The sequence below is a fragment of the Actinomadura meyerae genome (assembly GCF_900188445.1).
Lineage (GTDB): Bacteria > Actinomycetota > Actinomycetes > Streptosporangiales > Streptosporangiaceae > Spirillospora > Spirillospora meyerae.
Genome location: NZ_FZOR01000022.1, coordinates 1 through 55,538, shown reverse-complemented (window position 1 = coordinate 55,538; position 55,538 = coordinate 1). Strand labels below are relative to the sequence as shown.

The window sequence follows — 55,538 nt, the reverse complement described above, 5'->3', positions numbered from 1 at the left end:
TCAGGCCCAGCACGAAGCTGTAGGCGGGCAGCGCCGCCATGTTCCGCTTGATCACGTTGCGGTTGCGGCTCGCCAGGACGCCGGTCACGCTGTGCGGGTACAGGAACAGCGCCATCGCCGACCCGAGCGCGAGCATCGCGTAGTTCAGCTGGCCGTCGCCGGCGATCGTGATGCCGTCACCGGGCGCGGGCGTCGCGTCGAACTTCGCCTTGGCCGAGTCGAAGATGTCGCCCCAGCCGCCGAGCTTCGCCGGGATGTACAGCACCGCGACGATGATGACCAGGTAGATCAGCACGTCCTTCACGAACGCGATGAGCGCGGGCGCGCGCAGGCCGGACTGGTAGGTGTAGGCCGCGAGGATCACGAACGCGATGATGAGCGGCCAGTGGCCGTTCACGCCCATGGTCTTCAGCACGGCCTCGATGCCGACGAGCTGCAGCGCGATGTAGGGCATCGTGGCGACGATCCCGGTGATCGCCACCAGCAGCGCCAGCGTCGGCGAGCCGAACCGCGCCCGGACGAAGTCGGCCGGGGTCACGAAGCCGTGCACGTGCGACACCGACCAGAGCCGAATCAGGAACAGGAACACCAGCGGGTACACGATGATCGTGTACGGGACCGCGAAGAAGCCCGCGGCGCCCGCGCCGAACACCAGGGCGGGGACGGCGACGAAGGTGTAGGCGGTGTAGAGGTCGCCGCCGATCAGGAACCAGGTGATCCAGCTGCCGAAGCTGCGGCCGCCGAGGCCCCACTCGTCCAGGCTGTGCATGGAGTCGGGGCGCCGCCACCGGGCGGCGACGAAGCCCATCCCGCTGACCAGCAGGAAGAGCAGGCTGAAGACGACGATCTCGGTGATGTGGTCGCTCGCCATCGGTCAGCCCCGCTTCCTGGTCAGCCGGTAGACGACGACCGTGCAGGCCACGCCGAGCGGGATGAAGGCGAGCTGGATCCAGTAGAAGGCGGGGAAGCCGGCCAGCCGGGGGGAGTCGCTGTTGAACAGGAACGTCAGCAGCGGGACCACGACCGGGACGACCAGCAGCCAGTTCCAGGCGCTGCGGTCGGAGCGGGCCTCGGGGGGCGGGGCGGTCGAGGCCGGTTCCTCGGGGGTGTCGGGAGTCAAGGGATTCCTCCTCGTGGTGCGTCGCGGGAGCGGCCCGTCCGGATCACGGGCGGGCCGCTCCCGGTGGAGCAGCCGGGCGAGATTACCCATCCAACGATCACGGTGTGATCTCGGCCACGGCACGACTTGGATGGATCGTTCCAGCAGATGGGACGGCAGGTCAGGGCCCGCCCCACCCGGTGTCAGGGGGCGGTCAGGCACCCCTGCCGGGCCGGGGGCGCCGCCGTCCCTCCCGGTTCTGGCGCGGGCCTTCCCGGTCCCGGCGCCGTCGTGGCGGGCGAGCTCCCGCGGCCGCGCTCCGTGGTAGCCTCGGGCGCATGCGAACCGCAGCCGCCCGGTGGTGGTGGCGCCGCTGAGGCGGCGCCGGTTCCTGCATGCTCAGACCAGGCGACCGCCCTCACCGGCGGTCGTTTTTGCGTGGTGCCGCCGGACGAGGGCCCGACATGAGGGGCCACCGCGGTGGAGACCGTCTCACATCAGCCGCTGACCAGCGAGTTCGTCACGGCCGGGGGCGTACGGGTGACCCGTACCGCCGTCCCCGTCGACTCCGAGCGCAAGTCCGACGTGCTGAACGCCCTCGTCCGCGCCGTGGGGGAGCGGCGCGGCGGCGTGCTCAGCTCCGGCATGGAGTACCCGGGCCGCTACAGCCGCTGGCACATGGCCTACGCCGACCCCTGCCTGGAGATCGTCGCGCGGGGGCGGGCGGTCGCCGTGCGCGCCCTCAACGAGCGCGGCCGGATCGTCCTGCCCGCCGTGGCCGCCGTACTGCGCGGCACCGGCGAGGTCCGCGCGGACGGGGCCGACCTGTTCGAGGTCTTCGTCCCGCCGGGCGAGGAGTTCTTCCCCGAGGAGGAGCGCAGCCGGCAGCCGACGGTGTTCACCGCGCTGCGCGCCGTCGTCGGCCTGTTCCGCTGCGACGACCCGCACCTCGGGCTGTACGGCGCGTTCGGCTACGACCTGTCGCTGCAGTTCGAGCCGCTGCGCACCCGGCTGGAGCGGCCGGACGACCAGCGCGACCTCGTCCTGCACCTGGCCGACGAGATGGTCGTCGTGGACCGCAAGCGCGAGACCTCGCACCGCATGTCCTACGAGTTCGAGGTCGGCGGGGAGAGCACGGCGGGCCTGCCGCGGGCCACCGAGCCGACGCCCGTCCCGCCGCGCGCGGCCGAGCTGCCGCCGCAGCCGGTCCCCGGCGCGTACGCGCGGATGGTGCGGGAGGCCAAGGAGAAGTTCGTCCGCGGCGACCTGTTCGAGGTGACGCCCGGCCACGCGATGCACGCCCGGTGCGACGCGCCCGCCGCGTTCTTCGAGCGGCTGCGCGAGACCAACCCGGCCCCGTACGAGTTCATGTTCAACCTGGGCGACGGCGAGTACCTGGTCGGCGCGTCGCCGGAGATGTTCGTGCGGGTGTCGGGCGACCGCGTCGAGACCTGCCCCATCGCCGGGACGATCAGGCGCGGCGGCGACGCGCTGGAGGACGCCGAGCAGATCCGCACGATCCTGGCGTCGGCGAAGGACGAGTCCGAGCTGACCATGTGCACCGACGTCGACCGCAACGACAAGTCCCGCATCTGCGTGCCCGGCAGCGTCCGCGTCCTCGGCCGCCGGCAGATCGAGCTGTACTCCCGGCTGATCCACACCGTCGACCACATCGAGGGCCGGCTGCGGCCCGGCTTCGACGCGCTGGACGCGTTCCTGACCCACATGTGGGCGGTCACCGTCACCGGCGCGCCGAAGGCGTGGGCGATGCAGTTCATTGAGGACCACGAGGACTCGCCGCGCCGCTGGTACGGCGGCGCGGTCGGCTGCGTCGGCTTCGACGGGTCGATGAACACCGGGCTGACGCTGCGGACGGCCCAGATCCGCGACGGCGTCGCGACGGTGCGGGCGGGGGCGACGCTGCTCTACGACTCCGACCCCGACGAGGAGGAGCGCGAGACCCACCTCAAGGCCGGCGCGCTGCTGGGCGCGCTCGCCGCGGTCGAGAAGGACGCCGAGAAGGACGCCGAGATGGGCGCGGAGGAGGCCGCGGAGGAGGCGCCGCCCGCGGCCCTGCCGGGCGACGGGCTCACGGTGCTGCTCGTCGACCACGAGGACTCGTTCGTCAACACGCTCGCCGACTACTTCCGCCAGCAGGGCGCGTCCGTGGTCACGCTGCGGCACGGGTTCCCGCTGCGCATGCTGGACGAGCACGCCCCCGACCTGGTGGTCCTGTCACCCGGCCCGGGACGCCCGGACGACTTCGGCACCCGCGCGCTGCTGGACGCCCTGGCCGAGCGCGACCTGCCGGTCTTCGGCGTCTGCCTCGGCCTGCAGGCGATGGTGGAGCACGCGGGCGGGGAGCTGGCGCTGCTGCCCGAGCCGTCCCACGGCAAGCCGGGCCAGGTGAAGGTCACCGGCGGCGGGCTGTTCGAGGGGCTGCCGGACGAGTTCACCGCGGCCCGCTACCACTCGCTGCACGCGACGCCGGACCGCGTGAAGGGGTTCCAGGTCACGGCGCTGACCGGGGACGTGGTGATGGCGATCGAGGACCCGGCCCGGCGGCGCTGGGCCGTCCAGTTCCACCCCGAGTCGATCCTCACCGCGGCGGGCGGCGCCGGGCACCGGATCGTCGCCAACGTGCTGCGCCTGAGCGGTCCGGGCGGCTGAACCGCCCGCGGGACCGGAGCGGTCCCAGTCCGCGAGCACGCCTGGTCCCCGAGCACGCCTAGTCCGCGAGCACGAGGGCACGGCGTGCGGAACCGGACCTGAGACCGATGCACGGGCCCGGTGCCGAGAGGGAGACTGGGCCATGGCCACGCCGCGCGGCGAGCGCGGTGACCGCCGTTATCCCAGGCGGGGGAGGGGCATCGCCCCCTTCCCCGTCCATAATCGGAAATTTCGGTCATCCGAAACGGGATTGTCGTTTCTTGGCGTTCTCTCGGGGGACGCCGGGAGTCATGATGACAATCCTGTGGCTCATCGCGGTCATCCTGGTGATCGCCGGCATCTATGTGATCCTCGCCCGCCGGGACCTCCTGTGGGGCATCGTGCTCATCGTCGTCGGACTGCTCGTCGGCCCCGGCGGCGTCAGCATATTCACCTGACCGAAACCGTCCCCCCGGAAATCCGCGCGCCCCGCCCGAACCCTGACGCGGACTGTCAGGTTTCCCTGCCAGAGTCGGCTCCATGAGCCGTGCACTGAAGGGGAAGACCGCACTGGTCGCGGGCGGGACGCGCGGCGCGGGCCGGGGCATCGCCACCGAGCTCGGCGCCGCGGGCGCGACCGTGTACGTGACGGGACGGACGACCCGCTCCGGGCGATCGGAGATGGACCGTCCCGAGACCATCGAGGAGACCGCGGAACGGGTGACGGACGCGGGCGGCGAGGGCATCGCCGTCCGCGTCGACCATCTCGACCCGGCCCAGGTCGCCGCGCTCGTGCGCCGCATCGACGCCGAGCGCGGCCGGCTGGACGTCCTGGTCAACGACATCTGGGGCTCGGACCACCTTTTCCAGTTCGGCAGGCCGCTGTGGGAGCAGTCCCTGGAGGACGGCCTCCGGATGTTCCGGCTGGCCCTCGACACCCACGCCGTCACCAGCCACCATGCCCTCCCGCTGCTGATCCGCGAGCCGGGCGGGCTGGTCGTCGAGGTGACCGACGGCACCGCCGAGTACAACGCGAAGTACCGCAAGGAGTGCGGCTACTTCTACGACATCGCCAAGACCGCCGTGCTGCGGATGGCGCTCGCCCAGTCCGAGGAGATCGCGCCGTACGGCGCGGCCGCCGTCGCGCTCACACCGGGGTGGCTGCGCTCGGAGGCGATGCTCGAGCACTTCGGCGTCACCGAGGCCACCTGGCGGGACGGCGCCGCCAAGGACCCGCACTTCGCCATCTCCGAGTCGCCCGCCCTCGTCGGCCGCGCCGTCGCGGCACTGGCCGCCGACCCCGACCGGGCGCGCTGGAACGGGCGGTCGCTGACCAGCGGCGGGCTCGCCCGGGTCTACGGCTTCACCGACGCCGACGGCAGCCGGCCCGACGCGTGGCGGTACATCACCGAGGTCGTGGACGCGGGACGCCCCGCGGACGTCACCGGCTACCGCTGACCGGCCGCCCTCCGCGCACACCGGCCCCGGGTCGCCACCCGGGGCCGTTTGGGGACGATCTGTCCGGTTATGGCGTGGAGGAGAGAAAGGAGAAGCCATGCCGATGACCGACAAGAGCGGCAAGCCCCGGAAGAAGGAGCTCCCCGGCACGCTCCAGCGCTCTCCCGAGGAGGCCCAGGAGACCTTCGCCAAGGCCCACGACTCCGCCGTCAAGACCTACGGCGAGGGCCAGCGGGCGCACCGCACCGCCTACTCCGCGCTCAAGCACAAGTTCGAGAAGCGCGGCGACCGGTGGGTGCCCAAGGGCCGCAAGGGGCCGTCCGACCCCCGGGCCAAGAACCCCGACGCCCGCCACGGCAAGGGCAAGAGCTTCGGCGGCGTGGACGTCGAGGGCAGCAGCAAGAAGGAGCTCTACGACCGCGCCGCCGGACTCGACGTCCAGGGCCGCTCGAAGATGACCAAGGAGGAGCTGGCCGCGGCGATCGCGCGCAAGCAGGACTAAGGCGAGCAGGACCGGGCCGAGCAGGACCGGGCACCGTACAGCTCCGCCATCCGCGCCGCGCTGCCCGCCATCCGCTCCCGCAGCTCCGGCGGCGCGAGGACCTCGGCCTCCGGGCCGAGCCGCAGCAGCTCCGACGCGGCGACCTCCGCCGACTCCACCGGCAGCGTCGTCACCACCCAGCCCCGCGCGTCGGGCTCGCCGGCCGCCTCCGCCGCGCGCCGGGCCGCGTACGGCTCCACCGCGTAGCGCAGCAGCCGCATCCCGGCGGGGGACAGCCGCACGGTCGCCTCCTCGCGCAGCAGCGAGCGGACGAACCCCGCCGCCGCGTCCCGCCAGTACGCGGCGAGGTCGAACTCCTCGTCCCGCTCGAAGACCGCGCCGTCCGGGCGGACCGCGGCGACCCGGTCGACCCGGTACGTGCGGTACGTCCCGCCGACCCGCGCGACCAGGTACCACGTCCCGCTCTTCAGGACGAGCGCGTACGGGTCGGCCGTCCGGACGACCTCCGTCCCCTTGCGCCGGTACCGCAGCTCGACGGTCTCGTCCTGCCACACCGCGCGGGCCAGCTCGCGCAGCAGCGGCGGCGGGCCGGACTCGCCGAACCAGCCGGGCGCGTCCAGCAGGAACCGCCGGCTCGCCCGCGCGGGTGCGTCCCGCAGCGCGGCGGGGAGCGCGGCGAGGACCTTCAGCTCGGCGGCCGCGAGCGCGCCGCCGCGGCCCATGTCCCCGGCCGGGCCGGGCAGCCCGGACAGGAACAGCGCCTCGGCCTCCTCGCGGGTCAGGCCGGTCAGCCGCGTCCGGTACCCGCCGACGAGCCGGTACCCGCCGCCGCGCCCCTGGTCGGCGTAGACCGGGACCCCGGCCGCCGACAGCGCCTCCATGTCCCGGTAGACGGTCCGCTCCGACACCTCCAGCTCGCGCGCCAGCTCGCCCGCCGTCATCGCCTCCCGCGACTGCAGCAGGAGCACGATGGAGATCAACCGGGCCGCGCGCACGCGCCCATCCTGCCGCACCGCGGGCCGCGCCGGCGGCCCGGGGCGGCATTCCTGACATTTTCCCGGCAGGTTCGCCGTCTTCGCCTGTCGGAGCGGCCGCGGGCGCTGTTAGCTTCGCGGCGTGACTTCCACCGAGACCACATCCATCGAGGCGTTCATCGACGCCCTGCCGAAGGTCGAGCTGCACGTCCACCTGGTCGGCTCCGCCTCGGTCCCCACCGTCCTCGAACTCGCCCGCCGCCACCCGGACGGGCCCGTTCCCGCGGACGAGCGCGCGCTGCGCGCCTTCTACGAGTTCCGCGACTTCCCGCACTTCGCCGAGGTGTACGAGGCGGTGTCCGGCCTCGTGCGCACTCCCGAGGACGTCGGCACCCTGGTCCTGGGCGTCGCCCGCGACCTCGCCGCGCAGAACGTCCGCTACGTCGAGCTGACCGTCACCCCCTACACCCACCAGCGGGCCGGGATGCCGATGCCCGCCGTCACCGAGGCCCTCGACCTCGCCGTCCGCGAGGCCCGGGAGCGGCTCGGCGTCCGCGTCGCCTACATCTTCGACATCCCCGGCGAGTTCGGTGCCGAGGGCGCCCGCGGCACCCTGGAGCACGCGCTGTCCCACCCGCCGGAGGCGCTCGTCGGGTTCGGGATCGGCGGCATCGAGCAGATGCGCGCCCCGCACCGCGACGCGTTCCGCGACGCGTTCGCCGCCGCCCGCGCCGCCGGGCTGCGCAGCCTGCCGCACGCGGGCGAGATGACCGGCCCGGAGACGATCTGGGAGGCGATCGAGGGCCTCGGCGCCGAGCGCATCGGCCACGGCACCAGCTGCCTGCGGGACCCGCGCCTCGTCGCCCACCTGCGCGAGACGCAGCTGCCGCTGGAGGTCTGCCCCACCTCCAACCTCCGCACCGGCCAGGTCGCGGACCTGGCCGCCCACCCCATGCCGCGGATGCTGGAGGAGGGCCTGTTCGTCACGCTCAACAGCGACGACCCGCCGATGTTCGACACGACCCTGACCGGCGAGTACCGCGTCGCCGCCGAGGTGTTCGGGCTGGGCCCCGCGGACCTGGCGGCCCTGGCCCGCAACGCGGTGGTCGCGTCGTCGCTCGGCGCGGCCGACCGCAAGGCGATCATCGACGACATCGACGCCCTGCTGTGACCTCCGGGACCGGCCCCGGGGCGCCCGCCCCGGGCGCTAGCCCCAGGCCATGCGCCGCCACGGGCTGCCGGGGTCCTCGGCGAGGATGCGGTGGCCGGTGAGGGAGCGGTCGTACCATTCGCCGAACTCGCCCTCGTCGAACCGCAGCATCCGGCCGAGGACGTACCCGGCGGAGAACGACCCCCACGACGTGTAGACCTGGTGGGCCCGGTGCCCGGCCGTGAGGACGCACTTCTCCGCCTCGTCGGCGTCGCAGTACCCGGCGGCCAGGCCCCAGCGGGCCATGTTCACCGCGCGCCCGAAGTCGTAGGCGTACACGCTCTCCACCCGCCCGTCGGGCGGGAGCAGGCCGTCCGCGCGGAACCGCGCCTCGTAGCGCAGGATCGCCCCCGACAGCGCGACGACCTCGCGGACGGTCTCCTCCCCGATGTCCCGCTCGCCGCACCAGGCGACGATCGCGGCGCGCCACTCCCGCTCCCCGGTGCCCCGCTCGCGCTGGTCCAGCACCATCTGGATCGCGGGGTCGCTGTTGCTCGCGTCGAGCAGCGCGTCCATCTGCTCCCGCCAGCCCTCGGCGTCGGTGACGCCCCAGTCGCGTTCCAGCAGCTCCTTGTCGCCGGGCTCGCCGCGCAGGGCGTTCCAGGGGGTCCCGTTCCCGACGGCCAGGTGCGCGCCGACGGCGAGCGCCGCCGCGAGCCGCCCCCACGGCGCGCTGTCGGGATCGGTGATGAGCACGTCGTGGTCCCGGTCGGGCCGCCGCTCGGCCTCGGCGAGCAGCGCGGCGACCTGCCGGTGGCCGTCGCCGCCCGGCGGCATCTGCGCGAGCAGCTCCCGCAGCGGCCGCAGCGCGTCCCGTGGCCGGGCGTCCCGGAGGATCAGCCGCGCCGCGTGCACCCCGGCGGCGCCGGACCGCTTGGCGTCCTGCAGCGCCCCGAACGCCGACATCGCGGCCCACGCGCGGCGGGCGGCCTCGCCGGTCCGCCCCGCGGCCGCGAGGACGTGCGCGGCCTGGGCGTCCAGCCCGGCGCGCACCTCCGCGGGCAGCGACGAGGCGCCGCGGTCGAGCGTGTCGACGACGCGCTGCGCCTTCGCCACGTCGCCCGCCGCCGCGAGGGCCCGCGCGTACCGGGCCCGCGCCGCCGCCGCGGCCGGCCACTCGCCCCGCGCCTCCATCGCGCCCGCGGCCTCCGCGAAGGCGGCCGCGGCCTCCGCGGACCGGCCCTGCCGCTCGTACTTGCGCGCGCGCTCCAGCAGAGCGCCCGGATCCCCCTGAACCATCATCAAACCCTCCGCACCGAACCGTACCGGTCCGGTGATCTGCGACACGCCCTGATCCCCACTGAGGGCCCGGAACGGTGCGAGGCCACCCGGCCGGGTCCGTTTCCGTTCCGTGGAGCTCGCCGGAGACCGTCCCCGTCCGCGACTAAGGTTGCGGGGGCGGTTCAGCCGAGATGAATGGGGGAGGCCGCGATGGCGGACGAGCACGCGATGGAGATCGAGTTCCGCAGCGACGTGGTGGTAGAGCTGATCAAGGCTGCGGCCTCGGACGCCGATGTCCTCTGGGCGGCGCGCGTGTCGACGAAGGGGGAGAACTCGCTGGCGGAGGTGGACGCCGACCCCGAGCGGTCGAAGGGGCTGATCAACTTCCTGATGCGGGACCGGCACGGCACCCCTTTCGAGCACTCGTCGATGACGTTCTACGTCAAGGCGCCGATCTTCGTGTTCCGGGAGCAGATGCGGCACCGGACGTTCTCCTTCAACGAGGAGAGCGGGCGCTACCGCAGGCTGGAGCCCGTCTTCTACGTGCCGGGACCGGATCGGCGGCTGGTCCAGGAGGGGAAGCCGGGCAAGTACGTGTTCGTCGACGGCAGCCCTGAACAGCACAAACTCGTCACAGAGGTGACGAAGGAGAGTTACCGGCAGGCTTATCGCGCCTACACGGAGATGCTCGAGGCGGGCATCGCGCGAGAGGTGGCCAGAAGCGTCCTCCCGGTCGGGCTCTACTCCTCGATGTACGTGACCTGCAACGCGCGCGCCCTGATGAACTTCCTGTCCCTGCGCGTCAAGCGGGAGGACGCCAAGTTCCCCTCGTTCCCGCAGCGGGAGATCGAGATGGTGGCCGAACAGATGGAGGCGGAGTGGGCGAAGCTCATGCCGCTGACCCACGCCGCCTTCGAGGCCAACGGCCGAGTCTGCCCGTAGGGCGAGGGCGCCACGGCCGAGTCTTCGGTGATGCGAGCCCGCCCGCGCTCCGGCAGCGGGCGGGCGCGTTCTGTCACACCTCCGTGCTTGATTGTCATCAAGACGTTTCGGAGGGTGACGGCATGGTGGCGGTGGACGGTTATGACGACCGGACGGACGTGTTGACCGCGAGTGGCTGGAAGCCCTGGCCCCTGGTGGACGGCACCGAGACCTTCGCGACCGTGGACCCCGCATCGCGAGCGCTGGGATACCGGGCTGCGACCGCCGTCTTCCACCGCGCGGTCAGCGGCCCGATGTACAGGGTCAGGTCGGAACAGGTTGATCTGCTGGTCGGCCCCGACCATCCCCTGTGGGTCCAACGGGTCGACACACGTGCGGCGAGGCGGGGAGAGCAGCCTTTCGGGATCGAGAGGCCGGGCGCTCTCCTTCACAAGCGCGTCCGCTACGACAAGACGGCGCGATGGCTGTCGGGCACCGAGGCGGATGTGGAGATCCCCTCCGTGAACCGGACCTGGACGCGTTCCGACAACGGCGCCCATTGCACGCGGAGCTACTCGGGCGTGGTCTTTCCGGCCAGGGCGTTCGCGAGGTTTCTCGGCTTCTTCCTGGCAGAGGGGTCGATCAACGGTCACCAGATCGTCCTGGCGCAGAACCGCGGCCCCGGGCTCGACGCGATGGTCGACGCGATACGGGAATTGGGGCTTCCGGCTTACGTGCCGGCTTCGGGCTGCGGGTCCGTCCGGACCCAGTGCGTCCCTCTGCGGGACTTCCTGGCTCGGCTGGGGCGGGCGATCGACAAGAGGCTGCCCGAGGTGGTGCAGCGGTGGACCCCCGAGGTCATCGCGATCTTCATCGATGCCATGGTCGACGGCGACGGCACCACGCACCAGCGCTCCGGGCACCGCGTGATCTACACCGCGTCCACCGATCTGGCGGGTGGTCTGCAGGTCCTGGCCATCAAAGCCGGGATCAGCGCCAACGTCCGAGTCGATGACCGGGTCGGCATGCTCCGAGTCATGCCCAACGGCCAGTCGTTCCGCAACCTCCGGCCGACTTGTGTCGTCTCGTTGGTCACCAGGCGCAACAGGCCGCTGGTCAATCACGGGCGCGGCCACCCCAGCCGGTATTGGAACGACCATGGCTATCACGACGGGGTAGAGGAGTATTCGGGCGGCGTCCACTCGGTGGCCATGCCGGGGGGACTGCTCGTAGTGCGGCGGAACGGCAAGGTCGTGGTTTCGGGGCCGGCGGCTCCCGCGCTGTGAACTGAGCCCAGCGGTGGGGTAGGCGGTGGGACGCGAGTGGGGAATTATTGGACGGTATGTCTGACATTGTGATACCCGCGGGTGCGCGGGAGCTGCCGGGGTACCTCGCCGTTCCCGAGGGGGAGGGACCCTGGCCGGGCGTCGTCATCGTCTTCGAGGCGATGGGCGCCAACGCGGACATGCGCGCCCAGGCCGACCGGTTCGCCGCGCAGGGCTACCTGGCCGTCCTGCCGGACCTCTACAACGGGATGCCGTGGGTGCGGTGCGTCACCAAGGCGATGCGCGACATGCGCGCGCAGCGCGGGCCCGCCTACGACGCGATCGAGGCGGCCCGCGCCTGGCTCGCCGGCCGGGACGACTGCACCGGCGGCGTCGGCGTGTGCGGGTTCTGCATGGGCGGCGGGTTCGCGCTGGTGGCGGCGGCGAAGTACGACTTCAAGGCCGCCGCCGCGAACTACGGCATCCTGCCGCGCCGGCCGGCGGAGTCGCTGCGCGGCGCGTGCCCGGTCGTCGCCAGCTACGGCGCGGCCGACCCGACGCTGCGCGGAGCGGCGGGGAAGCTGGAGCGGGCGCTGGAGAGCGCCGGGGTCCCGCACGACGTGAAGGAGTATCCGGGCACCGGGCACTCGTTCCTCACCGGGTTCGCGCCGCCGGCCCCGCTCGGCCCGGTCGCCAGGATCGTGTTCGGGATGGGCCGCGGGCGGGAGAACGCCGCCGACGGGTGGGAGCGGATCTTCGCCTTCTTCGGCGAGTACCTCGCTAAGGAATCTACAACGTAAAGGTGTCGGGCCGGTCGACCGTCAAGCGCGCAGGACGGCCTGGGTCTGGGTCACCTGGGCGACGCGGCGGCCGGTGCCGTCGTAGAGGTCGGTCTGGACGACGATCGACGTGCGCCCGGCGTGCAGCGGGTGCGCGACGCCCTTGACGGAGCCCTCCCTGACCCCGCGGAAGAAGTTCGTCTTCGACTCCAGCGTCGTCGTGAAGGTGTCCGGCGGCAGGTTGAGGAACGCGCACGCGGCGCCGAGGGTGTCGGCGAACGCCATGAGGGCGCCGCCGTGCATGACGCCGCCGGCGGTGCAGCGCTCCGGGGCCCAGTCCAGCAGGCCGGTGACCTCCTCGGGCGCGGCGGCGTCGATCCGGACGCCCAGCGCGCGGGCGAAGGGCATGGCGTCGGTGAGCTGGTCGGGGGTCGGCTGGTCTGTCGTCATGGGGTCTGAAGTCATGGGGTCTGAAGTCATGGCGCCTCCTCGGTGTGCGTGCCGGGTCAACCCTGGTGCCCTTGGCGTCGCGGCGTCCATTACCCGGGACGTAATCGCGGGCGTGACCGCGCGGCCGGTAGCGTCCGGAGCGTGACGACGGCGTTGAGTGACATGCGACCCATCGGCGACCAGCTGCGCGCCTGGCGGCAGCGGCGCCGGCTCAGCCAGCTCGAGCTGGCGTCGGAGGCGGACGTGTCGACCCGGCACCTGAGCTTCGTGGAGACCGGGCGCTCCGCCCCGAGCCGCGAGATGGTGCTGCGGCTCGCCGAGCACCTGGACGTGCCGCTGCGCGACCGCAACCTGCTGCTGGTGGCGGCCGGCTACGCGCCGGTGTTCGACGAGACGCCGATCGAGGAGCCGAGGATGGACGCGGTCCGGGCGGCGCTGAAGCAGGTGCTGACCGGGCACGAGCCGTACCCGGCGGTGGTGGTCGACCGGTTCTGGAACCTCATCGACGCCAACGGCGCGGCCGCGCTCTTCATGGAGGGCGCGCCGCCGGAGCTGCTGGAGCCGCCGCTGAACGTGCTGCGGCTGAGCATGCACCCGGACGGGATGGCGAAGAACATCCTGAACCTCGCCGAGTGGCGCGCCCACATGATCGACCGGGTGCGGCGGCACGTCGCGCTGACCGCGGACGCCGCGCTGACCCAGCTCTACCGGGAGCTGCGGAGCTTCCCGGGGGACGTGGGGGAGGCGATGGCGCCGCCCGCCGGGCACGACGTGTTCGTCCCGCTGCGGATGCGGGTGGACGGCCGGGAGCTGTCCTTCTTCAGCACGATCGCGACGTTCGGCACGCCGGTCGACATCACGGTCGCGGAACTGGCGATCGAGTCGTTCTATCCGGCGGACGCGCCGACGACGGAGTACCTGCGGGAGCGGGCGGGCTGGTGACCGGGCCGCCGCACGCGGGCGGGTCGTGGTGGACGCGGGGGCCCGGCACGCCGAGCCGCCGCAGCGCCGCGGCGGCGGCGCGGACGAGCGGGGGCGGCCCGGCGACGTAGGCGGTGTGGTCGCGGACGCAGTCCAGCAGGCCGGGCAGGACGTCCTGCACGCGGCCGGTCAGGGCGCCGGGGCCCGCCGAGCGCGACAGCACGGGGACGACCCGCAGCCGCGCGGACGCCGCCTCCAGCCGGCGCAGGTCGGGCAGGTCGTAGAGGTCGCCGGCGGTGCGCGCCGCCACCAGGAGGCGGACGTCGCGGCCGGATCCGGCGGCCTGCTCGGCCAGCGCCTTCATGGGGGCGAGCCCGGTGCCGCCGCCGATGAGGAGCAGGTCGCGGCCGGGGTCGGGGTCGAGGGCCATCTCGCCCTCGGCCGGGCCGAGCAGCACGGTGTCGCCGGGGGCGGTGGCCCGGACGAGCGCGCCGCTGACCCAGCCGCCGGGCCGGGCGCGCACGTGCAGGGACAGCGTGCCGTCCGGGCGGGGCGCGTTCGCGACCGAGTAGGGCCGCCACATCCGGGGCCAGCGGCCGGTCTGCACGCTGACGTGCTGCCCGGCGGTGAACGGCAGCGGCCGCTCGGGGCGCAGGGTGAGCACCGCGAGGTCGGGGGCGCGGCGGTCGTGGGCGGTGACCTCGGCGGCCCACCAGGGCGGGGCCTGCGCGGCGTCCCGCTCGGCGGCGGCGATCATGGCCTCGGCGGCGCGCCGGTAGGCGGCGGTCCAGGCGGCCTCGGCGTCGGGCGTCCACAGGTCGGCGGCGAAGACGCGCAGCGTGGCGGTGAGCGCCGCGCCGACGGCGGCGTAGTGCTCGGGACGGACCCCGTACTTGCGGTGGCCGCGGCCCAGCCGGCACAGCCGGGCGGCGAGGTCGGCGGGGTCGTCGCGGTCCCGCGCGATCCGGGCGACCGCGCGGAAGAAGCGGTCGTGCTGGGGGCCCATCGCGGGCGGGAACAGGGCGCGCAGGTGCGGCTCGGCCGCGAAGAGGCGGCCGTAGAAGTAGCCGGTCGCGCCCGCCGGGTCGGCTTCGAGCCGGGCGAAGCAGTCGGCGGCGGTACGGGGTTCCGGTGGCATGTCCGGTTCACTCCCTGCCTTCGGGGCCTGGCACCGGCGGTCGCGGCGTGTCCGGGTGCCCGGCTGGGTGAGATTCTCTCGCCGGAGGCGGTGTGCACTCAACCGAGCGGCCGCAGCGGCGGGCCCGCTGCTGCGGTGCGTGAGCGCCCGTGTGGCCGGAGTGAGCGCTGGAGTCCCCGAATGAGCACGGATACTGATCGGTATCGGTGGATGGCATCGCCGGGCGGCCCGGGCCGGTGCGGAGGCGGAGGAGGAAAGCACTCCCCGGTGGAAGATCCGGCGCGGACGGCGTTCTGGCCGCTTCGGACTGCGCGGGACCGCCGCCTGCGGCAAGCTGGCCGGGGAGAAGGCCGGGGGAGGGATGGCGCGAGGGGGAGGGAGCGGCACCCCGGGGTGCGGCCGGCGGAGCCGGCGCGCCCGCGAGCCGCGCCCGTCGTGCGCGACGTCCGGAGGCCAGTGCTCAGCTGAGGGGGAGACACGCATGTCAGAGGCCGTTCGCGGGGCCGAGGGCCCCGCCACCGGTGCCGGCGGGCCGCCGGTCATCGGGATCACCACCTACCAGGAGCCGGCCCGCTGGGGGACCTGGGTGCGCGAGGCCGCGCTGCTGCCCGCGCCCTACGCGCGGTCGGTCGAGCGGGCCGGCGGCGTCCCGGTGCTGCTGCCCCCGGGCGCGACCCTGCGCGGGATCGACCTCGTCATCGGACGGCTGGACGGGCTCGTGCTGGCCGGCGGCGGCGACGTCGACCCCGACCTCTACGGCGCCGCCCGGCACCACGAGACGGGGCCGCCGCAGCCGCAGCGCGACCGGTTCGAGCTCGCGCTCGTCCGCGCGGCCGTGTCGGCGGACCTGCCGTTCCTGGCGATCTGCCGGGGCATGCAGGTGCTGAACGTCGCGCGGGGCGGCACGCTCATCCAGCACCTCCCGGAGGCCGTCGGCCACCGCGGGCACGCGCCGCAGGCCGGGCTGGTCGGCTCGCACCCGGTGCGGATCAGCCCGACCAGCCAGATCGGCAAGATCCTCGGGGAGGCGGCGGAGGTCCCGACCTACCACCACCAGGCGGTCGGGCGGCTCGGCAAGGGCCTGTCGGCCGTGGCGTGGGCGGAGGACCAGGTGGTCGAGGCCGTCGAGCTGCAGGGCCACCGCTTCGGCCTCGCCGTGCAGTGGCATCCCGAGGAGGGCGAGGACAAGCGCCTGTTCGAGGCGCTGGTCGCGGAGGCCGCGGGCCGCTGAGGCGGGATTGGCCCGTCGCTTCCGGGGGAAGGCGATCCCGTGGAAAACGCCACAAATCCCCGGGGAGGCCGCCGCATGCCCGTCCATCCGCAGACCGCGAGCTTCCTGGAGCTGCTCGCCTCCTGGACGGCCGTGCCGTCCGGGTCCGGGGCGCGGGCCGAGCCGACGATCGCGGAGATGCGGGAGCGGATCGGCGCGGCGTACCCGGTCGAGCGGCGTGAGCTGCCGTACGTGCGCGACATCGCGGTGCCGGGTCCGGGCGGCCCGGTGCCGGTGCGGCTGTACCGCCCGGCGCCGCTCGCGCGCGGGCCGCTGCCCGCCGTCGTGTACCTGCACGGCGGCGGCTGGGTGCTCGGCGGCGTCGACAACGTGGACGCCGCGTGCCGCGACCTCGCGCACGCCGCCGGGTGCGCCGTGCTGAACGTCGGGTACCGGCTGGCGCCCGAGCACCCGTTCCCGGCGGCCGTCGACGACGCGTGGGCGGTCGTCGCCGCCGCGGCGGGGGAGCCCGGACGCCCCGGCGGCGGCGGGCTGGGGCGCCACGGCATCGCGCCCGGCGCGGTGGCCGTGGCGGGCGACAGCGCCGGCGGCAACCTCGCCGCCGCCGTCGCGCTGCTCGCCCGCGACCGCGGGCTGCCGCTCGCCCACCAGCTGCTGGTGTACCCGGTGACCGACACGGCGATGGACACCCCGAGCTGGCGGGAGTACGGGTCGGGGTACGGGCTGGACGCCGACAGCCTCGCCCGGTTCATGGACCTCTACCGGGGCGGCGCCGACCCGTCGGACTTCCGGCTGGCGCCGCTGCGCGCCCCGGACCTGTCCGGCGCGGCGCCCGCCACCGTCATCACCGCCGAGTGCGACATCCTGCGCGACGAGGCCGAGGCGTACGCGCGCCGGCTCGCGGCCGCCGGGGTACCGGTCGAGCTGCGCCGCTACGACGGCGTCGTGCACTCGTTCTTCCTGCTGCCGGAGATCTTCGACGCCGGCGCGGAGGCGATGGCGTACGCCGTGCGGCGGCTGCGCGCGGCGTTCGCTCCCGCCGGGCCGGACGTGCGGGAGGGCGTCGCGGCGGTCCGCGGCGAGGGATCGCCCGGGGCCGCGTGAAGCCGGGTCCGCGTGAAGCAGGGTCCGCATGAAGCCGGGTCAGCGTGCAGCTGGGGCCCGGTGCCGGGTCAGCCGAAGCGCTTGGCGAGGGCGCCGAGCCCGGTCGCGTAGATGCCCTGCGCGAGGGTCTTCGCCATCGCCTCCTCGTCGGCGGCGTCCGCGGAGAAGTCGGCCCACCACTCGACGAACGCGTGGCCGTTCGCGGTGACGGGCGCGACGCGCAGCTCGCCGCGGCAGTCGCGCACCGGCAGCGGGCACTCCAGGATCTCGTACCGGTAGCCGCGGCCGGGGTCGTCCAGCGCGGTGAGCCGCTCGCGGAACACCGTCTCGCCGGGGCCGATCAGCCGGCGGACGCAGCCGACGCGGTCGCCGGGCCCGCCGTCCTCGATCACGCCGGTCTGCACGCCGGGCATCCAGTCGGCGAGGTTGCCGAAGTCCCGAAGGTAGGACCACACCTCGTCGGCGGGACTGGCGAACACGGCGCTGGCGTAGGACCGGGGCATGGGCTCTCCTCACGGTGGGCGGACCCTCATGCTGGCCCGGCCGGTGTGACGCGGGCAACACCTTGACCGTCCCGAATCTGATTCGGAATGATCGTCGCATGCTGCTCGGGGACCTCGCCCACCGCGGCGCCGCGCTCTGGCCGGACCGCACGGCGTTCGCCTGGGACGGGCGGCGCCGTACCTACCGCGGGCTGCACCGGCGCGCGCGGCGCTGGGCCGGGCTGCTGGCCGCCGGGGGAGTCGCCCCGGACGGCCGCGTCGCGCTGCTGGCCCCGAACGCGCCCGAGGCGGTCGAAGCCGCGTTCGGGGCGTCGCTGATCGGTGCCGCGGTGGTCCCGCTGAACGTGCGGCTGAGCCCCGCCGAGATGCGCTACCAGGTCGAGAACGCGGGCGCCCGGCACGCGGTCGTCCACCCGGCGCTGGGGGCCCTCGCCGGTGCGTCCGGCCTCCTCGATCTCGCCCACTGGACGATCGGCCCGGACCTGGACCGGGCCCTGGACGAGGCGCCGCCGCACGACCTGCCCCGCCCCGGCCCGGAGGCGCCGGTCGTCCAGCTCTACACCTCGGGCACCACCGGGCATCCGAAGGGCTGCCTGCTGACCAGCCGGAGCTGGGTCGCCGCAGCGGCGAACGCGGTGCAGGCTCTCGGCCTGACCGGCGCGGACCGGCTGCTCGGCGCGCTGCCGCTGTTCCATGTCGCGGGGTACGGCGCCGTGCTCGGCCAGCTGGCCACCGGTGGCACGGTCGTACTGCCGGCCGGCGCGTCCCCCGAGACGCTGTGGCCGCTCATCACCGAGCACGGCGTGACCGTCGCGGTCTTCCCCACTGGGACCGGGCGGGCGCTGCGCCATCCCGCCGCCGCGCCGGAGACCCTCCGCCTGGTCTTCGGCATGGCCGCGACCGAGCGTCCCGCGACGCTGGAGCGGCTGCGCGGCCTCGGCATCGGCTACCGGGGCGTGTACGGCTCGACCGAGGCCGGGAACTTCGTGGCCGTGTCCACGCTGGAGGACGAGCTGGCCGCGCCCGGCACGGTCGGCCGCCCGCTGCCCGCCTTCGACCTCGCCCTGGACGGCGCGGACGGCCCCGGCGCGGTCGGCGAGCTCCTGCTGCGCGGCGCGAGCCTGATGGCCGGATACGCCGGGCACCCCGCGCTCCCGCCGGACGGGTGGCTGCGCACGGGCGACCTCATGCGGCTGGACGGCGAGGGCCGCCTCCACTTCACCGACCGCGCCAAGGACATGGTCAAGAGCGGCGGCGAGAACGTGTACTGCGCGGAGGTCGAGCGCGTCCTCGCCGAGCATCCCGGCGTCCGGGACGCCGCGGTGATCGGCGTCCCGGACCGGCGCTGGGGCGAGGCGGTCAAGGCCCTGGTCGTGGTGCGCGGCGGCACCACGCCCGCGGACCTGGACGCGCACTGCCGGGCCCGGCTCGGCGCGTTCAAGCGCCCCCGCTGGTACGAGGTGGTCGCGGAGATCCCGCGCAACCACTCGGGCAAGGTCCGCAAGCGGGAGCTGCGCGCCGCGCACGACCCGGGCACGTCCGTCCGGCTCCCCGAGACCGGCGGGTAGGCCCGCCCGGCACGACGTGCGGGCCGGTACGACTCGGCCGGCCGGCACGACTCGGCCGGCTAGTACGACTCGGCCGGCTAGTACGACTCGGCCGGCTAGTACGACTTGGGCAGGCCCAGCTCATGCTGCGCGATGTGGGCGAGGACGAGCTCCTCCGCGACCGGGATGTTCTTGGCGATGCGGGCGTCGCGGAACATCCGGGCGATCGGGTACTCCATCGAGTACGCCATCCCGCCGTAGGTCTGGAAGGCGCGGTCGGCCGCCTGCCAGGCCGCGTCCGCCGCGGTCAGCTTGGCGATGTTGGCCTCCGAACCGCAGGGCCGGCCGCGGTCCCACAGCCAGGCGGCCTTGTAGGTCATCAGCCGCGCCAGCTCCAGCTGCGCCTTGGCCTTGGCGAGCGGGAAGGCGATGGCCTGGTTGGTCCCGATCGGCTTGCCGAACGGCGCCCGGTCGGTGGCGTACTCGCAGGCGAGCTTCAGCACCAGCCCGCCGGACCCGACGCCGCCCGCCGCGGCGAGGATGCGCTCGGGGTTGAGGATGTCCCACAGGACCAGGAACCCCTGGTCGGGCTCGCCGAGGACCCGCTCGGCCGGGACGCGCACCTCGTCCAGGAACACCATGCTGGACGCCACGGTGTTGGTGCCGAGCTTGGGGATCGGCTGGAAGGTGAGGGTGCCGTCGGCGACGGCCTGCTCGACGTCCACCAGCAGGACGGTGAACCCGGACGTGCGGGGCCGCGCCTCGGCGGCCGGGATCGTCCGGGTGACCAGGACGAGGTGGTCGGCGCGCTCGACGCCGGAGATCCAGATCTTCTGGCCGCTCACCACGTAGTGGTCGCCGTCGCGGCGGGCCTGGGTGGAGATGTTGATCGCGTTGCTGCCCGCGTCCGGCTCGGTGATCGCGAAGCAGGTCTCGACCTCCCCGGCGGCGATCTTCGGCAGCAGCTCGCGCTTCTGCTCCTCGGTCCCGTGCCGGTTGATCGTGAGCCCGCCGAACGCGGGGGTCAGCAGGTACATGAACGACGCCGCGCCGCCCGCGCCGCCCTCGGCCAGCGCCTCCAGGGCGACGGCCAGCTCCAGCAGCCCCTGGCCCCCGCCGCCGTACTCCTCCGGGATCGCCAGGGCGTGCCAGCCGCCGGCCACCAGCTCCCGCCAGACCTCCTCCGGCCACCGCTTGTCCGCGTCGCAGCGGCCCCAGTACTCCTGGTCGTACTTCCCGGCGATCGCCAGCACGCCCTCGCGCACCGCGGCCGCGCTCTCCGGCAGGTCGAAGTCCACCGCGCCTCCCTCAATTCGCGTCCGCACCACGGTAGCCGATTTCAGTAAGTGGACACTGACGCGGGGTGCGGACTGCGGTGTGCTCCGCGGGTGCCGCGCGGGCGCGGTCATTGAAGCGCGCCGCACCGGGTAGGCGAACCGCGGACACCGAATCGGGGAGGGAGCCCATGCGGCCGCGCGACAGGTGGATGCTGGCCGGCGGACGGTGGAGCCAGGGCACCGGGCAGGACGCCTACACGATGACCGACCCGGCGACCGGCGAGCCGCTGGGGGTGGTGGCCGTGTCCGGGCCGGCCGACGTCGCCGAGGCGGTGGCGGCGGCCGGCGACGCCGCGCCCGGCTGGGCCGCCACCCCGGCCGCCGACCGGGGCGCGGCCCTGCACGCCGCGGCGCGCGCGGTCGAGGAGCGGGCGGACGAGCTGGCCGCGCTGGTGACCGCCGAGATGGGCAAGCCGTCCGGCGACGCGCTCGGCGGCGTCGAGGCCGGGATCGGGACGCTGCGCCAGTACGCCGAGCTGGGCCCCCTGCACGGCGGCCGCAGCCTCCAGGGCGGCTGGCGGGCCGCCGACTTCATGGTCCGCGAGCCGCGCGGCGTCGTCGCGGTCATCACCCCGTGGAACGACCCGGTCGCCATCGCCTGCGGGCTGATCGGTGCCGCGCTGGCGACCGGGAACACCGTCGTGCACAAGCCCTCCGAACGGACGCCGCACACCGGCGCGCTGCTCGCCGAGCTGCTCGGCGGGAGCCTCCCGGACGGCGTCCTGAACCTGGTGACCGGCGGCGCCGCGACGGGCGAGGCCCTCGCCGGCCACCCGGACGCCGACGTCGTCGCGCACGTCGGCTCCACCGCCGCCGGGCGCCGCGTCGCCGAGCTGGCCCTGCGCACGGGCGCCCGGACCGTGCTGGAGAGCGGCGGCTGCGACCCGCTCATCGTGGACGGCGACGTCGACCCGGAATGGGCCGCCGGGCAGGCGGCCCTCGGCTGCTTCGCCAACGCCGGGCAGATCTGCACGTCCGTCGAGCGGGTCTACGTCCACGAGGCGGTGGCCGAACCCTTCCTGGAGGCCCTCACGGAACGGGCGCGCGGCCTGCGGATGGGGCCCGGCGCGGAGGAGGGCACCGAGCTGGGACCGCTCGTCGACGAGCGGCACCGCACCCACGTTCACCAGCAGGTCGAGAAGGCGGTCGCGGACGGCGCCCGCCTCCTGGCCGGCGGGCGGATCCCGCCCGGCCCCGGCGCCTTCTACCCGGCGACGGTCCTCGCGGGCTGCGCCGACGCCATGCCGATCATGGCGGAGGAGGTGTTCGGGCCGGTCGCGCCCGTGCGCACCGTGGCCTCCTTCGACCACGCCCTGGACGCCGCGCGCCGCTCCCGGCACGGCCTCGCCGCCACCGTCCTCACCCGGGACATGGCGCACGCGCAGGCCGCCTGGCGCACGCTGAACGTCGGCACGGTGAAGGTCAACGCCGTGTTCGGCGGCGCCCCGGGCGGCGCCGCCGAACCGCGCCGAGGCAGCGGCCGCGGCTTCGGCTACGGCCCCGAGCTGCTGGACGAGATGACCACGGTGAAGGCCGTCCACATCCAGACCGACGTGCCCTGACGCCCGGGACCGGTCAGGCCGTCAGCCCTTGACGGTCAGCAGCGGCCGCAGCTCCGGCTCTCCCGTGCGGGCGAGACGGGAGTCCTGGCGAGGCGGGCCGACGGTAGCGCGGGGTCAGGCGCCCGGGCCACCGGTTCTCTCGGGGACGGACAGGTAGCGGGCCACCAGCCGGGCCACGAAGTGCGCGAACTCCTCCGGCGGGCCGGACGGCAGCATGATGTGGCTCATCGTCAGCCGCACCGCCGCGTCGGCGACCTCGGTGAGGGCGTCGCGGTCCAGATGCGGCCAGTGCCGCAGCGCGTGCTCGGCGATGCGGGCGCTGGCGGCGAACAGCACCGGCTCGGCCTGCGTGGTGAGCAGCGGCAGCATCTCGTCGCCGCCCGCGCCGGTCAGCACCGCCTTCTTCAGCTGGTCGTCCGCCGAGGTCTCCAGCGTGTACGTCACGGCGGCGACGACCGCGGAGTACACGTCGTCGTGCCGGGACAGCGCCGCGTCGACGCCGTCGAGGTAGCGCTCGTTGTCGCGGACCACGACCGCCTGGGCCAGCCCCCACTTGTCGCCGAACTCGTTGTAGACGGTCTGCCGGCTCACCCCGGCGGTCTCGGCGACGTCCCGCATGCGGACGGCCCGGTAGCCGCGCTCGACGAGCAGCTCGGCGGCGGCGTCGAGCAGGGACTCGCGCACGTCGCGTCCGGCGGTGCCCATGGTGTCGTCGTTCCTCCGGATGCTGGACGGGCTGCCATTATCGCGCGCCGCCCGGCGGCGGGGCCATCCAGGAGCCCGGCGGGCGCGGCCCGGTCCGGGAGGCGGGCGCACCGCCCCCGCGGGCCGCTCTCTAGAGTGAGGGCCCATCGGCGCAGGCGACGGTGAGGAGGCCGGGTGGGCGGGATCCTTGTGGCCAACCGGGGAGAGATCGCGCTGCGGGTCGTGCGGGCCGCGGCCGAGCTGGGCCTGCGGACGGTCGCCGTCCGCACCCGCGACGACGCGGCCTCGGCGCACGTCCGCCGCGCCGACGAGGTGCGGGAGCTGCCCGGCGAGGGCGTCGCCGGCTACCTCGACGCGGACGCGCTCATCGCCGCCGCCAAGGACGCCGGGGCCGCCGCCGTCCACCCCGGCTACGGGTTCCTGAGCGAGAACGCGGCCTTCGCCGCGGGCTGCGCCGCCGCCGGGCTCGCGTTCGTGGGCCCCCGCCCCGAACTGCTGGAGCTGTTCGGCGACAAGGCGCGGGCGCGGGAGCTGGCCCGCGCGGCGGGGGTTCCGGTGGCGCCGGGCACGGGCGGCGCGGTGGGCCTGGCGGAAGCCGAGGCGTTCGCCCGCGAGCACGGGCCCGTGATGCTGAAGGCGCTCGCGGGCGGCGGCGGGCGCGGCATGCGCGTCGTCGCCGACCCGGAGGAGATGGCCGCCGCCTACGAGCGGTGCCGGTCGGAGGCGCTCGCCTCGTTCGGCTCCGGCGACCTGTACGCGGAGAAGTACGTGCCCCGCGCCCGCCACATCGAGGTCCAGGTCGCCGGGGACGGGACGGGCGCCGTCACCCACCTGTGGGAGCGCGACTGCAGCGTCCAGCGGCGCCACCAGAAGCTGATCGAGGTCGCGCCCGCGCCCGCGCTGCCCGCCGGGACGCGGGACGCGCTGCTGGACGCCGCGCTGCGCATGGCCGCCCGCGTCCGCTACGAGGGCCTCGGCACGTTCGAGTTCCTCGTCGCGGGCGCCGAGTTCTGGTTCCTGGAGGCCAACCCCCGGCTCCAGGTCGAGCACACCGTCACCGAGGAGATCACCGGCGTCGACCTGGTGAAGGCCCAGATCCGGCTCGCGCTGGGGGAGGACCTCGCGGGCGTGGGCCTGGCCGCGCCGCCGCCGGCGTCCGGCTGCGCCGTGCAGGTGCGCGTCAACACCGAGACGATCGGCGCGGACGGCGCGCCGCACCCCCGCGCCGGGACGCTCACCGCGTTCGCGCCGCCGTCCGGGCCCGGCGTCCGCGTCGACACCTGCGGCTACGCCGGGTACCGGACCGGACTGCGCTACGACCCGCTGCTCGCCAAGGTGATCGCCCGCGCCGAGGACCTCCCGTCCGCCGCCGCGCGGGCGCACGGAGCGCTCGGCGAGTTCGAGGTAGCGGGCGTGCCCACGAGCATCCCGCTGCTCCAGGGCGTGCTGCGGCACCCGGAGTTCACCGCCGGACGCGCCGACACCTCCTTCATCGGCACCCACCTGGCCGAGCTGCTGGAGAGCGAGCACCGCCGCTACTACCCCGAGACCGCCCCCGGTGCCGCCGAGCCGGAGGCCGCCGCCGTGCCGGACGCACCGCCCGGCACGGTCGCCGTCCCCGCCCCGATGCAGGGGACGGTCGTGGGCTTCGAGACGGCCGAGGGCGACCTCGTCCGGGCCGGGACGCCGGTGGCGGTCCTCGAGGCGATGAAGATGGAGCACGTCGTCCGCGCGGCCGAGGCGGGCGTGGTCCGGATGCTGGCCGCCGCACCCGGGGACACCGTGGCCGAGGGCGCCCCGCTGCTGTTCACCGAACCCGCGGACGCCGGCGGCGGAGTCGCCGCCGAGGAGGACGAGACCGACCTCGCCGCGATCCGCGCCGACCTCGCCGAGACGCTGCGCCGCCACGAGATCGGCCTCGACGCGGCGCGGCCCGAGGCCGTCGCCAAGCGGCACGCGCGCGGCCACCGCACCGCCCGCGAGAACATCGCCGACCTGTGCGACCCCGGCACGTTCGTCGAGTACGGCGCCCTCGCGATCGCCGCGCAGCGGCAGCGCCGCCCCCTGGACGAGCTCATCGAGCGCACCCCGGCCGACGGCATGGTGTGCGGCATCGGGGACGTCGACGGCGAGCAGGCCGTCGTCATGTCCTACGACTACATGGTGCTGGCCGGGACGCAGGGCCACCAGAACCACCGCAAGACCGACCGGATGCTCGACATCGCCCACCGCCGCCGCCTCCCGCTGGTGCTGTTCGCCGAGGGCGGCGGGGGCCGCCCCGGCGACACCGACACCAGCAGCGTGTCCGGCCTGGACGTGACGACCTTCCACGCGATGGGGCGGCTCAGCGGCGTCGTCCCGTCGGTGGGGATCGCCTCCGGGCGCTGCTTCGCCGGGAACGCCGCCCTGCTCGGCTGCTGCGACACCATCATCGCCACGCGCGACGCCAACATCGGCATGGGCGGCCCCGCGATGATCGAGGGCGGCGGCCTCGGCGTGTTCGCCCCCGAGGAGATCGGCCCGATCGCCGACCAGGAACACAACGGGGTCGTCGACATCGTCGTGGAGGACGAGGCCGAGGCCGTCGACGCCGCGCGCCGCTACCTGTCGTACTTCCGCGGCCCGCGGGCGGAGTGGGAGTGCGGCGACCAGCGCGTCCTGCGGCACCTCGTCCCGGAGAACCGCAAGCGCGCCTACGACGTCCGCCGCGCCGTCGGGCACCTCGCCGACACCGGGTCGGTGCTTGAGCTGCGCCGCGCCTTCGGCGTCGGGATCATCACCGCGCTGGTGCGGATCGAGGGCCGCCCGATGGGCCTCATCGCCAGCAACCCCGCGCACCTCGGCGGCGCCATCGACCGCGACGCCGCCGACAAGGCCGCCCGGTTCCTGCAGCTGTGCGACGCGCACGGCCTGCCCGTGGTGTCGCTGTGCGACACCCCCGGCTTCATGGTCGGCCCGGACGCCGAGCGCACCGCGACCGTCCGGCACTTCAGCCGGCTGTTCGTCATCGGCGCCAACCTGCGCGTCCCGATCATCACGGTCGTGCTGCGCAAGGGCTACGGGCTCGGCGCGCAGGCCATGGCGGGCGGCGGGTTCAAGGCGCCGCTCGCGACCGTCGCCTGGCCCACCGGCGAGATCGGCGGCATGGGGCTGGAGGGCGCCGTCCGGCTCGGGTTCCGCAAGGAGCTGGAGGCGGCCGAGGACCCGCAGGCCCTGTTCGAGCAGATGGTGGCCGCCGCCTACGAGTACGGCAAGGCGCTGCACGCGGCCACGGTGTTCGAGCTGGACGACGTCATCGACCCCGCGGACACCCGCCGCTGGATCACCGCGGTGCTCGCCGGAGCACCGCCGGTACAGGACCGTCCCCGGCCGTGGATCGACACGTGGTGACCGGCCGGCCGGCGCGGTAGGCGTCCCGCACCCGCGGGTCGGCCCGGACCTCCGCGGGCGCGCCCGCCGCGATCACCCGGCCGCCGTCCAGGACGTGCAGGGCGTCGCAGACGCCGAGCACCGGCTCCAATTCCCGCCCGGCCACCAGCACGGCGAGGCCCTCGGCGGCCAGGTCGCGCAGCAGCACCTCCAGGGCGCGCGCGTACCGCACCGGCAGGCCGTCCCAGGGCTCGTCCAGCAGCAGCACCGCAGGTTCGGCGGCCAGGGCCCGCGCCAGCCCGGTCAGGAGTGCGACGCCGGGCGGGGCCTCCCGCGCGCACCGGTCGGCGTACTCGGCGATGCCGACGCGGGCGAGCACCTCGTCGGCGCGCCGGCCCGCGTCGCGCCGGGCGTCCAGGCGGCGCCGCCACCGGTCGCGCGCCGTCCGGCCGGGGACCGGCGCCGTCAGCGCGTGCCGCGCGGCGGCGGCCCGCACCGCCTCCCGCACGGTGCGCGCGCCCGCGGGCTCCGGCCCCGGGGCTGCGCGGGCGATGCCGCGCCGGGCCCGCTCGCGGGCGGCGCTCCCGGTCAGGTCGGCGTCGCCGAGGTGGACGGTGCCCGCCGCGGGGCGCCGCAGCCCGGCGATCACCTCGCACAGCGTCGTCTTGCCCGCGCCGTCCGGGCCGATCAGCCCGGTGACCGCGCCGGGCGGCGCGGCGAGCCCGGCGCCGTCCACGGCCGTCACCGCGCCGAACCGTACCGTGACGTCGCGCACCAGGAGCCCTGCCATACCGTCCGCACCTCGGCTCACTGTGATGTGGATCACCGGCGGACCCCACACCCTACTGAGGCGCGGACGCGGCGGCAACGCCCTGTGCCGGGCGCCGCCCGCCGCGCTCCGCCCGTCAGGGCGCGGGCGGTTCCAGCCGGTCGCGCCGCCACTCCTTGACGCCGGCGACGAACGCCTCGACGTCGGCCGCCTTGCCGGACGCCATCTCCTCGAACCAGTCCGGCACGTAGTGCTCGAACCTGCCGGTCTCCAGCGCGGCCAGGACGGCGTCGGCGACGCGCTGCGGCGGGAGCGCGTCGGACACGTCGCTCAGCGGCGGCTCGTTGCCCGGCAGCGTGAACAGCTCCGTCCCGGCGATGAGCGCGGGCTGGACCACGTGCGCCAGCACGCCCGTGCCGTCGAGGTCGACCGCCATGCTCTCCCAGAACGCGGTGAGCGCCGCCTTGGACGCCCCGTACGCGCCCTCGTGCGGCGGCCCGAGGCGCGCCGCGACCGACCCGATCGCCACCAGGTGCCCGCGCCCGCGCGCGATCATGCCGGGCAGCAGCGCCAGGGTGAGCCGTACCGGGGAGGCGTAGTTCAGCAGCATCACCTCCTCGGCCTCGGCGGGCGTGAGGTCCTGGACGCGGCGGCGCTTCGGCATCCCCGCGTTGTTGACCAGCACGTCCACGCCGCCCAGCTCGCGCTCGGCGGCGGCCGCGAGGTCGGCGACGCCGTCGAGGTCGCCCAGGTCGGCGGTCCACATCGCCGAGTCGGGGGAGTGCTCGCGGCAGCGCGCGAGGACCTGCTCGAGCCTGTCCTTGCGCCGCGCCACCAGCCCGACGCGGGCGCCGGCGGCGGCGAGCGCCTCGGCGACCACCGCGCCGATGCCGGACGAGGCTCCCGTGACCAGCGCGGACCGTCCCGTCAAAGTCACCATGGCGCCCAACGTCACACACGCCGCCCGGACGGGCAAGGCGAAGCGCCGCCGCCGCCGGATCCGGCCGCCGAAGTCGCCGCGCGGGGCCCCTGCCCGGCCGGTAAGGTTGTGGGTTTCCCCAGTTCGCCCCTGCGCCGCCGGAGGTCTGCCCGCATGCCCGCCGAAACCGCCGAACCCGACGAAACGGAGATACTCGCCGGCACGGAGATACTCCCCGACACGGAAACCCTCCCCGAGCCGGAGGTCCTCGCCGCCGAACGCGCCCACCTGGCCGAGTCCCGCGCCGCGCTGCGCCGGATGCGCGAGCACGCCGCGAGTCTGTCGGCCGACGTCGCCGCCGACTGGGTCAGCAGGCAGATCCTGGAGTCGATGCTCGACCGCCGGGTCGCCGCGCTCGCCGACCACCCCGGCACGCCCCTGTTCTTCGGCCGGATGGACCGCGCCGCCGGGGGCGACCCCGACCTCCCCGGCGTCGTGTACGTGGGGCGGCGGCACGTCCACGACGGCGCCGAGGGGCGCCCCCTCGTGCTGGACTGGCGCGCGCCCGTCTGCCGCGCCTTCTACCAGGCCGGCCCCGCCGACCCGATGGGCTGGCGGCTGCGGCGCCGCTTCGGGTTCCGGGGCGGCGAGCTGACCGCGTTCGAGGACGAGCCACTCGACGGGCCCGCCGCCGGGCCGTCCCGGATCCTCACCGAGGAGATCGAGCGGCCCCGCACCGGGCCGATGCGCGACATCGTCGCGACCATCCAGCCCGAGCAGGACGTGATCGTCCGCGCGGACCTGCCCCGCACGGTCTGCGTGCAGGGCGCGCCCGGCACCGGCAAGACCGCCGTCGGCCTGCACCGCGCCGCCTACCTGCTGTTCACCCACCGGGAGCGGCTGTCGCGGTCCGGCGTCCTCATCGTCGGCCCGAACCGGGCGTTCCTCGGCTACATCTCGGCCGTCCTGCCGGCGCTCGGCGAGGTCCGGGTCGAGCAGGCCACGATCGACGACCTGCTCGGCGCGCCGCTGGGGGAGGAGTCCGCGGAGGCGGCGGCCGCCAAGGGCGACGCGCGGATGGCGGACGTCCTGCGCCGGGCGCTGTGGCTGCACGTCCGCAAGCCCGAGGAGGGCCTGGTCGTCGCCCGCGGCTCGGTCCGGCACCGGCTCGCCGCCCACGAGGTCCGGGAGATCGCCGCCGGGCTGCGCGGCACCACCCGGTACGGGGCGGGCCGCGCCGCGTTCGCGCAGCGCCTCGCGCACCGGGTGCTGGTGCTGATGGAGCAGCGCGGCGAGGCGCCCGACGACCGCGTCCAGGACCAGGTCGCCCGGAGCCGGCCGGTCCGGGAGGTGCTGGACGCGGTGTGGCCGAAGGTGACCGCCGAGCAGGTCCTGTACCGGCTGCTGTCGGACGCGGAGTTCCTCGCCCGCGCGGCCGGGAGCGTCCTCGACGACGCCGAGCAGGCCGCGCTGAGGTGGCCGAAGGCGCCGCGCTCGCACCGGTCGGCCAAGTGGACCGCCGCCGACCGGGCCCTCCTCGACGAGCTGCGCGACCTCATCGACCGGACCCCCTCGCTCGGCCACCTCGTCGTGGACGAGGCCCAGGACCTGTCGCCGATGCAGCTGCGGGCGCTGGGCCGCCGCTGCGGGACGGGCTCGGCGACCGTCCTCGGCGACCTCGCCCAGGGCACCACCGCCTGGTCGGCCCGCTCCTGGAAGGACGTCCTCGCCCACCTCGGGCAGGACGGGGAGGTCACCGAGCTGACCCTGGGGTTCCGCGTCCCCGGCACCGTCCTGGACTACGCCGCCCGGCTGCTCCCGCACGTCGCGCCCGGCCTGGAGCGCCCGCGCTCGCTGCGGCCCGGCGCCGGCGCGCTGGAGGTGCGCCGCGTCGCCGACGTGGTCCCGGAGGCCGCCGAGGCCGCCCGTGCGGCCCTCGCCCGCCCCGGCTCGGTCGGCCTGATCGTCCCGGACGCCGCCGTCGCCGCGCACGCGGCGGCCCTCGCGGCGGCCGGCCTGGAGCACGCCGTGCTCGGCCCGGAGTCCGACGGCGCCGGCCGGCTCCTGGTCATCCCGGCGACCCTCGCCAAGGGCCTGGAGTACGACCACGTGATCGTCGCCGAGCCCGCCGCGATCGCCGCCGCCGAGGCGCGCGGCCTCGCCCGGCTGTACGTCGCGCTGACCCGCGCGGTCACCTCGCTGACCGTCCTGCACCGCGACGACCTGCCGGCGGAGCTGGCCGCCTGACGGGCCGCCTCCCGGCGGGGGCCGCTACCCGCGCGCGGCCGGTTCCCGGGCCGCGCGCGGGCGCAGCCCGTCGAAGGCGATCCGGAGGACGTCCTCGCGGGCCCCGGCGTGCCCGGCCGCGTACGACATGCCGGCCAGCAGCGCCATGACCTCCCGCGGGCCGACGTCGGTGCGGACGGCCCCGGCCTCCTGCGCGCGTTCGAGGAGCGCGCCGAGCGCCGTCCGCAGGCCGGGGCGGGCGCTCCCGGTGGCCGCGCGGGCGTCGACGCCCGCCTCTGCCAGCGCCTCGGTCACGGCCCGCTTCGCCGCCGCCTGCGCGACCACCCGGGAGAAGAAATCGAAGAACGCCTCGCCCGGGTCGGCGGACTCCGCCAGCTCCGCGGCCTCCCCGGCGAGCCGCTCCAGCAGCGCGACCAGCACGGCCTCGAGCAGCGACTCCTTGGTGGGGAAGTGCCGGAACACCGTGCCGATCCCGACGCCCGCCCGCCGCGCGACCTCCTCGGTGGACGCGGAGGTCCCCCGGGCGGCGAAGACCTCCTCGGCGGCGGCGAGCACCTTGGCCCGGTTGCGCAGGGCGTCGGCGCGCAGCGGCCTGCCGGAGTCGGGAGATGTCATCGCGGCCTTCCGATTGACAAGTGGAGTTTTGACTCCGTATTTTGCATTCGGAGTAAGAACTCCGATTGTAGGGGAGTCAGCCATGTCCGAGTTCGCCACCCCCCGGGCCGTCTTCCAGCGGCTGATCGACGGCATCACCGCCCGCCGGCCCGGCGACCTGCCGCGGCTGTACGCGGAGGACGCGGTCGTCGTCCACCCGTTCGCGCTGCCCGGCTCGCGGCTGGAGGGGCGCGACGCCCTGCGCGCGCACTTCGCCCAGCTGGAGACCCTGCCGCTGGAGATGGAGGCGCGCAACGTCGTCGTCCACCAGACCGCCGACCCGGAAGTGATCATCGCGGAGTTCGAGTACGCGGCGCGCAACACCGAGACGGGACGGGAGTTCGTGCTGCCGAACATCTTCGTCATGCGGGTGCGCGACGGGCACATCGTGGAGTCCCGCGACTACGCCCACCACCGGGTCTTCGAGCAGGCGATGGCGTGACCGGCGGGCGGCGCGGTTGACTCGCCGTCCGGTCGGTTCCTAGGCTGGACGGGCCATACCGACCGGTTGGTATGTCCGTTCGCGGGCGGCCCGGCCGCCGCCCGCCGCCCCGCGCGGAGGTCCGCCCTGTGAGCACAGCACCGCCCGACGCCGACGAGCTGAGCCGCCGGGTCGGCGAGTTCCTCGCCGCCCACGACCCCTCGGCCACCGAGCCCCTGGAGTTCCTGCGCGCCCGGTTCGACGCCGGGCTCGCCTGGGTCCACTACCCCGAGGGGCTCGGCGGGCTCGGCGCCCCGCGGCACCTGCAGCCCGCCGTCGACCGGGCGTTCGCCGCCGCCGGCGCGCCGGGCAACCACCCCGAGCGCAACGGCATCGGCCTCGGCATGGCCGCGCCGACGATCCTCGCGTTCGGCACCGAGGAGCAGAAGCGCCGCTTCCTGCGCCCGCTGTGGACCGGCGAGGAGCTGTGGTGCCAGCTGTTCAGCGAGCCCGGCGCCGGCTCCGACCTCGCCGCGCTCGCCACCCGCGCCGTCCGCGACGGCGACTCCTGGACGGTCAACGGGCAGAAGGTCTGGACGTCCATGGCGCACGAGGCGCGGTGGGCGATCCTCGTGACCCGCACCGACCCCGACGTCCCCAAGCACCGCGGCATGACCTACTTCGTGTGCGACATGACCGCGCCCGGCGTCGAGGTCCGCCCGCTGCGGCAGATCACCGGTGAGGCCGAGTTCAACGAGGTGTTCCTCACCGACGTGCGGATCCCCGACGCGCACCGGCTCGGCGAGGTCGGGCAGGGCTGGCGGGTGTCCACCACCACCCTGATGAACGAGCGCGTCGCGATCGGCGGCAGCGCCGCGCCGCGCGAGGGCGGCATGATCGGCGTGGTCGCCGCGCTCTGGCGCGACCGCCCCGAGCTGCGCACCCCCGGCCTGCACGAGGCGCTGCTGCGCGCCTGGGTGGAGACCGAGGCCGCCCGGCTCACCGGGCAGCGGCTGCGCCAGCAGCTCACCGCCGGGCAGCCCGGCCCCGAGGGCTCGGGGGCCAAGCTCGCCTTCGCCAAGCTCAACCAGGAGGTCTCCGGGCTGGAGCTGGAACTGCTCGGCGAGGACGGCCTGCGCTACGACGACTGGACGATGCGCCGCCCCACCGAGGTCGACTTCACCCGCCGCTCGCCCGGCTACCGCTACCTGCGCGCCAAGGGCAACTCCATCGAGGGCGGCACCTCGGAGATCCTGCGCAACATCATCGCCGAGCGCGTCCTCGGCCTGCCCGGCGAGATCCGCGTCGACAAGGACGTGGCCTGGAAGGACCTGCCCAAATGAGCGACCTGCTGTACTCGGAGATCGAGACCGACCTGCGCGCGGGCGTCCGCGAGCTGCTCGAGGACAAGGCGCCCTGGACGTCCGTCCTCGCCGGCGTGGAGAAGGACGCGCCCTACGACGCGGACCTGTGGCGCGCCGTCGCCGGGCAGCTCGGCTGCGCCGGGCTCCCCGTCCCCGAGGACCTCGGCGGCGCCGGCGCCACCTGGCGGGAGACCGCCGTGGTGATGGAGGAGCTGGGCCGTTCCGCCGCGCCCGTCCCGTTCCTGACCAGCGCCGCCGTCGCGACCGCCGCGCTGCTGGCCGCCGGCGACCGCGGCCTGCTCGCCGAACTGGCCGCCGGGGAGCGGATCGCGGTCCTGGCCGTGCCGTTCAGCACCCCGCCCGGCGGCGCCGCCGCCACCGTGCGGGAGGCGGACGGGACGCTGACCGGCGAGGTCACCAGCGTCGCCGACGGCCTGGCCGCCGACGTCCTGCTCGTCCCGGCCTCCGGCGGCCTGTACGCGGTGGACGCCGCCGACGCCCGCCGCACCGCCGTGACCTCGCTCGACATGACCCGGCGCCTCGCCGACATCGCCTTCTCCGGCGCGCCCGCCCGGCGCGTCGCGGCCGGCCTGGACGCGGTCCGGGCGGCCCTGCTGACCGGGGCGGCGATGCTGGCGTCCGAGCAGCTCGGGCTCGCCGAGCGCTGCCTCGACGACACCGTCGCCTATGTCAAGACGCGCTACCAGTTCGGCCGCCCGGTCGGCTCCTACCAGGGCCTCAAGCACCGGCTCGCCGACCTGTGGACGTCCATCACCCAGGCGCGGGCCGTCGCGCGGCACGCCGCGTCCTGCGTCGCCGCCGGGGACGGCGACACCCCGATCGCGGTGGCCGTGGCGCAGGCGCACTGCTCGGCCGTCGCCCTCAAGGCGGCGGAGGAGTGCGTGCAGATGCACGGCGGCATCGGCTTCACCTGGGAGCACCCCGCGCACCTGTACCTCAAGCGCGCCAAGGCCGACTCGATCGCCCTCGGGACGCCCGACCACCACCGCGCCGCCCTGGCGGAGCTGGTCGACCTGCCCCCGGCGTGACACCGGACCGGGCGGCCCCGCCGGGGCCGCCCGGTCAGCCGGTGATCACGGCCAGGACGCGCGCACCCGGAGGGAAGGCGCCGCGCTCGGCCAGCGCCAGCACGCCGAACATCATCTTCGCCGTGTAGACCCGGTCGAGGACGACGCCGTGGCGCTCCGCGAATCCGGCGATGAACGCGTCCAGCTCAGGGGTCCGCTTCGCGTAGCCGCCGAAGTGGAAGCCGCCTTCGACGCGCCAGTCGCCCCGCCGCTCCCCGTACGCCTCGCGCTGGAGCCGCTCGACCTCGTCGTCCATGAAGTCGCCCTTCAGCACGGAGAACCCGAGGGCCCGCTGACCGGGGGCCAGGCCGGCGGCGAGGCCGGCGAGCGTCCCGCCCGTCCCGCAGGGGACGCACACCACGTCGAAGCCCGGCACCTCTGCGCCGAGTTCCGCGCAGCCCCTGAGGGCCAGGGCGTTGCTGCCGCCCTCGGGGAGCAGGTAGAAGTCGCCCCACCGCTCGCGCAGGGCGGCGACGACCTCGGCCTCGTGCTTGCGGCGGTAGGCGGCGCGGTCCAGGTAGGCGAGGCGCATGCCCATCCGCTCGGCGTACGCCAGCGAGTCGTTCAGCGGCAGGTGCTCCTCGCCCCTGATCACCCCGATCGTCGCGAACCCGAAGATCCGCCCGGCCGCGGCGGTGGCCCGGATGTGGTTGGAGTAGGCGCCCCCGAAGGTCAGCAGCGTGCCCCTCGCGCGCGCCGGGCCGATGTTGTGCCGGAGCTTGCGCCACTTGTTGCCGGGCAGCTCGGGATGGACGAGGTCGTCCCGCTTGAGGAACAGCCGCACGCCGTGCCGCGCGGCCCGCTCGTCGTCCAGCTCCGCCACCGGGGACGCCGCGAGCGCGGCGGGCCCGGTCGGGCGCCCGCTCACAGCGGCAGCCGCAGCCGCCGTCCCAGCCTGCGAAAACGCGAGCCCTGGACGTGCTCGGGCGAGGAGTCCGGCACGGTCAGGCCCTCCAGCAGCGTCTCGAAGGAGGGCTGCCGGACGCACACCAGCGTCGCGCGGGCGCGCCGCGCGCAGTGCAGCCGCACCGACGGCCGCAGCAGCCGCGAGAAGGGGCCGCGCGTCCCGTGCCCGACGACCAGGATGTCGTCGTCGCCCGCCAGCCGGACCAGCGCCGCGCCCGGCTCGCCGACCAGCGCCAGCGCGGTCAGCTCGACCCCGCTCGGCGGGCCGCCGGAGACCTCGGTGAGCAGCCGCGCGACGAGCTCGGCGCCGGAGGCGCGCAGCGCCTCGGTGATGCCGCAGCCGAGCTGCCCCGCCGCCGACACGTGCGGCGGCAGCGGCGCCGCGTGCACGACCAGCAGCGGGAGCCGGCGCAGCCGCGCCGCGCCGATCGCCCAGGAGAGCGCGCAGCGGGCGCCCGCGGAGTCGTCCACCCCCACCACGATGCGGGGACCGCCCTCCGGTCTCGCGATCACGACCCCTCCTGTGCGCCGAGTGCCAGCAGTTTAGGCATACCCCCGGGGGCGGGGGGAGTGCCACGGCGAGGAAACGGCGTTTCCGCGCGAAGGCGCCCCCGGCGAGGGCGTGGCCGCTGGACCGGCCGCCGCCGCGCACGGCACACTTCCGGCATGGAGGCACCGCACGAGCACGACCCCGCCTGCGCCGTCGCGCACGGCGACGTCCGGCCCGAGGCCGAGGAGCGGACGCTGGTCGCGGTGTTCGCCGGCCCCGTCGCCGACCACCTGCTGCGCTACGGCGCCGACCTCGGCTACCGCACGTTCCTCGTCGACCCCGACAAGGACCGCGCGGGCGCCGCCGACCTGCCGCCCCTCGACGGCACCGCCGACGTGGTCGTCACCGACCACCACCGCCCCGAGCTCGGGCCCGTCCTGCGCGACGTGCTGACGCAGCCCGTCCGGTGGGTCGGCGTGATGGGCAACCCCCGGCACCCCGCACCGCACATCCCGGCGCTCACCGAGCTCGGCGTCCCGGCGAGCGAGATCGCCCGGGTGCACCGCCCCATCGGGCTCAACATCGGCTCCAGGACCCCCGCGGAGATCGCCATCGCCGCGCTCGCCGGGCTGATCGCCGACCGCAACGGCCGCCCCGGCGGCTTCGAGTTCTAGCGGGCCGCGGGTGCGCGCCGTCGCCTACGACGCCTTCCGGGCGCCGCCCGACGTCCGGGACCTGCCCGATCCGGCGGTGCCCCCGGGCGGCGCGGTGATCCGGGTCGAGGCCACCGGCGCCTGCCGCAGCGACTGGCACGGCTGGCAGGGCCACGACCCCGACATCCGCTCCTTCCCGCACGTCCCCGGGCACGAGCTGGCGGGCACGGTCGAGGAGGTCGGCGCGGGCACGACCCGCCACCGCCCCGGCGACCGGGTGACCGCGCCGTTCGTGTGCGCGTGCGGCCGCTGCCCCGCGTGCGCCGCAGGCGACCAGCAGGTCTGCGAGGCGCAGACCCAGCCGGGCTTCACGCACTGGGGCTCGTTCGCCCAGTACGTCGCCGTCCACGACGCCGACGTCAACCTGGTGCGGCTGCCCGAGGGGATGCCCTTCACCACCGCCGCCGCGCTCGGCTGCCGGTTCGCCACCGCGTTCCGGGCCGTCACCGCCCAGGGCGGCGCCGCCCCCGGCCGGTGGGTCGCGGTGCACGGCTGCGGCGGCCTCGGCCTGTCCGCCGTCATGATCGCCGCCGCGGCGGGCGCCCGGGTCGTCGCCGTCGACGTCGCGCCGCCCGCGCTGGAGCTCGCGCGGCGCTGCGGCGCGGCCGCCGTCGTCGACGCCGCCGGGCGCGACGACGTCGCCGCGGCCGTCCGCGACGCCACCGGCGGCGGCGCCCACCTGTCCCTGGACGCGCTCGGCAGCCCCGCCACCGCCCGCGCCTCGGTCGCCTCGCTGCGCCGCCGCGGCCGGCACGTCCAGGTCGGGCTGCTGCCGCCCGGCGCGGGCCGGGCCGACCTGCCGATGGACCGCGTCATCGCCTGGGAGCTGGAGATCGCCGGCAGCCACGGGATGCCCGCGCACGCCTACGGCCCGATGCTGGAGCTGGTGCGGGCCGGGACGCTGCGGCCCGACCTGCTCGTCGCCCGCGTCCTGCCGCTCGGCGAGGGGCCCGCGGCCCTCACCGCGCCGTCCGGCCCGGGCATCACGGTGATCCAGCCGCACCGGGAGGAGCCGCCGGCGGATCCGCCCGGAGCGCCGCCGCCCGGCGGGGGCCCTGCGTAGCATGAAGGCGTTGCACGCGTTCTGTCGGTGGGGTCGCCTACGGTCGCCGGAGACGGGGCCGTCCGGCCGCACCGTCCGAGCGATGCCGCCGACGTGAAGGTGACCACCACCATGGCGAACACCACGATCGAATCCGACCGCGACTTCCAGCAGCTCGCCGACCCGTACCGGCGGGAGCTGCTCGCGCACTGCTACCGGATGCTGGGGTCCATCCACGACGCCGAGGACCTCGTCCAGGAGACCTACCTGCGGGCGTGGCGGTCCTACGGCGACTTCGAGGGCCGGTCGTCGCTGCGGACGTGGCTGTACCGCATCGCCACCAACGTGTGCCTCACCGCGATCGACCAGCGCGGCAGGCGGCCCATGCCGTCGGGGCTGGGCGCGCCGAGCGAGGAGCCGGAGCGGCCCGTGGTCGCCTCGCCGGAGGTGCCGTGGCTGGAGCCCGCGCCCGACGCGGTCCTCGGCGCGGACGCCGCCGACCCCGCCACGATCGTCGCGGCCCGCGAGAGCACCCGGCTGGCGTTCGTCGCGGCGCTGCAGCACCTGCCCGCCAAGCAGCGGGTCGTGCTGATCCTGCGGGACGTGCTGAAGTGGCGCGCGGCCGAGGTCGCCGAGCTGCTCGACACCTCCACGGCGGCGGTCAACAGCGCGCTGCAGCGGGCCCGGGCCCAGCTGGAGCAGGACGCCCCGATGCGCGACGAGCTGGCCGAGCCGACCGACCCCGCCCAGCGCGACCTGCTGGAGCGGTACGCCAAGGCGTTCGAGGACGCCGACATCGCCGGGCTCATCGAGCTGTTCAAGAAGGACATCGTCTGGGAGATGCCGCCGTTCCCCGAGTGGTTCGTCGGCGCCGAGAACGTGGTGCGGCTCATCGCGGCCCAGTGCGCGCCCGGCCCGGGCGACATCCGGATGGTCCCCGCCGCCGCGAACGGGCAGCCCGCGTTCGGCCTCTACAAGCGCGCCGAGGACGGCGTCCACCGCGCCTACCAGCTGCAGGTGCTGAGCGTCACCGCGGACGGCGTCGCGCACGCCTCGGTCTTCTTCGACACGAGCCTGTTCCCGCTGTTCGGGCTGGCCGAGCACCTCTGAGCGGCGCAGCTCTGAGGGCCGCGCCGTTTCCACTGGGCGGAAACACCGTTCCGGCGCACCCGGCGAAGGGTGCCAGGGTGGGTGCACGGTGTCCGCGACGTGGGAAGGGAACGCCTATGGACGGCGCAGGGACCGGGGGAGCCGGGGAGGAGCGCACGCCGCACCCGCCCTACCTGTACCCCGGTTACAAGAGCACTGTGCTCCGCGCCCCGGCACGGGAGCTGGTCATGCCGAAGCTCGGCCCGGACAGCGTCGAGCTGACCTCGCCGGTCTTCGGCCACCAGGAGCTCGGCCGGCTGGACGAGGACCTCACCGTCCAGCACGCCGGTGAGCCGCAGGGCCAGCGGATCGTCGTGACCGGCCGGGTCCTGGACGGCGCCGGGCGCCCGGTGCGGGGCGCGCTGGTGGAGATCTGGCAGGCGAACGCGGCCGGCCGCTACAACCACCTCGGCGACATCCACCCGGCGCCGCTCGATCCGAACTTCACCGGCGCGGGGCGCTGCCTCACCGACGGCGACGGCCGCTACCGGTTCGTCACGATCAAGCCGGGCGCCTACCCGTGGGGCAACCACCACAACGCCTGGCGGCCCGCGCACATCCACTTCTCGGTGTTCGGGACCGCGTTCACCCAGCGGCTCGTCACCCAGATGTACTTCCCCGGCGACCCGCTGTTCGCCTACGACCCGATCTTCCAGTCGATCCCCGACGAGCGGGACCGGCAGAAGCTGGTCTCCCGTTTCGACATGGACACCACCGTCCCGGAATGGGCGCTCGGCTACCAGTGGGACATCGTCCTCGGCGACACCCCGATGGAGGCCTGATGAGCACACCGCCCCTCACCACTCCGTCCCAGACCGTCGGGCCGTTCTTCGGCTTCGCGCTGCCGTACGCGGGCGGCCCGGAGGTCGTGCCGCCGTGGCGGCCCGACGCGATCGCGGTGCGCGGCCGGGTGCTCGACGGTGCGGGCGAGCCGGTGCCGGACGCGCTGCTGGAGATCTGGCAGCCGGACGCGGACGGCGCGATCCCGCGCCGTCCCGGCGGGCTGGCCCGGGCCGGGCACGGGTTCTCCGGCTTCGGCCGCTGCGGCACCGACGCCGACGGCGGCTACTGGTTCAGCACCGTCAAGCCCGGTGCGACCGGCGGCGGCGACGCGCCCTACATCGCCGTGCTGGTGTTCGCCCGCGGCCTGCTCAAGCCCGTCTTCACCCGGCTGTACTTCCCCGAGGACGAGGCCGCCCACGCCGACGACCCGCTGCTCGCGCAGGTCCCGGCCGACCGGCGCGGCACGCTCGTCGCCGCGCGCGAGGGCGAGCGCGAGTACCGCTTCGACATCCGGCTGCAGGGGGAAGGGGAGACGGTCTTCCTTGCCTTCTGACGAGCACGGCTCCACCGGCGGGCACGGATCCTCAGGCGGGAACGGGTCCTCGGGCGGGCGGGGCGCGGCGCCGGACGCGGGGCTGCTGTCCCCCGTCCGCGCCGGGACGGCGGCGGAGGCCGCGACGAGCGACCTCGCCTACCTGGCCGCGATGCTGGACGCCGAGGCGGCACTGGCGCGCGCGCAGGCCCGCCTCGGCATCGTCCCCGAGGCGGCCGCCGCCGCGATCACCGCTGCCGCCGACCCCGCCCGCTTCGACCTCGTCGCGATCGCCCGCCGGGCGCGCGGCTCCGGCAACCCCGCGGTGCCGCTGGCCGCCGACCTGCGCGCCCTCGCCGGGCCCGCGGGCGAGCACGTCCACAAGGGCGCCACCAGCCAGGACATCGCCGACACCGGCGCGATGCTCGTCGCGGCCCGGGCCCGGCGCGCCCTCCTCGCCGACCTCGACCGGGTGCTGGACGCCCTGGCCGGGCTCGCGGCGCGGTACCGCGACACCCCGATGGCGGCCCGCACGCTCGGCCGGCAGGCGCTGCCGACCACGTTCGGCGCCAAGGCCGCGAACTGGCTGCTCGGCTGCCTGGAGGCCCGCGATGGGCTGGCCGCGCTGCCGCTGCCGGTCCAGCTCGGCGGCCCCGCCGGGACGCTCGACGCCTTCGGCGAGGAGGCCTTCGACCTGGTCGCGGCCTTCGCCGAGGAGACGGGGCTCGCGTGCCCGGTGCTGCCGTGGCACACCCGCCGGGCACCGGTCGCCGGGCTCGCCTCGGCGCTGGCGGTCGCCGCGGGCGCCCTCGGCAAGATCGCCACCGACGTGTGGCTGCTGGCGCAGAGCGAGGTCGGCGAGGCCGCCGAGGCCGCGGGCGCCGGGCGGGGCGGCTCGTCCTCGATGCCGCACAAGCGCAACCCCGCGCTGTCGGCGCTGGTCCGCTCCGCAGCGCTGCAGGTGCCGGCGCAGGCGCAGGTGGTGCTCGCCGCGCAGGCCGCGCCGCACGAGCGGCCGGCGGGGGAGTGGCACGCCGAGTGGCAGCCGCTGCGCGAGTGCCTGCGCCTCACCGGCGGCGCCGCGGAGACCGCCGCCGAGCTGCTGGAGGGCCTGGAGGTGTCCCCCGAGCGGATGCGCGCCGGCCTGGACGACCTGATCGGCGTGCTCGGCCGCGACCCGGGCACCGGCAACGCCGCCGCGCTGGTCGGCCGGGCCCTGGACGCCTACCGGAGGAGCCGCCCGTGACCGTCCCCCAGTACCGCCTGGACGGCCCGGAGGAGGCGCCGCTCGTCGTCCTCGGCCCGTCCCTCGGCACGACCGCCGACCTGTGGCTCCCGCAGCTGCCCGCGCTCACCCGCGCGTGGCGGGTGCTGCGCTACGACCTGCCCGGCCACGGCGGCGCGCCCGTCCCGGACGGCCCGTTCACCGTCGACGACCTCGCCGGCGGGGTCCTGGCCCTGCTGGACGAGCTCGGCGCTGAGCGGGCCGCCTACGCCGGGGTGTCGCTCGGCGGCGCGGTAGGCACCGCGCTCGCGCTGCGCGCGCCCGGACGGGTGGCCAGCCTGGTCCTGTGCTGCACGTCCCCGCGCTTCGGCGACCCGGGGCCGTGGCGGGAGCGGGCCGCGCTCGTCCGCCGCGAGGGGACCGGCCCGGTGGCCGACTCGGCGGCGGCACGCTGGTTCACCCCCGGCTTCACCGGCGCGGAGCCCTACGTGGCGATGCTCCGCGCGACCGACCCCGAGGGCTACGCCGCCTGCTGCGACGCCCTCGCCGGGTTCGACGCGACCGCGCGGCTCGGCGAGGTCCGCGCGCCGGCCCTGGTGATCGCCGGCGCGCAGGACGGCCCCACTCCGCCCGAGGGCCACGCCGACCGGCTCGCCGCGGGCATCCCCGGCGCCCGGCTGGCCGTGGTGGACGGCGCCGGGCACCTGGCGAACGCCGAGCGCCCGGACGCGGTGACCGCGGAGATCACCGCGCACCTGGACCGCACGTGGAAGGGGAGAGCATGAGCGGGGACGGCCTGACCGACGGGGAGCGGCACGCGCGGGGCATGCGGACGCGCCGCGAGGTGCTCGGGGACGCGCACGTCGACCGCGCCGAGGCGCGCAAGAACGAGTTCACCGCCGACTTCCAGGACATGATCACCCGGTACGCCTGGGGGGAGATCTGGAGCCGCCCCGGCCTGGACCGCAGGACCCGCAGCTGCATCACCCTCACCGCCATGGTCGCCGGCGGCCACCTCGACGAGCTGGCCATGCACGTGCGCGCCGCCGTCCGCAACGGGCTGACGCACGACGAGATCAAAGAGGTGCTGCTGCAGACGGCGATCTATTGTGGGGTACCGGCGGCGAACTCGGCCTTCGCCGTCGCCCAGCGGGTCCTCGACGAAGGGGAGTGACGAGCGGGTTCCGGGCGGCCGGCCCGGGAGGCGGGCCGCGCGGGAGGTGGCAGGTGGCTGGCGACGGGGCGGAGCGCGCCCGGCCGGTGAGCGTGGCCGGCAAGGTGATGGCGATCCTGAACGCCTTCGCCCAGGGCGGCGTCCGGCTCAACCTGAGCGAGATCTGCCGCCGCTCCGGGCTGCCGCTCGCGACCGGGCACCGGCTCGTCGGGGAACTGGTCGGCGGCGGGTTCCTGGAACGGGTCCCGGACGGGACGTACCGCATCGGCACCCGGCTGTGGCGCATCGGCAGCCAGGCCCCGGCCGTCACGGGGCTGCGCGAGCTGGCCCTGCCGCACATGGAGGACCTGTACGAGGCCACCCACGACAACGTGCAGCTCGGTGTGCTCCGCGACGACCGGGTGCTGATCGTCGAGCGCCTGCGCGGCACCCGCTCGGTGCCGGTCGTCACGCAGGTCGGCGCGCTGCTGCCGCTGCACACCACGGGCCTGGGCAAGGTGCTGCTGGCGTACGCGCCGCCGGAGGTCCGGGAGAAGGTCCTGTCCGGGGAGCTCGTCCGGCACTCGGCGCGGTCCATCACCGCCGCCGACGACCTGCGGCGCGCACTGGAGCAGGTCCGCGGCTCGGGCTACGCGCTGACCAGGGACGAGATGACGCTCGGCGCCTCGTCGGTCGGCGCGCCGGTGCGGGACGCGTCGGGCGAGGTGGTCGCGGCGCTGTCGCTGGTGTCGGCAACCCGCAGCGCCGACCTGCGGCGGCTGCTGCCACCGCTGACGACGGCGGCGCGCGCGCTGTCTCGGGACGTGGCCGCGCACTGGGGCGGCGATACCGACCTGTTTTCCGCTGACCGGAAGACCGGCGCCTGACCCGGCGGCGATGCGCGCCAGCATCGCCGGGTGAACCGACGACGAGGAGGCTCGATGCGTACCCAGGTCGCGATCATCGGCGGCGGCCCCGCCGGACTGCTGCTGTCGCACCTGCTCCATCTGCAGGGGATCGAGTCCGTGGTGCTCGAGAGCCGGGACCGCGACTACGTGGAGCACCGGCAGCGCGCCGGGATGCTGGAGCAGGGCACGACCGACGTGCTGCGCGAGTCCGGCGCCGGCGACCGGCTCGACCGGGAGGGGCTCGTCCACCACGGCCTGGAGCTGCGGTTCGGCGGCGCCGGGCACCGCGTCCCGCTGACCGACCTGACCGGCCGGACCGTCACCGTGTACGCGCAGACCGAGATCGTCAAGGACCTGGTGGCGCGGCGGCTGGCCGACGGCGGCGACGTGCGGTTCGAGGCCGAGGTCGTCGGCCTGGACGCGTCCGCGGCGAGCGTGACGTTCCGCAGCGGCGGTGAGACGCGCACCCTGGAGTGCGACTACATCGCGGGCTGCGACGGGTTCCACGGGGTCAGCCGCCCCGCGGTGCCGGGCCTGCGGACGTTCTCGCGCGAGTACCCGTTCGCCTGGCTCGGCATCCTCGCCGACGTGCCGCCGTCCACCGAGGAGCTGATCTACGCCAACCACGACCGCGGCTTCGCGCTGCACAGCCTGCGCTCGCCGCAGGTGAGCCGCCTGTACCTGCAGGTCAGCCCGGACGAGGACCTCGCCGCCTGGTCCGACGCCCGGATCTGGGACGAGCTGGCGGCGCGGTTCGCCACCGACGACGGCTGGAAGCTGCGCGAGGGCCCGATCACCGACCGGTCGATCACGCCGATGCGCAGCTTCGTGGCCGAGCCGCTGCGGCACGACCGGCTGTTCCTCGCCGGCGACGCCGGGCACATCGTGCCGCCGACCGGCGCCAAGGGCCTCAACCTCGCCGTCTCCGACGTGGTCGTCCTGGCGCGGGCCCTGACCGAGCGGTACGCCACCGGGTCGCAGACGCTGCTGGACGGCTACTCGGACACGTGCCTGCGGCGGGTCTGGCGGGCCGAGCACTTCTCCTACTGGATGACGACGCTGCTGCACGTCGACCCCGCGGCGACCGACTTCGAGCGGCGGCTGCAGCGCTCCCACCTTGACTACGTGGCGTCGTCGGAGGCGGCCATGGCATCGCTGGCGGAGAATTACACGGGCCTCCCCATCTTCTAGGGCGAGGCTCTCAGGGCAGGGCAGGGCAGGGCCCGGGGCGGTGCGGTGAGATGCACATCACGCGAATTGGCAGTGCCTGTAATTTTACCGGCTGAGCAAGTTCGTTCTACCGTGGACGGGTCGCGGGTGAGGGCCGCGCGGCCCGGTGGCTCGCGCGTGCCTTGCCCAACGCGGACGTCGAAGGTGAGAGGCTTCGGCATCGACCGTCCCCGCCCCCACAGAAGGACAGCGATGTGAGCCTCCTCGACCGACCGTCCCGGCCGGACGGCGCCCCCTCGCGGCTGCGCCTGCCGGGACGTCGGAGCGCGCCCGCCGGGGGACGGCCCGCCCGCGAGCGGCCGGGCGGGCGGCCCCACGCCGTCCGCGAGCTGATCCTGATCGCGGTGCTGTTCACCTTCTACAAGCTCGGCCGGCTGCTGGCGAGCGGCCGGGTCGGGGAGGCGTTCGGCAACGCCCGCGACGTGTGGCACCTGGAGCGCCTGCTGCGCCTGCCCAGCGAGACCGGCGTCCAGGAGGGCCTGCTGCACAGCGAGTTCCTCGTCCGCGCGGCCAACTGCTACTACGCCTACGTGCACTTCCCGGCGGCGATCGCCTTCCTGCTCTGGATCTACCTGCGGCGGCCCGCGCACTACCGGTGGGTCCGCCGGGTCATGGTGACGCTGACCGGCGCCGCGCTCGTCCTGCACCTGCTCGTGCCGCTGGCCCCGCCGCGGATGCTGCCGGCCACCGGGCTCATCGACACCGCGGCGCGGTTCGGCCCCGCCGTGTACGGGCCGCCGCAGACCGACACCGTCGCCAACCAGTACGCGGCGATGCCGTCCCTGCACATCGGGTGGGCGGCCGTCATCGCGCTCGGCCTCATCGTCACGGCCCGGACGCGCTGGCGCTGGCTGTGGCTCCTGCACCCCGCCGTGACGATCGCGGTCGTGGTCGGCACCGCCAACCACTACTGGCTGGACGGCATCGTGGTCCTCGCGCTGCTGGCGGCCGGCGTCCGGATCCTCCGCCCGCCCGCGGCCGGCCGGGCCGCGGCGCCCGGTTAGCCGGGCCGCCCCGCGTCCCCCTCCGGCTCCGCGTCCAGCGTGTCCAGCAGCTCGGTCACCGGCTGGAGCTTCTCGTACAGCAGCAGCACGGGCTCGCCCGGCTCGGCGAGGTCCAGCGCGGACGCCAGCGCCCCCTTCAGGTCGCCCGCCGGATGGTGCAGGACGTCCGGGCGCTCCTCCCGCAGCCCCTGGACGATCAGCCGGGTCATCTCGCCGGAGCGGCGGCCCCGGAGGTCCTCGTCCTCGTAGACGACGACCCGGCCGAACGACGCCGCGACCGCCCGTGCCGTCTCGCCGACGAGTTCGTCGGACCGGTCACCCGGAAGCGTGACCGCGGCGACACCCCCGCCGCCCCAGCGGCGCCGGACGAACGCGCCCATCGCGGCGACCGCCGCCGGGTTGTGCGCGTAGTCGACCAGGACCGGGTTCTCGCCGACCCGGTACACGCAGCCCCGGCCGGGGTTGCGGGTGTGCGGGTCGAACGAGCGCAGCGCGCGCGCCACCACGTCGACCGCGACGCCGAGGGCGCGGGCGGCGGCCGAGGCGGCCAGCGCGTTCGCCAGGACGTGCGCGGCGTCCCCGCCGAACGCGCCCGCCACCTCCGCGGCCGGCAGGATCCGCGTCCGGCGGTCGCCGCGCGCCTCGGTCAGCCAGCCGTCCGCGACGTAGTAGCCGAGGCCGCCGCCGCGCAGGTGCGCCGCGAGGACGGGGGCGTCCGGCGACAGCGAGAAGAACCGCAGCACCGGGTCGCGGCGCCGCACCGCGGGCCGCTCCGCCAGGCTCGCCGACGGGCCGTCCTCGGCGTTCAGCACCAGGTGCCCGCCGCGCCGGATCTCCTCGGCGACCAGCGCTTTGATCTCGAGCAGGTCGGCCACGGACTCGGTGTCGTCCATGCCGAGGTGGTCGCGCGTCACGTTGGTGACGGCGGCGACGTCGGCGCGGTCGTAGCCGAGGCCGCGGCGGACGATGCCGCCGCGCGCCGTCTCCAGCACGGCCGCCTCCACCGACCGGTCGCCGAGCACCATCTCCGCCGAGCGGGGCCCGGAGGCGTCCGACACGTGCACCGGCCGCCCGCCGACGAGCACGCCCTCGGTGCTGGTCATGCCGGTCAGCCGGCCGTCCAGCTCCAGCATGTGCGCGATCATCCGGACGGTCGTCGTCTTGCCGTTGGTCCCCGTCACCGACACGACCGGGACCCGCGACGGCGTCCCCGCCGGGTACATCAGGTCGATGATCTCGCCGGCGACGTCGCGCCCCGCCCCCTCGTGCGGCGCCAGGTGCATGCGCAGCCCCGGCGCGGCGTTGACCTCCAGGATCCCGGCGGCGCCGCGCTCGGCGGGCACCGGGGAGGCGATGTCGGGCAGCCGCAGGTCGATGCCGCACACGTCCATGCCGACGGCCGCGGCGGCCCGCACGCACATCGCGGCGACGTCCGGGTGGACCTCGCCGGTCACGTCGCGGCTGGTGCCGCCGGTGGACAGGTTCGCGTTGCGGCGCAGCCACACCCGCTCCCCGCCGGCGGGCACCGAGTCGGGGCCGTGCCCCTGCCGGGCCAGCAGCGCCAGCTCCGTCGGGCCGAGCACCAGCCGCGTCAGCGGCCGGTCGTGGCCCTCGCCGCGCGCCGGGTCGGCGTTGACCCGCTCCACCAGCGCCGCGACCGTGGCCGTCCCGTCGCCGGTCAGATGGGCGGCGGTCAGCTCGGCCGCCGCCGCGACCCGGCCGCCCACCACCAGCACCCGGTAGTCGATGCCCGGGATGTAGGACTCGACGAGGACCTCGCCGTCCTCCCCGGCGGCGGACGCGAACGCGGCCAGCACCTCCGGCGGCTCGGTCAGCTCGATGTGGACGTTCTCGCCCTGGTGCCCGGCGAGCGGCTTGACGACCACCGGCCCGCCGATGTCGTGCAGCGCCGCCAGGGCCTCCGCCGGCGACGCGGCGACCCGGCCCTCCGGGACGGGGACGCCCGCGTCGGCGAGGACCCGGTGCGCGAGCCGCTTGTCGCCCGCGACCTCCATCCCGATCGCGGAGGTCGTGTCGGTCATCGCCGCCCACACCGTCCGCCGGTACCGGCCGTACCCGAGGCGCAGCAGGTTGAGGCCGCCGACGCGGCGGACCGGCACGCCCCGCTCGCGCGCCGCCCGCGCGAGCGCCGCCGTGCTCACCCCGAGGCTCTCGGCCTCGTGCGCGGCGGCGACCTCGGCGAGGCCGGCGGACAGGTCCGGGACCTTGCCCTCCAGCGCGCCGGTCACCGTCCGCACCGCGAGCGCGATGAGCCGCTCCACCACGGTGCTGTCGTCCGGCTCGTCGCGCGGGCACTCCAGGATCACCTCGTACTCGCCCGGGTCGCCGGCGAGGACGGTGCGGCCGAAGAACACCTCGCGGCCGATGAGCCCGGACAGCTCCAGCGTGACGTGCTCGGTGACATGGCCGAAGTAGGTGCCGCGCGCCATCGCGTCCAGCAGGCCGCCGGGGCGGCCCGCCGAGCAGTGGTGCCCGGCGAGGCCCGGCAGCGCCGCGACGAGGCGCTCGGCGAAGCCGGGGTGGTCGGTGGTCTCGTGGCCGGTCAGGGCCTGCAGGTCCAGCCGGGCGATCGCGACCGGCCGGCGCAGGTAGGTGTTCGGGGCGCCGAGGCGCCGCACATGGTCGAGCCGCACGGCTCAGTCCTCCTCGTCCGGGCCGCGCATGTTGCCGATCGCGGGCAGCTTGTCGTTCATCTGGAACGCGCAGCCGGCCGGCAGCAGGTGCAGCGACACGTCGAACATGGCCATCGGCTCGTCGTCGGAGGCGGCGTAGGCGATGGTGGACTGCCCGGCGTCCACGACCGTCACCACCCCGGTCCCGACGACCTCGAACTGGCCGTCGCCCACGACGATCGCCGTGTCCTCGTCGATCCCGACGCCGAGCAGCCGGGTGTCGAGCGCGATGCCGCTCATCAGCCGCGGCAGCCGCCCGCGCTCGTTGAAGTGCATGTCGATCAGCACGTTGTCCAGCAGCGCGAGGCCCGGGCCGACCTTCACGCTGGAGGCGGCGACCTCGTGGCCGTGCCCGCCCAGGATCATCCAGTGCCCCATCGCGGTCGCGCCGGCGCTCGTCCCGGCGATGACCAGGCCCTCCTGGTCGAGGCGCCGCTTGAGCAGCTCGTTGGTCCGCGACCCCACCAGCGTCCGGATCCTCGACTGGTCGCCGCCGCTGAACAGCACGCCGGTCGCGTTGTCCAGCGCCCGCAGCGTCGCCGGGTCGTCGGCCGCGGCGCGGCCGAGCAGCCGCAGCTCCCGGACCGACGGCACGCCGAGCCGCCCGAACACCGCCGTGTACTCCTCGGCGACCTCCTCGGGCACCTCCGTCGCCGTCGTCACCACCACGATCCGCGCGTCCTCGGCCCCGGCCAGCTCGACGAACGTCTCCAGCGGCCCGGCCCCGCAGGTCCGATTCTCCGCCCCACCGATGATCAGCAGCCGGCCCTTGCGTCCGGCGTCCCCATGTTCGGCCTTCACACTGAGCTGACTACCCCCGATCACGGGTGGTAGTCGCACAATTGCGTGGAGTCCGGACCCGGACGCGGCGCGACGCTGTGCCATGCTGTGCGGATGAGCGGCAGCCCCGTTCCCCCGGACGTCCCCGCCCGGCCCGCGACCGGTCCGTCCGCGGCGCTCGCCGCCGCGTCCGCGCACTACCTGCGCGGCGACCCGATCGACATGTCGGCGCTGGCGGCGGAGCTGGGCGTCGGGCGCGCGACGCTGTACCGGTGGGTGGGCGGGCGCGAGCAGCTCATCGGGGCGGTCCTCGCGGAGATGACCGAGCGCACCTACCGCGTCGCGGCGCGCGGCGTCGGCGGCGCGGGCGCGCCGCGGATCCTCGCCCTCCTGGAGCGCTTCATGCGCGCGGTCGTGGACGCGGCGCCGCTGAAGGCGTTCACCGAGCGCGAGCCGCGGCTGTTCATCCGGCTGGCCACCATGCCCGGCACCATCGAGGACCGCGCGGCCGACCTGCTGGCGGGCGAGCTGCAGGCGGAGATCGACCGCGGCGCGCTGCGCGTCCCGCTGCCCACCCGCACGCTGGCGCAGGCGATCGTACGGGTCGCCGACTCGTTCATGTACGCCCACTTCCTGGGCGGGAGCCGGCCGGAGATCGACCGGGCCCTGGAGGTCGTCGAGCTGCTGCTGCGCCCCTGCGTGCCGGAGGGCGGCGCCCGGCCGTCCCACGACCGGGAATCTCGCGTCCGGGAATCTCAGCGGCCCGCCGAACGCTGAACAATGGACGGCGATTGACCACTTTGTGGCATTCGTCGGCCATGAGAGGCTATGGCATTGGACGCATCGTCGAACAAGGGACGGCCGGGCCGTGAGTGACATCCCCCGCCGCGCGGTGACGCGCACCGCCAAGCTGGCGACCCTCCCGCTGGGCTTCGCCGGGCGCACCGCCCTCGGACTCGGCAAGCGGACCTTCGGCCGCCCGGCCGAGGCCGTGGCGCTGGAGGTCCAGCGCCGCACCGCCGAGCAGCTGTTCGCCGTGCTCGGCGAGCTGAAGGGCGGCGCGATGAAGGTCGGCCAGCTGCTGTCGATCTTCGAGGCGGGGCTGCCCGAGGAGATCGCGGGCCCGTTCCGCGCCAGCCTCACCCGCCTCCAGGAGTCGGCGCCGCCGATGCCGGCCGCCACCACCCACAAGGTCCTCGCCGAGGGCCTCGGCGAGGACTGGCGCGACCTGTTCGACGACTTCGACGACCGCCCGGCCGCCGCCGCGTCCATCGGGCAGGTGCACAAGGCCGTCTGGCACGACGGCCGCACGGTCGCGGTCAAGGTGCAGTACCCCGGCGCCGCGCAGGCGCTGATGAGCGACTTCAACCAGATCTCCCGGCTGAGCCGGCTGTTCACCCCGCTGTTCCCCGGCGTCGAGGTCAAGCCCGTCGTCGCCGACCTGAAGCGCCGCCTGGAGAAGGAGCTCGACTACGTCGACGAGGCGCGCGCCCAGACCGCCTTCCACGACGCCTACGCCGGCGACCCCGACTTCGCCGTCCCCGCCGTGGTCGCGCAGTCCGGGAACGTGCTGGTCACCGAGTGGCTGGACGGCACCCCGCTCGCCAAGGTCATCGCGGAGGGCGACCAGGACCGCCGCGACCGCGCCGGCCTGCTGCTGTTCCGCTTCCTGCTGTCCGGCCCGGCCCGCTGCGAGATGATCCACATCGACCCGCACCCGGGCAACTTCCGGCTGCTGGACGACGGCCGCCTCGGCGTGCTGGACTTCGGCGGCGCCGCCCGCGTCCCGGCGGAGCTGCAGTGGTCGATCGGCCGGCTGCTGCGCATCGGCACCCTCGGCGACCCCGACGAGATCGTCGACGCCCTCTGCGACGAGGGCTTCCTCGTCCCCGAGGCCGAGGTGGACCCGGAGGAGATCGCCGACCTCGTCGCCCCGCACGCCGCGCCGTTCGCGGTGGAGCGCTTCCGCTACTCCCGCGAGTGGCTGCGCGAGCAGACGGCCCGCGGCCTCGGGCTCGCCTCCGACATGCGCCCCGGCGCGGTCGCCCGCGCGTTCCGGCTCCCGCCGCAGTACCTGGCCGTGAGCCGCGCCCTGTCGGGCTGCGGCGGCGTCCTGTGCCAGCTGGAGGCCGAGGGCGCCTTCCGCGCCGAGGCGGAGCGGTGGCTCCCCGGCTTCGCCGACGACGGCGGCCCCGGAGACCTCGACGGCGAGGACGCCGGCGGCCTGGACGGCCCGGCCCAGGCCACGGCCTGACCCGGGCGCCCGGTCCCGGGCCAGGTCAGGCGCCGGTCAGGCGAGGGCCTCGGCCTCCTCCTGCTCGACCTGGCGGTTCCATTCGCGCTTGCTCGACTGCCAGCCGTCCTCGTCGCGGCCGAGCCGCCAGTAGCCGGAGATCGAGAGCAGGTCGAGGGGCAGGCCCCGCTCGACGCGCAGGTGGCGGCGCAGCGCCTTGACGAAGCCGGCCTCGCCGTGGACGAAGGCGTGCACCTCGCCGTCGGGGAAGTCGAGCTTCTGCACGGTCTCGGCCAGCAGCTCGCCGACCCGGCCGGCGCCGCGGTGCAGCCAGACGATCTCGGTGCGGGCCGAGCCGCGCAGCGGCTGCTCCTCCTCCGGGCCGGCGACCTCGATGAAGACGCGGGCCGGGGCGGACTCGGGGAGGCGTTCGAGGGCGGCGGCGATCGCGGGCAGCGCGCTCTCGTCGCCGGCGAGCAGGTGCCAGTCCGCGGCCGGGCGCGGCGCGTAGGCGCCGCCGGGGCCGTTGAACATGATCTCGTCGCCCGGCCGGGCGTTCGCCGCCCACGGGCCGGCGAGGCCCTTGTCGCCGTGGTGGACGAAGTCGATCGTCAGCTCGCGTGCCAGCTCGTCCCACGCGCGGACGGTGTAGGTGCGGGTCGCGGGCCACTGCTCGCGCGGCAGCTCGGCGCGCACCCGCTCCATGTCGAACGGCTCGGGGTAGGCGACGCCCGGACGCGGGAACAGCAGCTTCACGTAGTGGTCGGTGAACTCGCCCGCGGTGAACCGCGCGAGGCCGTCGCCGCCGAGGACCACGCGGATCATGTGCGGGGTGAGGCGCTCGGTGCGCAGCACCGTCCCCCGGTGGAGCGCGCGTCCCCTGCGTGCCGGTTCGCGTGCCGGTTCGGGTGCCGGTTCCGTCGCCATGCGTCCTCCGATGTGATCCGCCGTACTTAGGTAACCCTAACCCGAGGCGGCGTCCACTTTGTTCCAGAGGGTCGATCCCGGGCGCGGCGCCGGGTTACCGTCGCCTGGGCGGCCCCGGCGAGGCGGACGGTGATGGCAGTGGCGCTCAGCAGGCAGACGATGACGGACGAGCAGCGCAAGTCGGTGGCGCTGGAGTACCTCAAGGGGTTCGACAACGGCGGCGTCACCTCCGACGGCGCGCCGCTGCTCGACCTGTTCGCGTCCGACGCGCAGGTGTACTTCCCGAAGTGGGGCCTCGCCACCGGCAAGGAGGAGATCGGCCGGCTGTTCGGCGACGTGGGCGCGACGATCACCTCGATCCGGCACCACTACGCGTCCTTCAACTGGATCTTCTCCGGCGGCGACACGGTGGTGTGCGAGGGCACCAGCCACGGGGAGCACCGCGACGGGCCGTGGCGGGCGGGCGTCCCCGAGTGGGGCGCCGGCCGGTGGTGCGACGTGTTCGAGATCCGCGACTGGCTGATCCAGCGGGTGTTCATCTACCTCGACCCCGACTACGCCGGCGCCGACACCGCCCGGTACCCCTGGCTCGCGGACGGCTGACCGCCGGCCCGCGCGGCCCGGGCGGGGCGCCCCTCCCGGCGGGTCCGTCTGCGGTACGTTCGGGGGACCTCGCGCACCCCCTCAGCCACCCGTGCCGCCGGAGGACCGGATGCCCCTGCTCGCCCAGCTGCTCGCCGCCGTCGCCGACGGCTCGGTGGAGATCGTCGACCTGACCGCGCCGCTGTCGGACCGGACGCCGATCCTCCGGTTGCCCGAGCCCTTCGCCAACACCGTGCCGTTCCGGCTCCGGGAGATCAGCCGCTACGACGACCGCGGCCCCGCCTGGTACTGGAACGACATCGAGACGGGCGAGCACGTCGGCACGCACTTCGACGCCCCCGTGCACTGGGCCACCGGGCGCGGCGGCGAGGACGTCGCGCAGGTCCCGCCCGCCCGCCTGGTCGCCCCGGCCGTGGTGCTGGACGCGTCCGCGCGGGCGGCGGCCGACCCCGACTTCCTGCTGGAGATCGAGCACGTCCGCGACTGGGAGAAGGCGAACGGCCCGCTCCCGGACGGCGGCTGGCTGCTGTACCGGACGGGCTGGGACGCGCGGTCCGGCGACCAGGGCGCCTTCCTCAACGCCGACGAGAACGGCCCCCGCACGCCGGGGATCTCCGCCGAGTGCGCCCGCTGGCTCGCCGAGGAGACCCCCGTGATCGGCCTCGGCGTCGAGACCGTCGGGACCGACGCGGGCGCCGCCCACGCCTTCGACCCGCCGTTCCCGTGCCACTCCTACTTCCTCGGCGCGGGCAAGTACGGCCTCACCCAGCTGCAGAACCTCGCCCGGCTGCCGGCCCGCGGCGCCGTGCTCGTCGCCGCGCCGCTGCCGATCGAGGGCGGCTCCGGCAGCCCGGCCCGCGTCCTCGCGCTGATCGAGCGATGATCGTCGCGGAGGCCGTGGGGGAGGCCCTCGCGCGGCTCGGCGCCCGCACCGTCTTCGGGGTCGCCGGCAGCGGCAACTTCCACGTCACCAACGCGATGGCCGCGCACGGCGCCCGGTACGTCGCCGCCCGGCACGAGGGCGGCGCCGTGACGATGGCGGACGCGTACGCGCGGGTGAGCGGCGGTCTCGGCGTGGTCAGCGTCCACCAGGGGCCGGGTCTCACCAACGCGGTCACCGGCATGGCCGAGGCCGCCAAGAGCCGCACGCCGCTGCTGGTCGTCGCGGGCGAGGTGGCCGCCGCCGCGGTGCGCTCCAACTTCCGGGTCGACCAGGCGGCGATCGCCGCGGCCGTCGGGGCGGTGCCCGAGCGGGTCCACTCGCCGGAGACGGCGCTCGACGACGTGGCGCGCGCCTGCCGCACCGCGGTCGCCGAGCGGCGCACCGTGCTGCTGGGCCTGCCGCTGGACGTGCAGGGCGCCGAGCTGCCGGACGGGCCGTCCCGCCGGTCCGGCCCGCCGCCCGCCGGGTACCGGCCGCGGCCCGCGCAGGTGCCGCCGCTGCCGGTGCCGCCGCCGGCGGCCGTCGCCCGGCTCGCCGACGCGCTGCGGGCGGCGCGCCGGCCGGTGTTCATCGCGGGGCGGGGCGCCCGGCTGGCCGGCGCCCGCGAGCCGCTCGCCGAGCTGGCCGCCCGCTGCGGCGCGCTGCCCGCGACCTCGGCCGTCGCGCGCGGCCTGTTCGCCGGCGACCCGTTCGCGCTGGACGTGAGCGGCGGGTTCGCCACCCCGGCCGCCGCGGAGCTGATCCGCGGCGCCGACCTGGTCGTCGGCTGGGGCTGCTCGCTGACCATGTGGACCACGCGGCACGGCGCGCTCATCGCCCCGGACGCGACGGTCGTGCAGGTCGACGTCGACGCCCGCGCCCTCGGGGCGCACCGCCCGGTCGACCTCGGGCTGATCGGCGACGCGGCCGAGACGGCGCGGGCCGTGCTCGCCGAGCTGGAGGCGCGCGGCCACCGGGCCACCGGCTACCGGACGCCGGAGGTGGGGGAGCGGCTCGCCCGCGAGGGCCGCTGGCGGGACGTCCCGTACGAGGAGCACCCGGACGCCGACGACGACGGCCGGCCCCGCGTCGACCCCCGGACGCTGACGATCGCTCTCGACGCGATGCTGCCCCGCGAGCGCACCGTCGCCGTCGACTCGGGCAACTTCATGGGCTACCCGGCGATGTTCCTGGACGTCCCCGACGCCGACGGGCTGGTGTTCACCCAGGCGTTCCAGTCGGTCGGGCTCGGCCTCGCCACGGCGGTCGGCGCCGCCGTCGCCCGCCCGGACCGGCTCACCGTCGCCGCCCTCGGCGACGGCGGCGCGCTGATGTCGGTCGCGGAGCTGGAGACCGCCGTCCGGCTCGGGCTGGACCTGCTCGTGGTCGTCTACGACGACGAGGCGTACGGCGCCGAGGTGTACCACTTCGGCCCGGCCGGGCACCCGCTGGACACCGTCGTGTTCCCGCCGGCGGACCTGGCCGCGATCGGCCGCGGCTTCGGCTGCGCGGCGGCGACCGTCCGGTGCCCGGACGACCTGGCCGCCGTCGCGGACTGGCTCGCCGGCCCGCGGGACCGGCCGATGGTCGTGGACGCCAAGGTCACCCGGGACCGCCCCGCCTGGTGGCTCGAAGAGGCGTTCCGCGGTCACTGACCGTCGCATCGTGAGCACCCAGCGCACATTTGGCCGTGTACTCCGGTCACCGCTGGGAACGACCACGCCATCGCGATCACGCGCGGGGGTGGAGGGACGGCGCGGGGCCGGTGGTACCGCCGGGAGCCCCGTGGACCCGTCCCGCCATGTGCACTCGCCTCCGCGTCGGTTGTGCCCACGTCACACGTCCTGGAGGAGGAGCGATGACGCGATGGCCGAAGGTCCCCGAGCTCGCCCGGGAGATGGCCGCGGAGTTCGCCGGCACGATGATCCTGATCCTGTTCGGGGTGGGCGTCGTCGCCCAGGCCGTCGCGGGCAGCGGGCTCGGGGAGGCGCAGAGCCTCGGCGGCCACGACGCCATCTCCTGGGCGTGGGGCATCGCCGTGACGCTCGGCGTCTACGTCTCCGCGCGGATCAGCGGCGGCCACATCAATCCCGCCGTGACCGTCGCGCTGGCGGTGTTCAAGGGCTTCCCCTGGCGCAAGGTGCTCCCGTTCTGCTTCGCGCAGACGCTCGGCGCCTTCGTCGCGGCGCTGATCGTCCGGTGGGACTACACCGAGATCCTCAACAAGTTCGACCCGGGGCTGACGACCAAGACGCAGTTCGTGTTCTCCACCATGCCCGGCAACGGGTCGCTTCCGATCCACACCTGGGGCGCGTTCCGGGACCAGATCATCGGCACCGCGATCCTGCTGTTCCTCGTCCTCGCCCTCACCGACCTGCGCAACGCGCCGCCGCTGGCGAACATGGCCCCGCTCATCATCGGCCTCGTCGTGGTGGCGATCGGGATGGCGTTCGGCTCCGCCGCCGGGTACGCGATCAACCCGGCCCGCGACCTCGGCCCCCGGCTCGCGCAGTACATCACCGGATACGGGACGGCCTGGCGCGACCAGTACGGGGAGTTCTACTTCTGGGTACCGATCGTGGCGCCGCTGATCGGCGGCATCCTCGGGGCCGGCCTGTACATCCTGCTCATCGGGCGCAACATCCCCGAAGAGGAGGAAGAGGCCACCCTGCCGACCGGGCCCGAGCCGGAGTACGACGTTTCCTGACGGGGCCGCGTCCGCGGCGGAAGAAGGAGGAGAGTCCATGGCCGACTTCGTCGGTGCCCTCGACCAGGGCACGACCAGCACCCGCTTCATGATCTTCGATCACGGCGGGAACGAGATCGCGCGCCACCAGC

The 55,538-nt window shown here is 75.4% G+C and carries 52 protein-coding genes (1 of these 52 running past the window's edge); 35 read left to right on the top strand and 17 right to left on the bottom strand.

Annotation, left to right across the window (positions count from 1 at the left end; genetic code table 11):
• Both mctP and CHF16_RS22175 read right to left on the bottom strand, forming a co-directional pair.
• On the bottom strand, positions 1 to 871 hold the 5' portion of the coding sequence (gene mctP / locus CHF16_RS22180) for a monocarboxylate uptake permease MctP (RefSeq protein ID WP_089328019.1). The gene continues 740 nt to the left of window position 1, outside the view; the window shows 871 of its 1,611 coding nt (coding positions 1–871); its start codon is at positions 869 to 871; the stop codon falls past the left edge of the window.
• A 3-nt stretch (positions 872 to 874) separates the two neighbouring features.
• Complete coding sequence (locus tag CHF16_RS22175) at positions 875 to 1,120, bottom strand: DUF3311 domain-containing protein (protein ID WP_245869006.1); 246 nt, start codon at positions 1,118 to 1,120, stop codon at positions 875 to 877.
• A gap of 459 nt (positions 1,121 to 1,579) precedes the next feature.
• Between CHF16_RS22175 and CHF16_RS22170 the strand changes: the two genes are divergently transcribed.
• The 4 genes from CHF16_RS22170 (at position 1,580) to CHF16_RS22160 (ending at position 5,708) form a co-directional block, all read left to right on the top strand.
• Positions 1,580 to 3,769: an anthranilate synthase component I gene (locus CHF16_RS22170; RefSeq protein WP_089328017.1), complete on the top strand. Its 2,190-nt coding sequence runs from the start codon at positions 1,580 to 1,582 to the stop codon at positions 3,767 to 3,769.
• A 290-nt stretch (positions 3,770 to 4,059) separates the two neighbouring features.
• Complete coding sequence (locus CHF16_RS40410; protein WP_165959128.1) at positions 4,060 to 4,206, top strand: GPGG-motif small membrane protein; 147 nt, start codon at positions 4,060 to 4,062, stop codon at positions 4,204 to 4,206.
• 82 nt (positions 4,207 to 4,288) lie between these two features.
• Positions 4,289 to 5,206 carry an SDR family oxidoreductase gene (locus CHF16_RS22165; RefSeq protein WP_089328016.1) on the top strand — a complete coding sequence of 306 codons (918 nt, stop codon included), beginning with the start codon at positions 4,289 to 4,291 and terminating at the stop codon, positions 5,204 to 5,206.
• Between the two features lie 97 nt (positions 5,207 to 5,303).
• Positions 5,304 to 5,708 carry a ChaB family protein gene (locus CHF16_RS22160; RefSeq protein ID WP_089328015.1) on the top strand — a complete coding sequence of 135 codons (405 nt, stop codon included), beginning with the start codon at positions 5,304 to 5,306 and terminating at the stop codon, positions 5,706 to 5,708.
• On the opposite strand, the gene CHF16_RS22155 is transcribed toward CHF16_RS22160, so the two are convergent.
• The gene (locus tag CHF16_RS22155) at positions 5,705 to 6,703 is read right to left on the bottom strand and encodes a helix-turn-helix transcriptional regulator (protein WP_089328014.1); all 999 of its coding nucleotides are present in this window, start codon (positions 6,701 to 6,703) and stop codon (positions 5,705 to 5,707) included. The genes CHF16_RS22160 and CHF16_RS22155 overlap by 4 nt on opposite strands.
• A 121-nt stretch (positions 6,704 to 6,824) precedes the next feature.
• On the opposite strand from CHF16_RS22155, the gene add reads away from it, so the two are divergent.
• Positions 6,825 to 7,853, top strand: a complete 1,029-nt coding sequence (gene add, locus CHF16_RS22150; protein WP_089328013.1) for an adenosine deaminase — start codon at positions 6,825 to 6,827, stop codon at positions 7,851 to 7,853.
• Between the two features lie 36 nt (positions 7,854 to 7,889).
• On the opposite strand, the gene CHF16_RS22145 is transcribed toward add, so the two are convergent.
• Positions 7,890 to 9,134, bottom strand: coding sequence for a DUF1266 domain-containing protein (locus CHF16_RS22145; protein ID WP_218826777.1), 1,245 nt, complete (start codon positions 9,132 to 9,134; stop codon positions 7,890 to 7,892).
• 189 nt (positions 9,135 to 9,323) lie between these two features.
• On the opposite strand from CHF16_RS22145, the gene thyX reads away from it, so the two are divergent.
• The 3 genes from thyX (at position 9,324) to CHF16_RS22130 (ending at position 12,099) form a co-directional block, all read left to right on the top strand.
• A complete protein-coding gene (gene thyX, locus CHF16_RS22140; RefSeq protein ID WP_089328082.1) occupies positions 9,324 to 10,055 on the top strand; it encodes an FAD-dependent thymidylate synthase in 732 nt (243 codons plus the stop codon).
• A gap of 122 nt (positions 10,056 to 10,177) precedes the next feature.
• The gene (locus CHF16_RS22135) at positions 10,178 to 11,320 is read left to right on the top strand and encodes an LAGLIDADG family homing endonuclease (RefSeq protein WP_089328012.1); all 1,143 of its coding nucleotides are present in this window, start codon (positions 10,178 to 10,180) and stop codon (positions 11,318 to 11,320) included.
• A gap of 56 nt (positions 11,321 to 11,376) precedes the next feature.
• A complete protein-coding gene (locus CHF16_RS22130) occupies positions 11,377 to 12,099 on the top strand; it encodes a dienelactone hydrolase family protein (protein WP_089328011.1) in 723 nt (240 codons plus the stop codon).
• 21 nt (positions 12,100 to 12,120) lie between these two features.
• Here CHF16_RS22130 and CHF16_RS22125 read toward each other — a convergent pair whose 3' ends face one another.
• On the bottom strand, positions 12,121 to 12,528 hold the full coding sequence (locus tag CHF16_RS22125) for a PaaI family thioesterase (protein WP_089328010.1): 408 nt from the start codon (positions 12,526 to 12,528) through the stop codon (positions 12,121 to 12,123).
• 162 nt (positions 12,529 to 12,690) lie between these two features.
• Between CHF16_RS22125 and CHF16_RS22120 the strand changes: the two genes are divergently transcribed.
• A complete protein-coding gene (locus tag CHF16_RS22120; RefSeq protein ID WP_089328009.1) occupies positions 12,691 to 13,470 on the top strand; it encodes a helix-turn-helix domain-containing protein in 780 nt (259 codons plus the stop codon).
• On the opposite strand, the gene CHF16_RS22115 is transcribed toward CHF16_RS22120, so the two are convergent.
• Entirely contained in the window at positions 13,385 to 14,587 is a 1,203-nt protein-coding gene (locus tag CHF16_RS22115) for a globin domain-containing protein (protein ID WP_089328008.1), read from the bottom strand. The genes CHF16_RS22120 and CHF16_RS22115 overlap by 86 nt on opposite strands.
• A 481-nt stretch (positions 14,588 to 15,068) precedes the next feature.
• Between CHF16_RS22115 and CHF16_RS22110 the strand changes: the two genes are divergently transcribed.
• Positions 15,069 to 15,818, top strand: coding sequence for a gamma-glutamyl-gamma-aminobutyrate hydrolase family protein (locus CHF16_RS22110; RefSeq protein ID WP_089328007.1), 750 nt, complete (start codon positions 15,069 to 15,071; stop codon positions 15,816 to 15,818).
• 75 nt (positions 15,819 to 15,893) lie between these two features.
• On the top strand, positions 15,894 to 16,922 hold the full coding sequence (locus CHF16_RS22105; protein ID WP_089328006.1) for an alpha/beta hydrolase: 1,029 nt from the start codon (positions 15,894 to 15,896) through the stop codon (positions 16,920 to 16,922).
• 68 nt (positions 16,923 to 16,990) lie between these two features.
• Here the strand turns inward: CHF16_RS22105 and CHF16_RS22100 are convergent, their stop codons facing one another.
• Complete coding sequence (locus CHF16_RS22100; protein WP_089328005.1) at positions 16,991 to 17,425, bottom strand: SRPBCC family protein; 435 nt, start codon at positions 17,423 to 17,425, stop codon at positions 16,991 to 16,993.
• A 98-nt stretch (positions 17,426 to 17,523) separates the two neighbouring features.
• On the opposite strand from CHF16_RS22100, the gene CHF16_RS22095 reads away from it, so the two are divergent.
• Positions 17,524 to 18,993, top strand: coding sequence for a class I adenylate-forming enzyme family protein (locus CHF16_RS22095; protein WP_089328004.1), 1,470 nt, complete (start codon positions 17,524 to 17,526; stop codon positions 18,991 to 18,993).
• 95 nt (positions 18,994 to 19,088) lie between these two features.
• Here the strand turns inward: CHF16_RS22095 and CHF16_RS22090 are convergent, their stop codons facing one another.
• Positions 19,089 to 20,270, bottom strand: coding sequence for an acyl-CoA dehydrogenase family protein (locus CHF16_RS22090; RefSeq protein WP_089328003.1), 1,182 nt, complete (start codon positions 20,268 to 20,270; stop codon positions 19,089 to 19,091).
• A 167-nt stretch (positions 20,271 to 20,437) separates the two neighbouring features.
• On the opposite strand from CHF16_RS22090, the gene CHF16_RS22085 reads away from it, so the two are divergent.
• Entirely contained in the window at positions 20,438 to 21,871 is a 1,434-nt protein-coding gene (locus CHF16_RS22085; RefSeq protein WP_218826776.1) for an aldehyde dehydrogenase family protein, read from the top strand.
• A gap of 114 nt (positions 21,872 to 21,985) precedes the next feature.
• On the opposite strand, the gene CHF16_RS22080 is transcribed toward CHF16_RS22085, so the two are convergent.
• Positions 21,986 to 22,576 (bottom strand): TetR/AcrR family transcriptional regulator, encoded by a 591-nt coding sequence (locus CHF16_RS22080; RefSeq protein ID WP_089328002.1) that lies wholly within the window; start codon positions 22,574 to 22,576, stop codon positions 21,986 to 21,988.
• A 174-nt stretch (positions 22,577 to 22,750) separates the two neighbouring features.
• On the opposite strand from CHF16_RS22080, the gene CHF16_RS22075 reads away from it, so the two are divergent.
• Positions 22,751 to 25,966, top strand: a complete 3,216-nt coding sequence (locus CHF16_RS22075) for an acetyl-CoA carboxylase family protein (protein WP_089328001.1) — start codon at positions 22,751 to 22,753, stop codon at positions 25,964 to 25,966.
• Here the strand turns inward: CHF16_RS22075 and CHF16_RS22070 are convergent.
• Both CHF16_RS22070 and CHF16_RS22065 read right to left on the bottom strand, forming a co-directional pair.
• A complete protein-coding gene (locus CHF16_RS22070; protein WP_089328000.1) occupies positions 25,899 to 26,735 on the bottom strand; it encodes an ATP-binding cassette domain-containing protein in 837 nt (278 codons plus the stop codon). The genes CHF16_RS22075 and CHF16_RS22070 overlap by 68 nt on opposite strands.
• Before the next feature lie 115 nt (positions 26,736 to 26,850).
• Entirely contained in the window at positions 26,851 to 27,654 is an 804-nt protein-coding gene (locus CHF16_RS22065; RefSeq protein ID WP_089327999.1) for an SDR family NAD(P)-dependent oxidoreductase, read from the bottom strand.
• Positions 27,655 to 27,807: 153 nt separating this feature from the next.
• Here CHF16_RS22065 and CHF16_RS22060 point away from each other — a divergent pair, with 153 nt between their 5' ends.
• Positions 27,808 to 29,880 (top strand): HelD family protein, encoded by a 2,073-nt coding sequence (locus CHF16_RS22060; protein ID WP_143228087.1) that lies wholly within the window; start codon positions 27,808 to 27,810, stop codon positions 29,878 to 29,880.
• 24 nt (positions 29,881 to 29,904) lie between these two features.
• Here the strand turns inward: CHF16_RS22060 and CHF16_RS22055 are convergent, their stop codons facing one another.
• Positions 29,905 to 30,495 carry a TetR/AcrR family transcriptional regulator gene (locus CHF16_RS22055; RefSeq protein ID WP_089327998.1) on the bottom strand — a complete coding sequence of 197 codons (591 nt, stop codon included), beginning with the start codon at positions 30,493 to 30,495 and terminating at the stop codon, positions 29,905 to 29,907.
• 82 nt (positions 30,496 to 30,577) lie between these two features.
• On the opposite strand from CHF16_RS22055, the gene CHF16_RS22050 reads away from it, so the two are divergent.
• From CHF16_RS22050 to CHF16_RS22040, 3 genes are all read left to right on the top strand, one after another.
• Positions 30,578 to 30,976, top strand: coding sequence for a nuclear transport factor 2 family protein (locus CHF16_RS22050; protein ID WP_089327997.1), 399 nt, complete (start codon positions 30,578 to 30,580; stop codon positions 30,974 to 30,976).
• 128 nt (positions 30,977 to 31,104) lie between these two features.
• Positions 31,105 to 32,298: an acyl-CoA dehydrogenase family protein gene (locus tag CHF16_RS22045; protein WP_089327996.1), complete on the top strand. Its 1,194-nt coding sequence runs from the start codon at positions 31,105 to 31,107 to the stop codon at positions 32,296 to 32,298.
• Positions 32,295 to 33,368 (top strand): acyl-CoA dehydrogenase family protein, encoded by a 1,074-nt coding sequence (locus CHF16_RS22040; protein ID WP_089327995.1) that lies wholly within the window; start codon positions 32,295 to 32,297, stop codon positions 33,366 to 33,368. The genes CHF16_RS22045 and CHF16_RS22040 overlap by 4 nt, the downstream gene beginning before the upstream one ends.
• Positions 33,369 to 33,402: 34 nt before the next feature.
• Here CHF16_RS22040 and CHF16_RS22035 read toward each other — a convergent pair whose 3' ends face one another.
• Together CHF16_RS22035 and CHF16_RS22030 are read right to left on the bottom strand one after the other, a co-directional pair.
• Complete coding sequence (locus CHF16_RS22035) at positions 33,403 to 34,275, bottom strand: 1-aminocyclopropane-1-carboxylate deaminase/D-cysteine desulfhydrase (RefSeq protein WP_089327994.1); 873 nt, start codon at positions 34,273 to 34,275, stop codon at positions 33,403 to 33,405.
• Positions 34,272 to 34,826, bottom strand: a complete 555-nt coding sequence (locus tag CHF16_RS22030; protein ID WP_089327993.1) for a universal stress protein — start codon at positions 34,824 to 34,826, stop codon at positions 34,272 to 34,274. Before CHF16_RS22030 ends, CHF16_RS22035 begins: the two co-directional genes overlap by 4 nt.
• Positions 34,827 to 34,979: 153 nt before the next feature.
• Between CHF16_RS22030 and CHF16_RS22025 the strand changes: the two genes are divergently transcribed.
• The 11 genes from CHF16_RS22025 to CHF16_RS21980 all read left to right on the top strand — a co-directional run bounded on the left by CHF16_RS22025 (position 34,980) and on the right by CHF16_RS21980 (position 44,542).
• Positions 34,980 to 35,477: an XdhC family protein gene (locus CHF16_RS22025; protein WP_089327992.1), complete on the top strand. Its 498-nt coding sequence runs from the start codon at positions 34,980 to 34,982 to the stop codon at positions 35,475 to 35,477.
• A 10-nt stretch (positions 35,478 to 35,487) separates the two neighbouring features.
• Positions 35,488 to 36,579, top strand: coding sequence for a zinc-dependent alcohol dehydrogenase family protein (locus CHF16_RS22020; protein WP_089327991.1), 1,092 nt, complete (start codon positions 35,488 to 35,490; stop codon positions 36,577 to 36,579).
• A 111-nt stretch (positions 36,580 to 36,690) separates the two neighbouring features.
• Complete coding sequence (locus CHF16_RS22015; protein ID WP_089327990.1) at positions 36,691 to 37,668, top strand: sigma-70 family RNA polymerase sigma factor; 978 nt, start codon at positions 36,691 to 36,693, stop codon at positions 37,666 to 37,668.
• 116 nt (positions 37,669 to 37,784) lie between these two features.
• The gene (gene pcaH / locus CHF16_RS22010) at positions 37,785 to 38,489 is read left to right on the top strand and encodes a protocatechuate 3,4-dioxygenase subunit beta (protein WP_089327989.1); all 705 of its coding nucleotides are present in this window, start codon (positions 37,785 to 37,787) and stop codon (positions 38,487 to 38,489) included.
• Positions 38,489 to 39,043: a protocatechuate 3,4-dioxygenase subunit alpha gene (gene pcaG, locus CHF16_RS22005; RefSeq protein ID WP_089327988.1), complete on the top strand. Its 555-nt coding sequence runs from the start codon at positions 38,489 to 38,491 to the stop codon at positions 39,041 to 39,043. The genes pcaH and pcaG overlap by 1 nt, the downstream gene beginning before the upstream one ends.
• A complete protein-coding gene (gene pcaB / locus CHF16_RS22000; RefSeq protein ID WP_089327987.1) occupies positions 39,033 to 40,268 on the top strand; it encodes a 3-carboxy-cis,cis-muconate cycloisomerase in 1,236 nt (411 codons plus the stop codon). The genes pcaG and pcaB overlap by 11 nt, the downstream gene beginning before the upstream one ends.
• Entirely contained in the window at positions 40,265 to 41,032 is a 768-nt protein-coding gene (pcaD, locus tag CHF16_RS21995) for a 3-oxoadipate enol-lactonase (protein WP_179271645.1), read from the top strand. Before pcaB ends, pcaD begins: the two co-directional genes overlap by 4 nt.
• On the top strand, positions 41,029 to 41,421 hold the full coding sequence (gene pcaC, locus CHF16_RS42075) for a 4-carboxymuconolactone decarboxylase (RefSeq protein ID WP_179271644.1): 393 nt from the start codon (positions 41,029 to 41,031) through the stop codon (positions 41,419 to 41,421). Before pcaD ends, pcaC begins: the two co-directional genes overlap by 4 nt.
• A 53-nt stretch (positions 41,422 to 41,474) precedes the next feature.
• The gene (locus CHF16_RS21990) at positions 41,475 to 42,287 is read left to right on the top strand and encodes an IclR family transcriptional regulator (protein WP_245869001.1); all 813 of its coding nucleotides are present in this window, start codon (positions 41,475 to 41,477) and stop codon (positions 42,285 to 42,287) included.
• 54 nt (positions 42,288 to 42,341) lie between these two features.
• Positions 42,342 to 43,499, top strand: coding sequence for a 4-hydroxybenzoate 3-monooxygenase (locus CHF16_RS21985; RefSeq protein WP_089327986.1), 1,158 nt, complete (start codon positions 42,342 to 42,344; stop codon positions 43,497 to 43,499).
• 233 nt (positions 43,500 to 43,732) lie between these two features.
• Positions 43,733 to 44,542, top strand: coding sequence for a phosphatase PAP2 family protein (locus CHF16_RS21980; protein WP_245868999.1), 810 nt, complete (start codon positions 43,733 to 43,735; stop codon positions 44,540 to 44,542).
• Here CHF16_RS21980 and cphA read toward each other — a convergent pair.
• Both cphA and CHF16_RS21970 read right to left on the bottom strand, forming a co-directional pair.
• Positions 44,539 to 47,196, bottom strand: coding sequence for a cyanophycin synthetase (gene cphA / locus CHF16_RS21975; RefSeq protein ID WP_089327985.1), 2,658 nt, complete (start codon positions 47,194 to 47,196; stop codon positions 44,539 to 44,541). The genes CHF16_RS21980 and cphA overlap by 4 nt on opposite strands.
• Before the next feature lie 3 nt (positions 47,197 to 47,199).
• Positions 47,200 to 48,036, bottom strand: coding sequence for a cyanophycinase (locus CHF16_RS21970; protein ID WP_218826775.1), 837 nt, complete (start codon positions 48,034 to 48,036; stop codon positions 47,200 to 47,202).
• Between the two features lie 93 nt (positions 48,037 to 48,129).
• Between CHF16_RS21970 and CHF16_RS21965 the strand changes: the two genes are divergently transcribed.
• Positions 48,130 to 48,792 (top strand): QsdR family transcriptional regulator, encoded by a 663-nt coding sequence (locus CHF16_RS21965; protein WP_179271643.1) that lies wholly within the window; start codon positions 48,130 to 48,132, stop codon positions 48,790 to 48,792.
• Positions 48,793 to 48,883: 91 nt separating this feature from the next.
• Entirely contained in the window at positions 48,884 to 50,269 is a 1,386-nt protein-coding gene (locus CHF16_RS21960) for an ABC1 kinase family protein (RefSeq protein ID WP_179271642.1), read from the top strand.
• Between the two features lie 36 nt (positions 50,270 to 50,305).
• On the opposite strand, the gene CHF16_RS21955 is transcribed toward CHF16_RS21960, so the two are convergent.
• Complete coding sequence (locus tag CHF16_RS21955; RefSeq protein ID WP_089327983.1) at positions 50,306 to 51,175, bottom strand: siderophore-interacting protein; 870 nt, start codon at positions 51,173 to 51,175, stop codon at positions 50,306 to 50,308.
• Positions 51,176 to 51,307: 132 nt separating this feature from the next.
• Between CHF16_RS21955 and CHF16_RS21950 the strand changes: the two genes are divergently transcribed.
• From CHF16_RS21950 to CHF16_RS21935, 4 genes are all read left to right on the top strand, one after another.
• Positions 51,308 to 51,778: a nuclear transport factor 2 family protein gene (locus CHF16_RS21950; RefSeq protein WP_245868996.1), complete on the top strand. Its 471-nt coding sequence runs from the start codon at positions 51,308 to 51,310 to the stop codon at positions 51,776 to 51,778.
• 109 nt (positions 51,779 to 51,887) lie between these two features.
• The gene (locus tag CHF16_RS21945; RefSeq protein WP_089327981.1) at positions 51,888 to 52,661 is read left to right on the top strand and encodes a cyclase family protein; all 774 of its coding nucleotides are present in this window, start codon (positions 51,888 to 51,890) and stop codon (positions 52,659 to 52,661) included.
• Complete coding sequence (locus CHF16_RS21940; protein WP_089327980.1) at positions 52,658 to 54,355, top strand: thiamine pyrophosphate-binding protein; 1,698 nt, start codon at positions 52,658 to 52,660, stop codon at positions 54,353 to 54,355. The genes CHF16_RS21945 and CHF16_RS21940 overlap by 4 nt, the downstream gene beginning before the upstream one ends.
• A gap of 203 nt (positions 54,356 to 54,558) precedes the next feature.
• Positions 54,559 to 55,407, top strand: coding sequence for an MIP/aquaporin family protein (locus tag CHF16_RS21935; protein WP_245868993.1), 849 nt, complete (start codon positions 54,559 to 54,561; stop codon positions 55,405 to 55,407).
• Positions 55,408 to 55,538: the final 131 nt, after the last annotated feature.

Excerpts from the sequence above, each read along its gene's own strand:
- CHF16_RS22145 (WP_218826777.1), bottom strand. The coding sequence starts at position 9,134 with ATGATGGTTCAGGGGGATCCGGGCGCTCTGCTGGAGCGCGCGCGCAAG.
- CHF16_RS22070 (WP_089328000.1), bottom strand. The coding sequence starts at position 26,735 with ATGGCAGGGCTCCTGGTGCGCGACGTCACGGTACGGTTCGGCGCGGTG.
- CHF16_RS22060 (WP_143228087.1), top strand. The coding sequence starts at position 27,808 with ATGCCCGCCGAAACCGCCGAACCCGACGAAACGGAGATACTCGCCGGC.
- CHF16_RS22065 (WP_089327999.1), bottom strand. The coding sequence starts at position 27,654 with ATGGTGACTTTGACGGGACGGTCCGCGCTGGTCACGGGAGCCTCGTCC.
- pcaH (WP_089327989.1), top strand. The coding sequence starts at position 37,785 with ATGGACGGCGCAGGGACCGGGGGAGCCGGGGAGGAGCGCACGCCGCAC.
- CHF16_RS22130 (WP_089328011.1), top strand. The coding sequence starts at position 11,377 with ATGTCTGACATTGTGATACCCGCGGGTGCGCGGGAGCTGCCGGGGTAC.
- CHF16_RS21955 (WP_089327983.1), bottom strand. The coding sequence starts at position 51,175 with ATGGCGACGGAACCGGCACCCGAACCGGCACGCGAACCGGCACGCAGG.
- CHF16_RS21965 (WP_179271643.1), top strand. The coding sequence starts at position 48,130 with ATGAGCGGCAGCCCCGTTCCCCCGGACGTCCCCGCCCGGCCCGCGACC.
- CHF16_RS21935 (WP_245868993.1), top strand. The coding sequence starts at position 54,559 with ATGACGCGATGGCCGAAGGTCCCCGAGCTCGCCCGGGAGATGGCCGCG.
- CHF16_RS22095 (WP_089328004.1), top strand. The coding sequence starts at position 17,524 with ATGCTGCTCGGGGACCTCGCCCACCGCGGCGCCGCGCTCTGGCCGGAC.
- CHF16_RS21940 (WP_089327980.1), top strand. The coding sequence starts at position 52,658 with ATGATCGTCGCGGAGGCCGTGGGGGAGGCCCTCGCGCGGCTCGGCGCC.
- CHF16_RS21945 (WP_089327981.1), top strand. The coding sequence starts at position 51,888 with ATGCCCCTGCTCGCCCAGCTGCTCGCCGCCGTCGCCGACGGCTCGGTG.
- CHF16_RS21985 (WP_089327986.1), top strand. The coding sequence starts at position 42,342 with ATGCGTACCCAGGTCGCGATCATCGGCGGCGGCCCCGCCGGACTGCTG.
- CHF16_RS22160 (WP_089328015.1), top strand. The coding sequence starts at position 5,304 with ATGCCGATGACCGACAAGAGCGGCAAGCCCCGGAAGAAGGAGCTCCCC.
- CHF16_RS22110 (WP_089328007.1), top strand. The coding sequence starts at position 15,069 with ATGTCAGAGGCCGTTCGCGGGGCCGAGGGCCCCGCCACCGGTGCCGGC.
- CHF16_RS22015 (WP_089327990.1), top strand. The coding sequence starts at position 36,691 with ATGGCGAACACCACGATCGAATCCGACCGCGACTTCCAGCAGCTCGCC.
- CHF16_RS22080 (WP_089328002.1), bottom strand. The coding sequence starts at position 22,576 with ATGGGCACCGCCGGACGCGACGTGCGCGAGTCCCTGCTCGACGCCGCC.
- CHF16_RS22105 (WP_089328006.1), top strand. The coding sequence starts at position 15,894 with ATGCCCGTCCATCCGCAGACCGCGAGCTTCCTGGAGCTGCTCGCCTCC.
- CHF16_RS22120 (WP_089328009.1), top strand. The coding sequence starts at position 12,691 with ATGCGACCCATCGGCGACCAGCTGCGCGCCTGGCGGCAGCGGCGCCGG.
- pcaG (WP_089327988.1), top strand. The coding sequence starts at position 38,489 with ATGAGCACACCGCCCCTCACCACTCCGTCCCAGACCGTCGGGCCGTTC.
- CHF16_RS40410 (WP_165959128.1), top strand. The coding sequence starts at position 4,060 with ATGATGACAATCCTGTGGCTCATCGCGGTCATCCTGGTGATCGCCGGC.
- CHF16_RS22085 (WP_218826776.1), top strand. The coding sequence starts at position 20,438 with ATGCGGCCGCGCGACAGGTGGATGCTGGCCGGCGGACGGTGGAGCCAG.
- CHF16_RS22040 (WP_089327995.1), top strand. The coding sequence starts at position 32,295 with ATGAGCGACCTGCTGTACTCGGAGATCGAGACCGACCTGCGCGCGGGC.
- CHF16_RS22135 (WP_089328012.1), top strand. The coding sequence starts at position 10,178 with ATGGTGGCGGTGGACGGTTATGACGACCGGACGGACGTGTTGACCGCG.
- CHF16_RS22125 (WP_089328010.1), bottom strand. The coding sequence starts at position 12,528 with ATGACGACAGACCAGCCGACCCCCGACCAGCTCACCGACGCCATGCCC.
- CHF16_RS22050 (WP_089327997.1), top strand. The coding sequence starts at position 30,578 with ATGTCCGAGTTCGCCACCCCCCGGGCCGTCTTCCAGCGGCTGATCGAC.
- CHF16_RS22025 (WP_089327992.1), top strand. The coding sequence starts at position 34,980 with ATGGAGGCACCGCACGAGCACGACCCCGCCTGCGCCGTCGCGCACGGC.
- CHF16_RS22100 (WP_089328005.1), bottom strand. The coding sequence starts at position 17,425 with ATGCCCCGGTCCTACGCCAGCGCCGTGTTCGCCAGTCCCGCCGACGAG.
- CHF16_RS22115 (WP_089328008.1), bottom strand. The coding sequence starts at position 14,587 with ATGCCACCGGAACCCCGTACCGCCGCCGACTGCTTCGCCCGGCTCGAA.
- thyX (WP_089328082.1), top strand. The coding sequence starts at position 9,324 with ATGGCGGACGAGCACGCGATGGAGATCGAGTTCCGCAGCGACGTGGTG.
- CHF16_RS21950 (WP_245868996.1), top strand. The coding sequence starts at position 51,308 with ATGGCAGTGGCGCTCAGCAGGCAGACGATGACGGACGAGCAGCGCAAG.
- CHF16_RS22165 (WP_089328016.1), top strand. The coding sequence starts at position 4,289 with ATGAGCCGTGCACTGAAGGGGAAGACCGCACTGGTCGCGGGCGGGACG.
- pcaC (WP_179271644.1), top strand. The coding sequence starts at position 41,029 with ATGAGCGGGGACGGCCTGACCGACGGGGAGCGGCACGCGCGGGGCATG.
- CHF16_RS22055 (WP_089327998.1), bottom strand. The coding sequence starts at position 30,495 with ATGACATCTCCCGACTCCGGCAGGCCGCTGCGCGCCGACGCCCTGCGC.